Raw genomic sequence first — 55,018 nt, 5'->3', positions numbered from 1 at the left:
CCCAATCCTCGGGCATCTTGCCCTTGGGTGGCTCCAGCACACCGCGATAGATCAGCCCCTTGCCCCGCAGATCCTCGATCGCGGCCTCGATCCGGCCCGTTCCATAAAGCGATTTCTCGGAATAGAACACGTCCATCTCGACGCCGAGCGCGGCCAGATCCTCGCGGATGAGCGCCATCATCGCATCGGTTGCGAAATCTCGGATCGGCTCCAGCCAGACATCCTCGGGCTGACCCAGATAGGCGGTGCCCACCTTGTCCTTTAGCGCCTGCCCCACCTCGATCAGGTAATCGCCCGGATAGGTGCCATCGGCAAAGGCAACCGCCTGCCCGTGCGCCTCAAGATAGCGCAGATAGACCGATCGCGCGAGCACATCGACCTGTGCGCCGCCGTCGTTGATGTAGTATTCGCGCGTCACCTCATAGCCGGCGAAATCCAGCAGGCTGGCCAGCGCATCGCCAAAGACCGCGCCGCGGGTGTGGCCAACATGCAGCGGACCGGTGGGATTGGCGCTGACATATTCGACATTGACCCGCTTGCCCCGGCCCATGTCCGAGCGACCGAAATCCGCGCCCGCGCGCAGCGCCGCGCGCAGGATGCCGTGCCACAGCTCCGGAGCCAGCCGCAGATTGAGAAAACCCGGTCCCGCCACCTCGGCACTGCCGATCCGGGGATCGTCGGCCAGCAGGCGGGCCAGATCCTCGGCGATGTCGCGCGGTTTCAGGCCCGCGGGCTTGGCCAGCACCATCGCGGCATTAGTCGCCACGTCGCCATGTGCCGAATCGCGCGGCGGTTCGACCGTGACATTCGCCATGTCCAGCCCCGCAGGCAGGCGGCCCCCGGCCTGCATCCGGATGAGGCTGTCGAGCACGAGACCGCGCAGTTCGTTAAAGAGGTTCATCAGGCGTTTCCTTGCTGGTATCCGCGCCGGTTTACCACCGACAGCCCCGAGGTCAATCACAAGGCTGCGGGTTCAGAGTTGCGCGCGCAGCCCCTCCTGACCGCCGATGAGGCGCGTGTGGTTCTGCAACGCGAAACGGTCGGTCATGCCGGCGATGTAATCGCTGACCAGCCGCGCCAGCGCGGTCCGGTCGGACGCCCGCGCCACATCGCTGCGCCAGTCCTCGGGCAGGTGCTGCGGCTGCTGCATGTAGAACGGGAAAAGATCGCTGATCACGCCATGCACCTGCCGGCGCATTTCATTGACGGCGGGCGCGCGATACATGCGGGTGAAGAGAAAGGCGCGGATCTGTTGCAGGTCGGACCAGAGTGCGGGCGAAAAGCGGATTACCGGCTGATCCAGCTGCCGCACATCGGCGGCGCGTGCAGGCCGCGCCGCCGTCAGCGTCGCGCGCGACTGCGCGATCACATCCTCGACCATCACCCCGAAGACCCGGCGCAGCGCCTCGTGACGACGGCGCTTGGCGTCGAGACCCGGATAGCGCCGGTCCACCGCGGCGTAGCAGTCGCGCAGGATGGGCAGGGTCTGGATTTCCTCGTCGGCAAACAGTCGCGCGCGCAGCCCGTCATGCAGGTCGTGGTTGTTATAGGCGATGTCGTCGGCCAGCGCCGCCACCTGCGCCTCGGCGCTGGCATGGGTATGCAGTTCGAGATCGTGACGCGCGTTGTAATCGGCCAGCGCATAGGGCAAGGGGCCGGTCACCGGCCCGTTATGTTTGGCCAGCCCCTCAAGCGTTTCCCATGTCAGGTTCAACCCGTCGAATTCGGCGTAATGGCGTTCCAGGGCGGTCACGATCCGCACCGCCTGGGCATTATGGTCGAACCCGCCATAGGGCTGCATCAGCGCATCGAGCGTGTCCTCGCCCGCGTGGCCAAAGGGCGTATGTCCCAGATCATGCGCCAGCGCCACCGCCTCGGTCAGTTCAGCATTGAGGCCGAGCGCGCCCGCGATCGTGCGCGCCACCTGCGCCACCTCGATCGAATGTGTCAGCCGGGTACGGAAGTAATCGCCCTCGTGTTCGACAAAGACCTGCGTCTTGTGCTTGAGGCGGCGGAAGGCGCTGGAATGAATGATCCGGTCGCGGTCGCGCTGCCAAGGCGAGCGAAATACGCTCTCGTCTTCGGCGACCAGGCGGCCACGGGTGTGTGCCGGGTCAGAGGCATAGGGGGCCGTCATGCTGCAACTCCTTGTCGCCTGTCGACTGGCCTCATATATTGCAGTTGACAGGAAACGCAAAACACCGCCGGAGCTGATCATGCAATTGCCGCCCAAAGTGACATCCCGCGCCTATGCCCGCCTTGCCGAAATCGGCGCAGGTGCGCAGGGTCAGGCCCTGCGCGTCGCGGTCGAGGGCGGCGGCTGTTCGGGGTTTCAATACGATATCCGGCTCGATCAGCCGACAGAGGATGATCTGATCCTCGAAGGTGCCGGGCAGAAGGTGGTGGTCGACAGCGTATCGCTGCCGTTTCTGTCGGGGGCGACGATAGATTTCAGCGAAGAGTTGATCGGCGCGCGGTTCGTGATCGAGAACCCGAACGCCAGCAGTTCCTGCGGCTGCGGCACATCGTTTGCGATGTGAACCACGGCCTTCCGGCGCCTGATCGGATTGGGGGGGAACCCGGGAGTTTTCCTGGCAATTCGCCCGTAAAGCGCACAATCGGCTTGCTTCGGAATCCCCGGACCTGCATTACAGGACCGGACGCGGGGAGGCGGCATGAGGATTGCGTGTTTCAACATCAACGGAATCAAGGCGAGGCTTGGCGCGCTGACCGACTGGCTGGACGAGGCGGCGCCGGATGTGGTGCTGTTGCAGGAGCTCAAGTCGGTTGACGAGGCCGTCCCGCGCGAGCCGTTCGAGGAGCGCGGCTATAACGTCGCGACCCACGGGCAAAAGGGCTTTAACGGGGTTGCGATCCTATCGAAACGCCCGCTCGAAGATGTCCGGCACGGCCTGCCGGGCGATGCGCAGGACGAACAGGCGCGCTGGATCGAGGCGACGGTGATGGGCGACAGGGCGGCGGTTCGGGTCTGCGGCCTGTACCTGCCCAACGGCAATCCGGCGCCAGGGCCGAAATACGATTACAAACTGGCCTGGATGGAGCGTCTGAGGGTCCGCGCGGCGGAGATGCTCGTCAACGAGGAACCGGTGCTGATGGGCGGCGATTACAACGTCATCCCGCAGGACGAGGATGCCGCACGGCCCGAGGCGTGGCGCGAGGATGCGCTTGCCCTACCGCAGAGCCGCGCCGCGTTTCGCCGCGTTCTGAACCTGGGCTACACCGAGGCGTTCCGCGCGCGGGTGCAGGGGCCGGGGCATTACACGTTCTGGGATTACCAGGCGGGTGCCTGGAACCGCAATGACGGCATCCGCATCGACCATGTCCTGCTCAGCCCGCAGGCGGCGGACCTCATGACCGGCTGTGGGATCGACAGGGATATCCGGGGGCGTGACAAGCCTTCGGATCACGTTCCCATATGGGTCGAGATCGACGCCTGAGGATTGTCGGGCAACCTTGCACCGACTGTTCCGCACACCCGCGCGCGGCACCGCATCCACAGGGCGGGGTTCACTCTGGCATGCAGATGCGACCGGAACTCTGACGCGCCCAACCCCTCGTCAGAAATGGCGGAGGGGGGTGACCGCTCTCGCATGACATATCATCGCAGGCTGGTGCCATGGGTCAGAAGGTCTGGTCGGGAGTCGTCGCTGGGCTATCCAGAGTCCGAGAGGGTTCGGGCGGAACTCAAAACGGCATAATTCTGACGCACCGCCCGCGCACCGCCCGCAAACAGCAGATTGTGATCGGACCTGACCCGAAGACCCTACGCCACGTCGCGCGTCACGTCGTGGCCGTAGAGCCAGTCGAACTGTCGCATCATCCGCTCGGGTGCCAGCGCGCCACCGGTGCGCAAGGCGGCATGCGCGGCCCAGCGCAGCGGCGCAAAGGACAGGTGGTATTTCCAGGCATTGCGGTTGGCCGCCTCGACCACCCGGCGCACCCGCGCCTCGCGCAGCAGTTGATAGCGCGCCAGCCGCGCGTCCAGCGGTCCCTCGCCCGCGAGGCAATCGGCCAGCACCCAGCCATCCTCGAGCGCCATCGACGCACCTTGCGCCATGAAGGGCAGGGTCGGATGCGCCGCATCGCCCAGAATCGCCAGCCCGCCGCCCTGCCAGACCCGCGCCACCGGGTGCCGGAACAGCCCCCACAGATGCACCTCTTCGACCGCCTCCAGCAGGTTTTTCACCTCGGAACCGAAATCTCCGAAGGCCGCGCGCAGCGCCATCGGGTCGTCTTTCTGGCTCCAGCTTTCTTCGGCCCAGGCGGCACGTTCCTGCACCGCGACCAGGTTGATCATCCGCCCCCCGCGCAGCGGATAGCTGACCACATGGCGCAGCGGACCCATATGCACCTGCGCCTCGGGGCCCCTGCCCGATTGGTTGGGCACGGTCGCGCGCCAGGCCACCTGCCGGGTAAAAAGCGGCTCGGACGCGCCGTTGAGGGCGCGCCGCACCACCGAGTGCAAGCCATCCGCGCCGATGATCAGATCCGCCGACAGGCTGGCGCCGTTGGCCAGTTGCACCTGCGCGGGCGCGCCGCCCACAGTCTCTGCAACCTTCTGCATCAGCCGCAGCCGGACGCCCGCAGCCCGCGCGCCGTCGGCCAGCACGCCGATCAGGTCCGCGCGGTGCGCGAAATAATAGTCGCGGCTGTCCAGCGCGCCCAGATCGAGCCGCAGAACCTCGCCCCGGCGATAGTCGCGCAGGCTGACCGTCTGTGCCTGCACCGCCTGCGCGCGCAGGCCGTCCTCCAGCCCGAGCGCGCGCAGCACGGCAAAGCCGTTGGGGCTGATCTGCAGCCCTGCGCCCACTTCCGCAATCTCGAGGGCCTGTTCCAGCACCGTCACCTCGGCCCCGCGCAGGGCAAGGGCCCGCGCCACCGCCAGCCCGCCGATTCCGGCGCCGATCACGACTATCCTGAGCGTCTTCAGTGTCATGCGTTCCTTTTCATACGAAAAGCGCCGGGGATAAAGCCCCGGCGCGTCGTTTTGTGGAAAACCCTTAACCGGACCCCGGCGCGCCGATCAATCGTCGCGATGCACTTTCTCACGGCGTTCATGGCGTTCCTGCGCCTCCAGCGTCATGGTGGCGATCGGGCGGGCATCCAGTCGCTTGAGGCTGATCGGCTCGCCCGTCATCTCACAATAGCCGTAGTCGCCATTCTCGATCCGGCGCAGGGCGGCGTCGATCTTGGCCACCAGCTTGCGCTGGCGGTCGCGGGTCCGCAGTTCCAGCGCGCGGTCGGTTTCCTCGCTGGCGCGGTCAGCCACGTCGGGAATGGCGCGGGTGCCGTCCTGCAGGCCCTCGATGGTCTCGCGGCTGCCTTCCAGCAATTCCAGCCGCCAGCGGATCAGCTTGCGGCGGAAATATTCCAGCTGCCGCTCGTTCATGAATGGTTCATCTTCGGCTGGTTGATAATCCTCGGGCAGGAATACTTCCGCTTTCATCTCGATCCCCTCATCAAGGCCAGTGTCTGGCATTATGAACTCCTCAGACATTTGGCGCCCCTGCGCGGTCATCTACACCCGCCGCCCGGGATTGTCACTAGCCAATCACGCCCCATTGAAGTGAATTGTGGAACGATCTAGTCTAACGTGAACTGTTGTGCCCAACTGCTTAAAGAGGATTGAAAAACAATGAAATTCGAAGGCACTGATGCCTATATCGCGACCGGGGATCTGACCGTTGCGGTCAATGCGGCGGTGACGCTAGAGCGTCCGCTGCTGGTCAAGGGCGAGCCGGGCACGGGCAAGACCGAACTTGCGCGGCAGGTGGCGCAGGCGCTGGGGCTGCGACTGATCGAATGGAACGTCAAGTCCACCACGCGCGCGCAGCAGGGACTGTATGAATACGATGCCGTCAGTCGGCTGCGCGACAGCCAGTTGGGCGAGGAACGTGTGCACGAGGTGCGCAACTACATCCGGCGCGGCAAGCTGTGGGAGGCGTTCGATGCCCCCGAAAAGGTGGTGCTGCTGATCGACGAGATCGACAAGGCCGATATCGAGTTCCCCAACGACCTGTTGCAGGAACTCGACCGGATGGAATTCCACGTCTACGAGACCGGCGAGACGATCCGCGCCCGGCACCGCCCGGTCATCATCATCACCTCGAACAACGAAAAGGAACTGCCCGACGCATTCCTGCGGCGCTGTTTCTTTCACTATATCCGCTTTCCCGACGCCGAGACGATGCGCCGGATCGTCGAGGTTCACCATCCCGGCATCAAGGAGGCGCTGCTGGCCACCGCGCTGACGCAGTTCTACGAGATCCGCGAACAGCCGGGGCTTAAGAAGAAACCGTCGACCTCCGAGGTGCTGGACTGGCTCAAACTGATCCTGGCCGAGGATCTGTCGCCCGAGGATCTGCGCCGCGACGGGGCCGACGCGCTGCCGAAACTGCACGGCGCGCTGCTCAAGAACGAGCAGGACGTGCATCTGTTCGAGCGCCTCGCCTTCCTGGCGCGGCGGCAGCGATAGGGGATGCGGCGCTTGGTTCGCAATTTAGCCAGAGCGGATGTCCGGTTGCAGCGCCTTGTGTGCCGGATCATGCTGCCGCTCTGTCTGACGCTTTCGGCCTGTGGGCCGGGTGACGAGGCACGCCCGGAAACACCCACCCGCGCGGCCATGCCCCAGGCCATCGCCCTGCCGCCGATGAAGGCGTTTTCCGATCCGCGTCCCATACGCCCGGAACGCTCCAACCGGGACATAGGGCGCGATTTTCTCGACCTCAGCTTTCAACTGGAATCGGGGCGGCATCTGCCGCAATTCTCGCGGTTCGAGGAGCCTATCACCCTGCGCGTCACGGGCCAGCCGCCGCTGACGATGATGGCCGATCTCGACCGCCTGCTCTCCCGGCTGCGCCGCGAGGCGGGAATCGATATCCACCGCGTCAGTCAGGGCGAGGCCAATATCACGATCGAGGCGGTGAGCGGCGACCAGATACGCCGCCATCTGCCGACGGCCGCCTGTTTCGTGGTGCCCAACATCTCGCGTCTTGCCGATTATCGCGCCGCCCGCAACCGCGGCGCTACCGACTGGACCAGACTCAGACGGCGTGACAGGCTTGCCGTATTCGTGCCCAATGATGTCAGCCCGCAGGAAACCCGCGATTGCCTGCACGAGGAGCTTGCACAGGCGATCGGGCCGCTTAATGACCTCTATCGGCTGCCGGACAGCGTGTTCAACGACGACAATGTGCATGCCGTGCTGACCGGGTTCGACATGCTGATCCTGCGTGCCTATTACGCGCCCGAGTTGCGCAGCGGCATGACCCGCGCCGAGGTCGCCGCGCGACTGCCCGGCATTCTGGCGCGCCTCAACCCCGAGGGAGAGGACGTGTCGCCACGCTTTGCCCCCGAGACGCCGAGAGCCTGGATCGACGCGATCCAGACCGCGCTTGGCCCCGGCACGAGTCCCGCAGACCGCCGCGCTGCGGCGCTTGAGGCGCTGCGCATCGCGCAGGTCGAAGGCTGGAGCGATCATCGCCTGGGATTCAGCCATTTCTCGCTGGGCCGTCTGCTGCAAGGCAGCGATGCCGCTCTGGCGGTGCAGCATTTTGCGGCCGCGGACGATATCTACCGGCGCAATCCCGGCATGGATCTGCACCGCGCCTTTACCGCGGCGCAACTGGCCGCCTATGCGATCACCCGGAGCCGCGGCGACGAGGCGCTGATCTGGCTCGGGTCGCATCAGGCCACTGCCGAACGTCACGAGAACGCGACCCTTCTGGCGACGCTGATGATGCTGCGTGCCGAGGCGCTGGATCTCACGGGCCGCGTCGCGGAGGCGCAGGCGGTTCGGCTGGACAGTCTGGGATGGGCGCGATACGGCTATGGTGCGGATTGGGCGGTGCGCGCTAAGCTGCAGGATGTGAGCGCTCTCAACCCGCTCAAGGAACCGAACGGATAAGCGATGATCGTCATTCTTGGGGCAATTCTGGGCGCAGTCACCGGCGCGCTGCTGGCGCGCAGGCGCAAGGGCAGGCTGGCGGATATCCTGCAATATGCCTTTGTTTATGCGATTGTATTCGCCCTTGCCGGGTTGTTCCTGACGCTCATCATCCATCGCAGCGCGATGTGACATGCGATGTTTCTACCGTTTTTCGATAACCTCAGAAAGGCGGGCCTGCCGGTTTCCCTGCGCGAATACCTGACCTTTCTCGAGGCCGTGAGCGTCGGACTTGTCACCTATGACGTGGAGGGGTTCTATTATCTGGCGCGCTCCGCCATGGTCAAGGACGAGCGCCATGTCGACCGCTTCGACCGCGCCTTTGCCGCCAGTTTCGAGGGGCTGGAGGCGCTGAGCGCAGGCGATGTTCTGAATGCCGTGGATCTGCCCGGCGACTGGCTGGAAAAGCTGGCGGAAAGGCATCTCAGCCCCGAGGAAATGGCGGAAATCGAGGCTTTGGGCGGTTTCGAGGCACTCATGGAAACGCTGAAGAAGCGTTTGCACGAACAGCAGGCCCGCCATCAGGGCGGCAACAAGTGGATCGGCACGGCGGGCACCTCGCCGTTCGGCGCCTACGGCTACAATCCCGAAGGGGTGCGCATCGGGCAGGACAAGTCCCGCCATCAGCGCGCAGTCAAAGTCTGGGACAGGCGCGAGTTTCGCAATTTCGACGACAACGTGGAACTGGGCACGCGCAACATCAAGGTGGCACTCAAGCGGCTGCGCAAATGGGCGCGTGACGGGGCCGCCGAGGAACTTGACCTTGACGGCACGATCCGCGCCACCGCCGAGCACGGTTATCTCGACGTGCAGACCCGGCCAGAGCGGCGCAATGCGGTCAAGGTGCTGTTGTTTCTCGATGCGGGCGGCAGCATGGACCCGCATGTCAAGGTGGTGGAGGAACTGTTTTCCGCCGCCCGCGCGGAATTCAAGCATCTGGAATATTACTATTTCCACAATTGCCTTTACGAGGGCGTGTGGCGCGACAATGCCCGCCGCTGGGATGCCCGGACCCCGACATGGGAGGTGCTGCGCACCTATGGTTCCGATTACAAGTGCATCTTTGTGGGCGACGCCAGCATGTCACCCTACGAGATCGCCTATCCGGGTGGGGCTAACGAGCACTGGAATGCCGAGGCCGGGGAGGTCTGGCTGGAACGCGCCCGCGCGCAATGGCCGGATCATCTGTGGATCAACCCGGTGCCCCGCGCGCAATGGGACCATACCCAGTCGATCCGCATGATCCGCGAGATATTCGACGACCGCATGGTGCCGATGACGCTGGCAGGGCTGGACCAGGGGATGCGGGAACTGGTGCGCTGAGCGTGCGCACCCTGATCATGTCAGCGGATGACACCCAGATCGTCGAGCGTCCGGAGAATGCCGTTCACGACCCTGCCGGTGCTGACGCGCCCGTCGCGGTGGCGTCCCGAGGGGCCGGACCCATAATACCCTCCGTGCGAGGGGCCGGATCCGTAATACCCATGATACCCGGAGCGATAATATCCTCTGCCCGAGGGACCCGACCATCTGGAACCTCTGGACCAGCCGGAACCGCGACCGCTTGCGCCCGAGGCATGGGCGGCCCCGAGATGCATCATGACCGGGGCCACATAGGCCAACCCGGCGGCAAGGCCTAGCCGCGCCAGGGCGCGGCGGCGCGTGAGGGCGGTGCTGTCATCCTGCGTCATGATCGTCATCTCATCTCGATTGCACTTTGCGACACCATTTGGGGGTCTGGAAAGAAACGTCTGGGATCGTCTTTTATTCCAGATGCGGTGATTTTCCTGTCATGCAAGCCCGGTGCGCAGGTTTTCGCCATCGGGCAGCAGGCTGTCAGACCGCGCTCAGCGCCTTGGCCAGACGCGGCAGCCGGGCCTTTTTCAAGAGCGGGCGCAGTTCCCATGCGCCTTTTGACAGCCGCCGCGCCTCGGCCAGAACCTGATCCGCCACGCCCGCCACCAATTCGGGCTGCGCCTGCCAGATTCCATGCAGAAAGGCGTCGGGGTCGGCGCGCCACAGCCCCTCTTCGGCCAGCACGTTGCGCGGAAAATCGCTGGCGTTGAGCGTGAGGATTCCGTCGGCGAAGCCGGCAATCGCGGCGGCGAGAACGTGGATGTCGCCTGCGTCCGGCAGCCAGAGCCGCGCCTCGAGCGACGGCGGATAGCGGATTTCAGCATCGGGCCAGGCCACGGCCATCAGCGCCGCCTCGCCCGTCGCCTGCGCCTGCGCATCCGGCCCCAGTTTCGCCGCCGCGTGCAGCCATTCGGCGACGATCCGTTCCGACCAGAGCGGGGTGAACGCCCCTGCCCCGGCCACGCCCAGGATCATCTGCCGCATGACGGTGGGATAGATCACGCAGGTGTCCAGCAGCACCCTCATAGCCGGTAGAACAGCGCCTTGAGATAGCCGCTCTCGGCGAGGGCGGGATGCAGCGGATGGTCCGGTCCGGCAAAGCCGGTGTGGATCAGCGCCCCGCCGCGCCCCACGCGCCCGATGCCGCGCGTGCAGGCGGCGCGGAATTTCGTGAGATCGGCGGCATGCGAGCACGAACAAAGGCCCAGATAACCACCCGGCGCAACCAGCGGCGCGGCCAGCCGGGCAATCCGCTCATAGGCGCGCAGCCCCGCCTCCAACACCTTTTTCGAGGGCGCAAAGGCGGGCGGATCACAGATCACCAGATCGAATGTCGCCCCCTCCTCGGCCAGCGCGGTCAGAACATCGAAGGCGTCGCCCCTGCGCGTTGCGAACCGATCCGCAGCGCCCATCCGGGCCGCGCCCTCTGCGGCCAGCGACAGCGCAGGTTCTGATCCGTCCACCGCGAGCGCATGTTCTGCGCCTGCGGCGAGAGCAGCAAGAGAGAAGCCGCCCACATGCGAAAACACGTCCAGCACCCGCGCGCCGTTTGCCAGACGCGCCGCAAAGGCGTGATTCGGGCGCTGATCGTAGAACAGCCCGGTTTTCTGCCCACCCGTCAGATCGGCCATGTAGACGGCACCGTTCATCGCCACCGGCACAGGCGCCTCGGGGGCGGCGCCCGCCAGCACCGCACTCTGATCGTCCAGCCCTTCAAGCGCGCGGGCGCGGCCCGTCGCGTTCTTGAGCACGGTGGCGACGCCGGTCACGGCCCGCAGGGCCGAGACCAGATCGGGCAGCAGCGTCTCGGCCCAGGCGGCGTTGGGCTGGATCACGGCGATGTCGTCGAAGCGGTCGATCACCACCCCCGGCAGGCCATCGGCCTCGGCATGGATCAGCCGGTAGCAGGGCGTGTCATAGAGCCGCGTGCGCATCCCGAACGCGCGTGCCAGACGCGCCGTCAGCCATGCCTGATCGATTCTGGCTGTCACGTCACGATCCAGCACCCGCGCCATGATGCGCGAGGCGGGGTTGACCGCCACCAGAGCCAGCGGCGCGCGGTCGCTGTCTTCGAGCACCGCAATGGTTCCGGGGGCCAGTGCGCGCGTGCGCCGGTCGGTCACGATCTCGTTGTCAAAGACCCAGGGCGCGCCGTGTCGGATGGCGCGCGCCTCTGCATTGGGACGAAGACGGATCACGGGATAAGGGGGCGTTGTCATGCCGCCCCCTTACGCGCTTTCAATCCGCTGGGAAAGTTCAGAATCGGGCCTGCCGGGGGGCAAGCCCCATGGATGCCGCATGATAGCCTTCGGGATCGCTCAGTTCGTGCTGAATGACCTTGGCAAGGTGGCTCATGATCCGCAGCTTCATGGTGATTCCCCGGCGTTCGGCGTTGATCGCGCGCTGACCGCCATAGGCATTCAGATCCGCTCTGACATATTTCGGGGCGGCATAGGCCTCGCCGGTGTCGGGGTTGCGCAGGACATAGCGGAAATGAACCGCGTGGACCCCGCCCACGCTGTAGCGGGCCTTTTCGCTCACTGAATGGAACCGCGTCACCTCGACATCGACCACGACCGGGATGGTGCCCGGTTTCATCTGCCGGATTCCGGCAGACAGACCATCTCTGACGATCTGCTTGACCTGCGCGCGACGATCGCCGCGCGGATCGCCACGCCACACGATATCCGCAACGGGATAGTAAAGGTTGGCCTCGGAGACGCTCAGCGTTCTGGGCACCGAAACCACCAGGTCCTGAACGTTCAGCGAAGCGGATACCGGCGGGGGTCCCGGACTGTGAGGCGTTACGTTGCGCGTCGAGACATCGCCGCTGGCGCAGGCCGCGATCAGGGCGGTCAGCAACGTGAATGCGACCAGGCGCACACGGCGCGTGAATTTGTGCATCTTCCTATCCCCCCGTTTCTGGCTCTTTGTCCGGCCAGAGGATAGCGCCGTGCATGCGCGGTATTGTTGCGAAGAGGCGCTTATCGACGCCACTATTGCCCGCACAGGACGGTTCAACTCAAATCACAAGGATGTGCGTTTACTTAACGTCAGCTTTGGCGCGGTCGGCTGCGCCAGCCGCCCCGGCGGCGCGGAGCCGTGGAAGCGCCTCTGCCATCACGCAGCACCTGCGTCATCGGGTGATCGGGATGCGAGGGTTCGTAGCGTGCCACAAGGGCCGCCAGCGCCGCCTGCACATCCTGTCCCTCCGGCAGCGACAGGGCCCAGTCGAGAAAGATCGAACGGCACTCGCCGGGGCCAATCCCCTCGATGCGATAGGATTCGCAGATCAACTGCTTGGGATCCAGCGGATCGCGCTTCATGCCCCGCCCTCCGCCGGCGGACGGACCAGCGCCGCGTCAATCACCGCCGCCGCGTCGGCACAGGCAGCCGACAACGCCTCTTGCAGCATCTCCAGATCCTTTTGTCCTGTCTCGCGCATCAGGAATGCCGCCCCCCCCTCGCCGATCCGCAATGGATCGAGCGGTTTGTCGGTGATCAGCCGCGCCACCATCTGCACCTGCCAGCAAAGCGCATAGGCGCGAGCCAGCGCTGCGCCATCGGCGTCACTCAGCCAGCCGATTGCGACACCGCCGGCAAAGCCTGCGGCGACATCGCGCGCCGACTGCCCGGCCATCAGGTTGCCTGCCTGCGCGATCAGTTCCAGTTCCAGCAACCGGCCGGGACCCAGCCTGACATCCCACGGGCCATCCGGGGATTTGGCCCGTGCGATGCGCGTCCGCATCTCGGCCAGCTCCTTGAGCACCTGATCCGGCGCGCCTTTCCCGGCGATCAGCCGGGCGCGGAATGCCTCGACATCCTGCGCCAGACCGGGCTCGCCGGTGATCACCCGCGCCCGTGTCAGCGCCAGATGCTCCCAGACCCAGGCTTCGGTCTGCTGATAGTCCTGAAAGGATTGCCAGGACGTCGCGACCGGCCCCTGATTGCCCGAAGGGCGCAGGCGCATGTCCACCTCATATAGCCGCCCCTCGGCCATGGGCGCGGTCAGCGCGGTGATCATCGCCTGCGTCAGCCGCGCGTAATAGGGCCGCGCCGCCAGTGGACGGCGCCCGTCAGAGGCATCCTCGCCCTGCGCGTCGTAGATCACGATGAGGTCGAGATCGGAGGCAGCGTTGAGCCGTTCCGCGCCGAGCGAACCCATGCCCACGACCACCGCCCCCCGGCCCGGCGGGACCCCATGCTTTTCCGCGAACTGCGCCACCACCAGCGGCCAGACTGCGCCGATCACGGCCCCCGCCAGATCCGCATATTGCCGGGCGGCCCTGTTGGCGTCGATGAGGCCGCGCAGGTGATGCACTCCAATCCGGAAGTGCCATTCCTTGAGCCAGCGGCGGGCGGCGTCGAGGGCGCGTTCGTAATCGCTCTCCGCCGCCAGTTGCGCCTGCAAGGCGGATTCGAGCGCCGTACGTCCGGGCCAGGGCGCAAAGAAATCCCCGGCGATCACCGCATCGAACACGCCCGCATTGCGCGCCAGATACTGCGCCAGTGCGGGCGCGGTGCCGACGATATCGACCAGCAGGTCGATCAGCTGCGGGTTGGCCTCGAAGAGCGAAAAAACCTGCACCCCGGCGGGCAGACCGGCAATGAACCCGTCGAAGGCCACCAGCGCCTCGTTCGGGTTCGCCGTGCGCGCAAGCCGCGCCAGGATGTCCGGCTTGAGCCGCTTGAATATCTGCACCGCCCGGCCCGAGCGCAGCGCCGGATAGCTGGGCCAGCGGGCCATCACCTCACTGTCCAGCGCCTTGGCCGCCTCGTCCGTCGCGGCGATCTCGCCGGGGGTAAAGAACCCCTCGATCAGGTCATGCACCGCCGTGAGCCGCGCGCGCAGATCGTCGCGCAGATCGACGGTCTGGCGCCCCATGAAGGCGGCGAGGCGGTCGAACTCTTCGGTCGAGTTGGGCAAACGGTGGGTCTGCGCGTCGCGCAACATCTGAAGCCGGTGCTCGATCTCGCGATGCGCGCGGTAGTGATCGGTAAGCGCGGCGGCCGCATCCTGCGGCACCCAGCCCTTTTCCGCCAGCCGCGCCAGCCCCTCGACCGTGCCGCGCACGCGCAGATCGGCGTCGCGTCCGCCCGCGATCAACTGCCGGGTCTGGGTAAAAAACTCGATCTCGCGGATGCCGCCGCGCCCCAGCTTCATGTCGTGCCCCTCAAGGCAGAGCGCGCCGCCCAGCCCCTTGTGCTCGCGGATCGCCAGACGCATGTTATGGGCATCCTCGATCGCCGCGAAATCCAGGTGCTTGCGCCAGACAAAGGGCTTGAGCAGCCTCAGAAACCGCGCGCCGCCCTCGAGATCGCCCGCACAGGGGCGTGCCTTGATATAGGCGGCGCGTTCCCAGGTTCGCCCCAGGCTCTCGTAATAGGTTTCCGCCGCCGCCATCGCCATGCAAACCGGCGTGACGCTGGGATCGGGGCGCAGGCGCAGGTCGGTGCGGAACACGTAGCCCTCGGCGGTGCGATCATTGAGCAGGACCGACATCCTGCGGGTCGCGCGCACGAAGGCGGCGCGCGCATCATGGAAATCGGCGCGCTCGAAACGGGTCTCGTCGAAGAGGCAGATGAGGTCGATGTCAGAGCTGTAATTCAGCTCGCGCGCGCCCATCTTGCCCATGGCCAGCACCACCATACCGCCCGCAGCGGGGATATCCGCCTCGGTCATGCCGGGCAGTTTGCCGCGCCGGATTTCCGCGCCGATGGTCGACCTGAGCGCCAGGTCGCAGGCCAGATCGGCATAATCCGTGAGGTGGCCGGTCACGTCCTCCAGCCGCCAGACGCCGCCCAGATCGGCCAGCGCGACGAGCAGCGCCACCCGCCGCTTGCCCTCGCGCAGCGCCACCGCCAACCCGTCGTCGGGCACCTCGCGCAACCCGGCAAACAATGTCCCGAGCGCCGCCTCGGGCGCATCCAGCGCGGGACCGAGCCAACCCGCCTCCTGCAGGATCAGCGATTTGAGAAAGGGGCTGCACCCGGCGGCACCCGCCAGCAGATCGCCGAGGTCCGATGCCAGGCCGGGCAAGGTCGCGCGCGCCTCTTCCCCCTCGGTGGAATCGTGCGGGCGCGGCAGGCGGGTCAGGCGACTGGCAAAGCTCATGGCATCAGTGATACAAGGCGCGCGGGTCTGGTCAATGGCCGAAAGATCTGGAATACCCTGCAAAAACCGAGGGATGATCATGAGCAAAAGCCTGCGTCGCGTGACCCTGGCCCTGCAAACCGCCGGGATCGGCTGCCCGCCGGTCGAGACCGGTAACGCCACGACCGCGCAGATGGCGGCGGATCTGCTGGGCTGCGAGGTCGCGCAGATCGCCAAGTCGATCATCTTTCGCGGCGAGAGCAGCGGCGCGGCGATCCTCTTTGTCACCTCGGGCGCGAACCGCGTCGATGCCGCGCGCGCCAGCACAGTGGCGGGCGAGGCCTTGGGCAAGGCGGATGCGGCGCTGATCCGGGCGCAGACCGGATTTGCCATCGGCGGCGTGGCCCCGGTCGGGCATCTGACGCCGCCGCGCGCCTATTTCGATCCACATCTGCTAAACTTTGACAGGGTCTGGGCGGCGGCGGGCACGCCACGGCATCTGTTCGGCATCGACCCGGAGACATTGCTGCGAATCTCCGGCGCGGCGCTGGCAGAGTTCACCGCCTGATCCCTTGCAAATCAGCCCTCGGCCCCCGATCTTGACAAGGCAACGACACAATTATCCAAGGCCCCATGACCGATATCACATGGCATCTGCCCGACCCTGACACGCAGCCGGAATTCTATGCCGACGTGCCGACCAAGCGGCTGATCGCCTTTGTCGTGGACACCCTGGTGATTGTGGTGATCTGCCTCGCGATCGTGCCGTTCACGGCCTTTACCGGACTGCTGTTCTTTCCTGTGCTGATGATGGTGGTCGGGTTTGCCTATCGCGTGGTTACCATCGCACGCTCCTCGGCGACATGGGGGATGCGTCTGACCGCGATCGAATTTCGCTCGGCCAGCGGCGCACGGTTCGATCTGGGGCTGGCATTTGCGCATACGCTGGGGTTGACGATATCCTTTGCCCTGCCGATCCTGCAGGTCATATCTGTCGTGTTGATGCTGACGGGTCCGCGCGCGCAGGGGCTGAGCGATCTGGTGCTGGGCAGCGTCGCGATCAACCGCCGCGCCGCAATGTAACCGGGGCGTGACAAGGCCCTTGGCGGACGCTCACATCGTTGTTATCGTCGCGGGGAATAACGCGGAAATTCTGATGCGGCACACTCTTCCCATCGCGCCCCAATTCTACGTGACGGCACCGCAGCCCTGCCCCTATCTGCCGGGCCGGATGGAGCGCAAGCTGTTTACCGCCCTGCAGGGCGAAGGCGCGCAGCGGCTGAATGACGGGCTGTCCAAACAGGGCTTTCGCCGGTCGCAGAACGTACTTTACCGACCGTCCTGTGCCGATTGCGCGGCGTGCCTGTCGGCGCGGATCAACGTGGCCGAATTCTCGCCCTCGAAAAGCCAGCGGCGCACGATCAGGCGCAACGCGCATCTGCGCCGCCGCGCCACCTCGCCCTGGGCGACCGAGGAGCAGTACAGCCTGTTTCGTCGCTATCTGGCGAGCCGTCACGCCACCGGCGGCATGGCCGACATGGACACGTTCGAATTCGCCGCGATGGTCGAGGAAACCCCGATTCGCACGCGGGTCGTGGAATATACCGATTCCGAAACCGGCGACCTTGCGGCGGTCTGCCTGACCGATATCTTCGACGATGGCGTCAGCATGGTCTATTCCTTCTATGATCCGGATCAGCCCCGCGCCTCGCTGGGCAAATACGTGATCCTCGACCATATCGACATCGCGCGCGAGAACGACCTGCCTTATGTCTATCTCGGCTATTGGGTTCCGGGCAGTCCGAAAATGGATTACAAGGCCGCCTATGCCGGGCTGGAGGCCTATGTCGGCAACAGGTGGCAGAAGGTGCGCGATCCTGCGGATTTCAGGACGCAGACGCATCCCCTGGTCAACGATCCGATTTCCGAACAGGTTGCGAATATCGCACTACCCGATGGCCGCCCGCTGCGGCCCAAGACGGTCTGAGACCGTCACGCCGCCGGACAACCCCGAATATCCACCGCGTCGCCGCTGCTCAGGATCGTCAGCCGCAAACCCGCGCGGTTGAGCATGAACCCGCGCCCCTCGACATGGTAGATCTCTGTCTCGGCGCTCAGGCGGTTGCCGCTGCGGCTGCTTTCGGCCTGCGCCACCCAGAGGCCCGGATTGTCGGTTTCCACCACCACCAGTTCACCCCGGCCCATCACCGGCATGTCCACCTCTGCCAGCAGTCGCATGCCGCCCTCGATCGGAACCATGCGGCAGACGACGCGGCCAACCCCCGCCTCGGCCGCCGTGTAGGGGCGGGCAGCGAGCGCCGCGGCGATCTGCGGATCGGGCCTGCCCTGGTTCAGCGGCAGCTCCTGCGCCACATCGACTGTCACCGGCACGCAGACATCGCTGCAGACCCCGATCTCGATATCTACATCGAGCAGAATTGGCTGATCGGGACGAACCGGCGTCAGACGCACCGGCAGAACCAGATCGTGTTCGTATCCGATGGTGCGCATCCCGTTGGTCACGGTCTGCTGCGGCGTCGGCCATTCCACCGCCACGTCGGCCAGATTGTGCGATCCGCTCCAGTCGAACAATGGCGGAATTCCCGCCTCGCCCGGCGCGCGCCAATAGGTTTTCCACCCGTCCTCAAGTGAAAATTTCAGAGCCGCCATGTAGGTGCCATCCGCCAGCCGCCAGCCGGGCAGGATACCGACCTCTACCATATTGATGTCGGCGCGCGCCGGGACGGCGGCGGTCAGGAGCGCCAGAGCGGCGACAAGCGGGGTCAGGGTTCTTGCAAACATATCCGTCAAATGGCGTATTCCGATGAAAAAGCCAACTCACTTTCGAGCGAGAAAAAGTGTCACGGGTCGTCGAGGTACCTTGCGTGTCCCGCACGGGATGCCCATTCTTGAAGCATGACAGATGAAAGATCGCCGCCACCGCAGGCCATGAACCTCACCGGAAAATTGCTGATCGCCATGCCGGGGATGGGCGATCCGCGCTTTGCCAATGCGGTTGTGTTCATTTGCGCGCATTCGGCCGAAGGGGCAATGGGGTTCATCGTCAACAAGCCGACGCAGGACCTGCGGCTGCGCGATCTGCTGACGCAGCTGTCGATCACGGTCACCCCGGACACGCGCGACCTGCCGGTGCATTTCGGCGGGCCGGTCGAGCACGGTCGCGGCTTCGTACTGCATGATTACGGCTATCATTCCGCCATCTCGACGCTGGATGTGAACAGCGATTTTGCCATGACTGCCACGCTCGACATCCTCGAGGACATGGCCGAAGGGCGCGGCCCCGGCAACGCGCTCCTGGCGCTGGGCTATGCCGGATGGGGACCAGGCCAGCTTGAATCCGAACTGGGGCAGAACGGCTGGCTGACGGCGGATGCCGATCCCGACCTCGTCTTTACCGCCCCCGATCCCGACAAATGGGAGGCCGCGCTGGCGCAGCTGGGCATTTCGGCGCTGATGCTGTCCTCCGACGCGGGACATGCCTGAGAGATTTAGCTAAATCCCGACGAAAGATTTGAAAGCCCGGTGCCCAGGCGCTACATCCGGCGGGCACGGGGCAGACCCGCCCGAACAGGAGTGACAGAGGTGACATATTGCCGCCAGAGACCATGCCGATGAGCGTCGGACGCGCGGCATTTCTTGCGGCGATGCGACAGGTCGCGGCTACCGTCACGGTTGTCACCACCGACGGGCCGGCGGGTCTGGCCGGAGCCACGGTCAGCGCCTTTACCTCGCTGACCGCCGATCCGCCCTCGGTTCTTGTCTGCCTGCGCTCGGACAGCCGCATCGCCCGCAGCGTGGCGGAGAATCGCAGCTTTTGCGTCAATGTGCTGTCCGAGGACGCGGTCGGCATCGCACGCGCCTTTGCGATGCCATCGCCCGACGACCCTGCCGCGCGCTTCACCTCGCTTGGGGCAATCCGCGATGAGATGGGGCCGATCCTGCCGCGCGCCACGGCGTTTTCCTGCGCGCTCACCGAGCGGATGATACATGGCAGTCACGCGATCTGCATCGGCACCGTGGCGCGGCTGACCATCGCAGGGGAAAAGCCGCTGACCTATCTGAGTGGCGACTATCATATCGTGCGTCCGCACAAGGAGTGACCGGCGGTGCCTGCTTCCGAAGATCGGGTGGCTGGCCAAACCTTGCGCCGCCTGCCATATCTGCGCAAAATCCCAGCACGCCGGAGCTCCGCATGACCCGCATCATCACATCCCTGTCCGAAATCGCCGCGCATTATGACGCGCTCTTTGTCGATCTCTGGGGCTGCGTGCATGACGGGGTGCGCGCCTATCCGGCGGCGGTGGCGGCGTTGCAGGCCTATCGCGCGCAGGGCGGTGCGGTGGTTCTGGTCACAAATTCACCGCGCCCGCGCAGCGATGTGGAGCGTCAGCTGGGACATTTCGGCGTGCCAAGGGACGCTTGGGACACTATTGCCACATCTGGCGACAGCGCGCGCGCCGCGATGTTCCGTGGCGCCGTGGGCGAAAGGGTCTGGTTCGTCGGGCAACCGCATGAAGAGCTGTTTTTCGAACCGATGCAGGTGATCGAAACCCCGGTGGACATCCGCCGCGTGCCGCTTGAAGAGGCCGAAGGCATCGTCTGTACCGGGCCTTTCGACCCGCTGGCAGAGCCGTCGGAGATGCACCCGCAGTTTCTTTATGCCAAGCAGAAGGGGCTGAAGCTGCTCTGCGCCAATCCCGATATCGTGGTGGATCGCGGCGAGATTCGGGAATGGTGCGCGGGGGCGCTGGCGCGGCTCTATACCGAGATGGGCGGCGAGAGCCTCTATTTCGGCAAGCCGCATCCGCCGATCTATGATCTGGCGCGGCGCAGGCTGGCCAGCCTAGGACGGGATGTCGAGAATTCCCGGATACTGGCCATCGGCGACGGAGTGCATACCGATATCAGCGGGGCGACGGGCGAGGATATCGATTCTCTTTACATTTCGGGTGGTCTTGCCCTGCAGGAAACCAAAACGTCGCACCAGCCCGACCCAGACGCTTTAAACGCTTATCTCGAAAAGGAAAAATCATCTCCGACATTTGCCATAGGGTTTCTGCGCTGACAGAAAGGGCTTGATTTTTCTGCATCCGCAAAGTAATAAAATTCCAACTTTTATCTTTCTGACGCCGTAAAATTACGCGACAAACCACCCGGAGGGGCGAATGTTGGACAATATGCCACGCGGCACGATCTGCATCGAGGATATCGAGATGGGCATGACGCGCCACCTGCGCAAAGTCGTGACCGACCGCGATATCGAGATGTTCGCCGAGGTCTCGACCGACCGCAACCCGGTGCATCTGGACGACGATTACGCGCGCGACACGATCTTCGAGGGGCGCATCGCGCATGGCATGCTGACCGCCGGGCTGATCTCTGCGGTGATCGGCGAGCAGCTTCCCGGTCACGGCACGGTCTACATGGGCCAGACGCTGAAATTCCTCGCCCCCGTGCGCCCCGGCGACATGGTCGAGGCCGAGGTCGAGGTGATCGGTATCGACCACGGCAAACGCCGGGTGCAACTGGATTGCCGCTGTCTGGTCAATGGCAAGAAGGTGCTGATCGGCGAGGCCACGGTTCTGGCGCCCTCGCGCAAGTTCGACTGAGCCGCCACCCTCCGCCGCCTGACAAATCGTTCCCGCGTCCCGCTGACCCAGTCCGATTGCCACGGATGAGTGAGTGAAAGTCGGCAATGCGGACTTTCCTGCCGCTCGCATCAAAGGAGTAGATGTCTGCTTCCGTCCTCAGTCCAGTTTCTTCTTGACCTCGACCTTGCTTGAGGTGCCACAAGAAAGCTGAGAGCTGTTTGGAGGACAGGATGACACTTGAAATCAACTCGCTAGTACCAGAGTTGTGGTGTTCGGACTTTGAAGTTTCGGTAGAGTTTTACACCGGCGTTCTTGGCTTTGAGATCGCTCAGCGTAGGGGGAGCGATCCTCATGCTTATCTGACTCTCCATGGCGCACAAATTATGATTGCTCACTGGCGATTGGATGGAAACTGGGTGCCGTGGCTGCCGGAGCAGATGGCCTATCCCTACGGGCGAGGGATCAACTTTCAATTCATGGTTCCTGATGTCGACAGAATGTACGAGGCGGTCTTGGCTCGCGGTGCAAAGCCACTCCTGGCTATCTACGATGCGGATATCTGGAAGACCGACTGCATGGATACCCGGCGCCAGTACATGATCTTGGACCCAGACGGGTATGTTTTACGTTTCGCACAAAGCCTTAGAACCCGTCCCGTAGATGATTCAGACCTTAAGAAGCTAAGCAAGCAATACGGCACGTAAACCTCGTTGGGATGGAGGCGTCGCGCTGTTGATGTTGGAAAGTCGATTACCACCATTCGCCGCGATGCCGAATGATGTCACCATTGGACTCGATACGGTCGCCGGGTACATCGCGTCAGGCAACGAACACACCTGCCCCCTTGCCCCCGCCGTGCGGCCTGCGCATTCTGCGCGCATGAGCAGAAACCCCACATGGGGCGTGGTGGCCACGATCAAGGCCCCGGCCCGAGACATCCTCAACTTCGCCGCCCATCATCTCGATCTGGGCGCGCATCGGGTGCATGTCTACCTTGACGCGCCCAATCCAGAGGCCGAGGCGGCGTTGCGCGCGCATCCCGAATGCCGGGTGATCCTCTGCGATGACGCCTATTGGCGTCGCCGCCGCAAGGGACGCCCCGCAGCGCATCAGCCGCGCCAGTCGGCCAATGCCACGCATTGCCTCAACCAGCGCCCCGAGGTCGACTGGCTGGCCCATATCGACGCGGATGAATTCCTGTGGCCCGCGCACCCGCTGGCTGAACAGCTTGCCACCCTGCCCGCATCCACGCTGAGCGCGCGTATCCGCCCGGTCGAGGGGCTGGCCCCCGATCCCGCCGATCCGCCGCCGCCCGGCGCGCAATGGTTCAAATCCTGCGCCATAGATCCCGAGCGCCGCCGCGCGGAAACCGATGCGATCTATCCGGCCTTTGGCCCGCATCTGAACGGTGGTTTCGTCAGCCATGTGGCCGGCAAGGTCATGGTCCGCACAGGGCGCGCCGGGATCAGCCTGCGGATTCACAATGCATTCCGCGACGGTGTGCGCGATGACGCACCCGCCGACCTGACCGATACCGTGCTCTGCCACCTGCATGCGACGGATTGGGAACAATGGCGCGCCGCCTACGGGTTTCGCCTGCAGGAGGGATCCTATCGCGAGGGTCTCAGACCCGCGCCGCTGTCGGGCGGCGCAGGGCTGAACATGCACGCGCTGTTTCTCGGGCTGGAGGACGAGGGCGGCGAGGCCGCGCTGCGCCGGTTCTTCGACGAGGTCTGCACCGCGACCCCTGCCCTGCGCGCCAGGCTGGCAGCGCATGGTCATCTTCATGCGATCTCGCTCGACCTCGACGCGAAACGTGCGCGCCACTTCCCGCAGTTCGGGTAACTGTTTCCGTATTCTGTACGATTGTCCACGACCAGACACAAATCACGGTGCCGATTCGGTCGCAATCCCGCGAAATCCCGGCCCGCATTGACCCGACCCTGCTCTTGCGATACACGCAGCCCAGCGGGTCATCCATGTGGAGAACCACAGGCCCAGGAGGGGTCCGACCCGGCGACAGATGTACGGGCCAGGATTGTGTCCGTAAACCACGGATACCCATGACCAAATTTTCTGATCTGAATCTGAATCCCAAGGTTCTCAAGGCCGTTGAAGACGCAGGCTACGAAACCCCCACCCCCATCCAGGCCGGTGCCATCCCAGCCGCCCTTGCCGGGCGCGACGTGCTGGGCATCGCCCAGACCGGCACCGGCAAGACCGCCAGCTTCACGCTGCCGATGCTGTCGCTGCTGGCGCGTGGCCGGGCGCGGGCGCGGATGCCGCGCAGCCTGGTTCTTTGCCCCACGCGCGAGTTGGCCGCGCAGGTGGCGGAAAACTTCGATACCTATTCGAAACATCTCAAACTGACCAAGGCGCTCCTGATCGGCGGCGTGTCGTTCAAGGAACAGGACAAGCTGATCGACAAGGGCGTCGACGTGCTGATCGCCACTCCGGGCCGGTTGCTGGATCATTTCGAACGCGGCAAGCTGCTGTTGACCGGCGTGCAGATCATGGTCGTGGACGAGGCCGACCGGATGCTCGACATGGGCTTTATCCCCGATATAGAGCGGATTTTCAACCTCACCCCCTTCACCCGGCAGACCCTGTTCTTTTCGGCCACGATGGCGCCCGAGATCGAGCGGATCACCAATACCTTCCTGTCGGCGCCCGAACGGATCGAGGTGGCGCGTCAGGCGACCGCGTCCGAGACGATCGAACAGGGCGTGGTGATGTTCAAACCCTCGCGGCGCGAAAAGGCCGAGACCGAGAAACGTGCGCTGCTGCGCGCGCTGATCGACGGTGAGGGTGACAAATGCACCAATGCCATCGTCTTTTGCAACCGCAAGGTCGACGTGGATGTGGTGGCAAAATCGCTCGCCAAGCACGGCTATGACGCGGCCCCCATTCACGGCGATCTGGACCAGAGCCAGCGCACCCGCACGCTGGACGGGTTCCGCGCGGGCAGCCTGCGGTTTCTCATCGCCTCCGATGTCGCTGCGCGCGGTCTTGACGTGCCCGCCGTCAGCCATGTGTTCAACTACGACGTGCCGGGCCATCCCGAGGATTACGTTCACCGGATCGGTCGCACGGGTCGCGCCGGGCGCAGCGGCAAGACGCTGATGATCTGCAATCCGCGCGACGAAAAGAATCTGGCCGCGATCGAGGCGCTGATCCAGAAACCCATTCCACGGGTCGAAAACCCGATGGGTCCGACCGTGCCGACAACCGACGACGCCGATGCGTCGCCCGCCGGAAAACCTGCCAGACCCCAGCGGTCCTACAGCCGCAACAAAGGCGGTGAACCCCGGCCAGAACCTGAATCCGCAAAAGCGCCCGTTGTGGCGACCACCGCCAGCGCCCCCCCGGCGAACGACTCCGGCAAAGCGGAGCCACTGGGCGCGCGGCAGGGCGGAGGACACTCCGCGCGCGGACGCAGCGATCACGGTGGCGGCAAGGTCGTCGGCATGGGCGATCACCTGCCCAGCTTTATCGCGCTCAGTTTCGAGGAACGGCGCGCGGGCTGACGCGCCGGCAGCCGTCACCGCGCGATCACGATTTCCGCGCACAGCCCCCCCAGTCGCGGGCTGACGCCCAGATGCAGCAACCCGCCATGCGCGCGTACCGCATCGCTAACGATCGACAACCCCAGCCCCACCCCCGTGGCGCGATTCTGGTTGCGCGCGGGATCGAGCCGGGTAAAGGGTCTGACAGCCTCGTCGCGATCCTCGGGCGCGATGCCCGGCCCGTCATCCTCGACCCGGATCGTCAGCGCGCCGGGCGTCAGCACCACCGACACCTCGGCCCGCGTTCCGTAGCGCACGGCATTGTTGATCAGGTTCTCGACGGCGCGCCGGATACTGTCGGCGCGCAGGTTGATCCGGTCTTCGCCGCTGGCGTGGACCAGCGTGACATTCACCTGCGCGCGGCGCGCATCCTCGACCACCTGCCGCACCAGCGCGATCGGATCCGCCGGTTCGGCCTCGACAGCCCGCGCGCCCCGCGCGAAATCGAGAAAACCGTCCAGCAGCCGCTCCATGTCCTCGATATCGCGCAGCATCGGGCGGGCATCGGTCTCGTCGATCATCGCAAGCCCCAGCCGGAGCCGTGTCAGCGGCGTGCGCAGATCATGGCTTACCCCCGACAGCATCAGCGTGCGCTGTTCGATCTGCCGCTCGATCCGCTCCCGCATGTCGACAAAGGCGGTGCCCGCCGCGCGCACCTCGACCGCGCCGGCAGGCCGGTAGGGCACGTTGCGCCCTCGCCCGAACGCCTCTGCCGCCTGCGCCAGCCGCGTGATCGGGCGCAACTGATTGCGCAGATAGAGATAGGAGACCAAGGTCATCAGCACGCCGAACACCACCATGTTGACCAGGAGTTGATGCGGCTGGCGCGCGGAGACCCGTCGCCGATCGAACACCATCGCGATCCCCTGCCCGTCCTGCCGGAAAAACAGCTGCACGACATTATCATCCGCCAGCCGGATGCTTTGCAGGGTGGGCAGCGCCGCTCTTAATTCGCGGACCACCACGATCCCGGAGAAATCGTACCAAAGCCGCGAATCGGTCCCCGGAATCCCGGCGGCGGGCACCTCGCGGATGTCGATTCCGAGTATCCGCGCCGAGGACGATTCTGGCCCCTCGTCCAGCACAAGGCGAATCTCGCGGGTCATGGTATGCACCATCTGCTGCGTGACGCCCGCGAAATGCCGCTGGATGAACACCACCGAGACAACCAGCAGGAGCGTGATCACCGGCAGCAGCAGGATCAGCGTGGCCCGGCCATACAGACTGCGGGGCATATAGGATTTGAGCCAACGGAACGACATGGCTAAACCTATCCCCGTGCGCATCGGGAAGGAAGAGCCATGCAACTGGATCAGGGCGAAATACCACCCGTAGGTGTGGCACAGGATCTGGGCGGAGGCCTGCGCCGCGTGCTGGCGCCCAATCCCTCGGCGATGACGTTCTGGGGCACCAACACCTATCTCCTTGGCGACCGGCGGATCGCGGTGATCGACCCCGGCCCCGACGATCCGGATCACCTGAACGCGATCCTGCGCGCGCTTGGACCCGGCCAGAGCGTCAGCCATATCCTCGTCACCCACGCGCATCTCGACCACTCGCCGCTGGCCCGGGCACTGTCGGCCGAAACCGGCGCGCCGGTTCTTGCCTATGGCGATGCCGGGGACGGGCGCAGCCCGGTGATGCAGAGCCTGGCGGAGACCGGACTGATGGGCGGCGGCGAAGGGGTGGACGCACAGTTCATCCCCGATCTGGTGCTCTGCGACGGCGAGACGATCCGCGGCGACGGCTGGCGGATCACCGCCCACTGGACGCCAGGGCATTTTGGCAATCACATGTGTTTTACCACCGGAGATGCGGTGCTGACCGGCGACCTGGTGATGGGCTGGGCCAGTTCTCTGGTCTCGCCTCCAGACGGCGACCTGACCCAGTTCATGGCCTCCTGCGCGCGGGTACGGGGCCTGGGGGCGGCACGGCACCTGCCCGGCCACGGCGCGCCGATTGCCGATCCCGCTGCGCGCCTCGACTGGCTGGTCGCGCATCGCCGCGCACGCGAGGCCGCGATCCTGCAGGCGCTCGACCAAGGCCCGCTGACCGCCGCCCAGATCGCCGCGCGCATCTACACCGACACACCCGCAGCCCTGCTGCCCGCGGCGGGACGCAACGTGCTCGCTCACCTCGTCGATCTCGTGCAGAAATCCCGCGCCGCGCCCGAGGTAGACCTGCGCGCCGACGGCCGTTTCATGCTGGCCCCAGAGCAGCGGGGCGAGCGCTGAATTTTTGTCATAAAGCCTCTGGACCTCGCCAGACCGGATTGCTATACGGCCCCAAGTTCCGGCGTAGCTCAGCGGTAGAGCAGTTGACTGTTAATCAATTGGTCGTAGGTTCGATCCCTACCGCCGGAGCCAATCTCGTACCCTCACCGTGCGGCTTCGATGGCCGGCAGGATCGTGTTTTCCATCACCCTTTGCGTGACCGGACCGGCGAAGCGCAGGACGATGTTGCCTTCGCCGTCAATGACATAGGTCTCGGGCACCCCGTAGAGGCCCCAGTTCAGTGCCATGCGTCCCTGTGCGTCCGCCCCAACTCCGGCATAGGGATTGCCCAGCTCTTCGAGAAAGCCGATGGCGTTGCCGGGGGTGTCCTTGTAGTTCACCCCGTAGATCGTCACCCCGTCCCTGGCGAGTTGTTCGAGATTGGGATGCTCGACCCGGCAGGGCGCGCACCAGCTTGCCCAGTAGTTGACCAGCTTGACCTCACCGTCGCGCAGGTCGTTGTCGGAAAACAGCGGCTCATTGCCCAGCGAGGTCAGCGTCACGGCTGGCGCCTGCCTGCCTGCCAGAGCCGAGGGTAACCCCTCGGGATCCTCGCGTTGCAGCCCGACAAAGGCCAGCCCTGCGAATCCGGCAAAGATCACCAGCGGCGCCAGCATCAGAGGTGACAGTCTAGCCATTGGTCTTTGCCTTTCTTTCAATACCTTGAAGTTCTTTTCTCACGCGCCTTGCGCGGATCAGGCTGACCGCGACAAGACCGGCGATCAGCATGATCGACAGCGCGTAGGAGGACAGGACCGCCTCGGCGTATTTTCCCAGATCCGGCATCATGCCCCCATCCTCTCGCGCGCCAGCAGCACCCGCATCCGTCGCGCGCGGATTTCCGTACCCGTCCGGATCAGGACCAGCACCACGAACAGCAGGACAAATCCCGCCATGCAGACGTAGAGTGGCAGCTTGTAGGTCATGTCCATCCTCTCGCCCGACTTCACCGACAGCGACGCCCCCTGATGCAGTCCCTGATTCCAGAAATTGACCGCATAGCGGCTGAGCAGCGCGAACACCGATCCGACAAGGCACAGGATGGCGGTCAGGTCCGCCGCCGTGTCGTCATTCTCGATCGCGGCCCAAAGCGCGATATAGCCGAGATAGAACAGAAACAGGATTAAAAAACTCGTGAGGCGCGGGTCCCAGGCCCACCAGGTGCCCCACATCGGCTGTCCCCAGATCGCCCCGGTCAAAAGCGCGATCATTGTCATCACCAGGCCCACGGGGGCCGCCGCCCGCGCCGCCAGCGCGCTGACATGATGCCGCCGCACGATCCAGATCAGCGAGGCGACCAGCATCATCAGCCAGGCGTTGATGGCCATGAGCGCGCTCGGGACATGCAGGAAAACGATCTTGACCGTCGATCCCTGCCGGAAATCGTCCGGTGTCAGGAAAAACCCCCAGATCAGCCCCAGCAACAGCGCCACCCCCGTCAGTACCGCCAGAGCGGGCAGGATGCGGTCCGTGGTCTCGATGAATTTCTTGGGGTTGGCGTATTCCCAGATCGAACTCATGCCTTCGTCTCTCCGGTCTGTCCTGTGATCATCGCAGATTGACCCTCAATACCGCAGCCGAGGCAAAAGGCAAAAGTGCCATGGCGCCGCAGGTGATCCCGGCCAGCATCAGTAGCGGTGTCGCCACCTGCAACCCTTCGGCACCGCGCCGCGCCACTTCGGCCCCGAAAATCAATGTAGGCACATAGAGCGGCAGCACAAGCAGGCTGAGCAGCAGCCCGCCGCGTTTCAGCCCTACGGTCAGTGCCGCACCGAATGCGCCGATGACGCTGAGCGCCGGAGTGCCCAGAAGGAGCGAGAGAATCAACCACTTGTAGCCCGCCTCCGGCAGGTTCAGCAGCACGCCGAACAGCGGCGCCGCCAGCACCAGCGGCAGGCCCGTGGTCAGCCAATGGGCAAGCGCCTTGATGCTCACGATCCCCTCCATCGGCAGGGGCGAGGTGGCCAGAAGGTCGAGACTGCCATCCTCCCAGTCGAGTGCGAAGATTCGGTCCAGCGACAGCAGGCAGGCCAGGAGCGCCCCCAGCCACAGGATACCGGGTGCAATCCGGGCCAGCAGCGCGTTCTGCGGTCCCACACCGAACGGCACCAACACGACCACGATCAGAAAGAACGACAGCCCGAGGCCAAAGCCGCCGCCCGCCCGCACCGCCAGCCGGATATCGCGGATCAGCAGCGCTCTCACAGAAAGGCCCCGTCGAAATCATCCACGGCCAGGGCTCGTGCCCGGTAGTATCCGACATCCAGCACGCGGGCCTCGTCCAGGCCCAGGTCGATATGCGTGGCGATCAGCGCCACGCCCCCACCTGCCACATGGGTGCGCACTGCCATCGCAAACATTGCCACGGCATGCGCGTCGAGCGATACCGTCGGCTCGTCCAGCACCCAGACCACGCGCCCCGTCACCAAAAGCCGCGCCAGCCCCAGCCGCCGCTTCTGCCCGGCCGAGAGCGCGCCTGCGGGCCGGTCCGCGAACGCACCGAGTTCGAACGCCGCGAGCGCATGGGATATGTCAGCGTTTCCGAATACCTGCGCCCAGAAGTTCAGGTTCTCGGCAACGGTCAGCGTCGCCTTGATCCCGTCGGCGTGACCGGCATAGACTAGGCTTTCGGGCTGCACTTCCACTCGCCCCGACACCGGCGGCTGCAATCCCGCGATCGTGCGCAGCAACGTGGTCTTGCCGCTGCCGTTCGGGCCGCGCAGCACCAGAACCTGCCCCTGCGCCAATGAAAACGTCAAATCTTCCAGCACCGGGATGCCGCCGCGCGCAATGGTCAGATCGGTGACGTTCAGGATCATGCGCCCTGCTTAGCCCAATGCGCGGGCTGCGAAAAGCGTGATCGCCGCGCGCATCGTCACACCGGCAGCAACGCCGCCGCGACCCGCCGCCCTTCGGACAGGAGCACGTTGTAGGTGCGGCAGGCGGCGGGTGAATTCATCGTCTCGACGCCGAGGCCAGCATCCTCCAGCCGCGCGCGCAGATCGCGCGGGATATGCGTCATCTCTGCCCCCGTACCGATGAAGATCACGTCGACCTCTCCGACCAGCGCCAGCAGCGTTGCGGCATCCTCATATCCGCCCCAACCTCTGGCCCCGGTCAGGGTGACGCAGATCGCCCCCTCCAGCACCTGCCCCGCCACGCGAAAGAACCCCGGCCCGTAGCCGTCGATCGGCGTGGCCCCGCCAAAGCTGATTTCGGTCATGCGCATGGGGGCGCTCCTCAGGTCCAGATCGGCAGGCCGCTCAGCACTGCCAGCGCGATCACGCTATAGGCCGCCCAACGATAAATCCGCTCGTGACGCGGGTCAAACAGCGATTGCCCGATCAGAGAGGTGATGAAATAGGGCACCGCAAGCGCCAGCGCGAGCAGGAAAATCCGCCAGTCCACCGCACCCCGCAACAGCAGGTTGGCGACGATCACCACGTCGAGCGCCGCCAGAAACAGGATCGTGTTGGCGCGCACCGACTGGGCCGCCGACTGACCCGCAAGGTAGAACAGGATCACCACCGGCCCGGTCAGCCCGGTCAGCCCGCCAATCACGCCCGCCACCGCCCCGATCACGATCAGCATCGGGCGGCTCACGATCCCCGAGAACCGCCACCCCGCCACCAGCGCGCCAAGCGTCAGCGCCGCGACGCAGGCCACGATCCAGCGGATCGTCACCGGATCGAGCCGCGCCATCAGCCACAGGCCCAGCGGCACCGTCACCAACGCCGCCAGCGCGAGCACTGCCACCTCAGCCCGGTCCGCCTGTCCCCAGGCCCTTGGCAAAAGCGCCGAGGTGCTGGCGATGCCTGTGAGGGTGATCACGCCCACGACCACCTGCGGGGCCAGGAAAATCCCCGCCACCGGCACAAAGACCAGCGCCGTGCCGAAACCGGTAAAGCCGCGCACGATCCCCGCCACGCCAATCGTCAGCATCAGCCAGACCAGTCCGGGCGTCGCCCAGACCGATGTCAGCATCTCAGGCATCTACATTGGCGAATTGATTGCCCGTGGTGGCGTCCGGCTTGGACCAGTCACGTTTGACCCCCAGCCACATCAGAACGGTACTGGCCACGAAGATCGACGAATAGGTGCCCACAACGACACCCCAGATCATCGCAAAGACAAAGCCCCGGATCACGTCGCCGCCGAGGAAGTATAGCACCACAAGTGCAAGAAGAGTGGTGGCCGAGGTCATCATCGTGCGGCTCAGCGTTTCGTTGATCGACAGGTTCAGCACCTCGCGCAGTGGCTTTTGCTTGTATTTGCGCAGGTTCTCGCGGACCCGGTCGAACACCACCACCGTATCGTTCAGCGAATAACCCACGATGGTCAGAAGCGCCGCGATGATCGCCAGATCGAACTGGATCTGCAATTCCGAGAATACCCCGATGGTCAATGCCACGTCATGCACCAGCGCCACCACGGCGCCCACGGCGAACTGCCATTCGAAGCGCATCCAGATATAGACCAGCACCGCGCCAATCGCGAGAATAACGGCGATGATCGCGGTCTGGATCAGCTCTCCCGAGACCTTGGGTCCAACGCTCTCGACAGAGGTGAAGTTGATATCGGGCACCACCTGCTGCAGCGCGGCCTCGACCTGGGCAATCACCTGCGGGGTTACCGCCTCGGCCTCGTCCTGCGCCTGGATACGGACCATCGCCACGTTCTCGTCCGGGCCGAAGGTCGGATCGAACACCTCGGTGATGCTGACATCGCCAAGGCCGAGATCACTGATCGCGCTGCGATAGCTGCCGATATCCACCGGCTCGGCGCTCTGGGTGCGGATCGTGGTGCCACCCTTGAAATCAATACCGAAATTCAGCCCCTGCACCCCGAAAGAGCCAAGCGCCACTAGGATCATCACACCCGAAATCCCCAGCCAGAGTTTCCACCGGCTGAAAAAATCCCAACTGGTGGTTTCCGGAACCAACCGCAGCGAACGCCCCTGGAGCACGGTGCCGGGGCGGCGGCGTTCGAACCAGATCACCGCAATCAGGCGCGTGACGAAAAGTGCGGTGAAAACCGAGGTCATGATCCCCAGCCCCAGCGTGATGGCAAAACCCCGCACGGGCCCGGACCCCATGGCATAGAGAATGAGCGCCGTCATGAAGGTGGTGATATTGGCGTCCACGATGGCGCTCAACGCCTTTTCATAGCCCAGTTCGATCGCCCGCGCCGGGCCGCGCGCCGATTTCACCTCTTCGCGAATGCGCTCGAAAACCAGCACATTGGCGTCCACCGCCATGCCGATGGTCAGCACGATCCCGGCGATCCCCGGCAACGTCAGCGTCGCGCCGATTACACTCAGCAGCCCGAAAATCAGCGCCACATTGATGATGAGCGCAATATTGGCGAATATCCCGAATATGCCGTAACTGAGAGACATGTAGAGCAGCACCAGCACGAAGGCCACAAGCGAGGCGATCTTGCCCGCCTCGATACTGTCCGCGCCCAGTTCGGGCCCGACCGTGCGCTCTTCGAGAAACTCCAGCCCCGCAGGCAAGGCCCCGGCGCGCAGCAGCACAGCGAGATTCGTGCTTTCCTCGATGTTGAAATTGCCGGTGATGATGCCGGACCCGCCGGGGATGTAGCTCTGGATTACCGGCGCGCTGATCACCTCGCCGTCCAGCACGATGGCGAACGGGTTGCCGATGTTCTGCGCGGTGTAATCGCCGAACTTGCGCGCACCCGTCGGGTTGAAACGGAATGACACCGCCGGCCGACCGTTCTGGTCGAAATCGGGCTGCGCATCGACAAGTTCCTCGCCGGTCACCACCGGCGCCTTTTCGAGAATGTAGTACACTCCCGGTTCGTCAATCGAGGGCAACACCTCGTTGCCGGGTCCGGGCCGTTCGTCTGCATCGCTTGAGCGCCCGATCACCGGCTGAAAGGTCAGTTGCGCGGTGGTGCCGATCAGATCCTTGAGTTCCGCCGCGCTGCCTATGCCGGGCACCTGAATGAGAATGCGGTCCGCGCCCTGCCGCTGGATGGTGGGCTCGCGCGTACCGACCTCGTCGATCCGGCGGCGGATGATTTCCAGCGCCTGCTGCACGGTGCGATCGTCGGTGGCGCGCTGCTCGGCCTCGCTCAGGCGCACGACGATATCGGCGCCTTCGGTCGTGACCTCGATGTCGCTGCCGCCGATGCCTGTCAGCACATCGAATGTCGGGCGCGCCAGACCGCGCACGAGGCTTGCCGCCTCGCTCACCATTTCGGGGCGCTCGACCAGTCGCACACGCAACTCCGGTGCTTCCGTGGTCTGCAGGCGGATCGGACCTACACGGTCGCGTTCCTCGCGCAGAAGGTCACGCACCTCGGGCCACATCCCCTCGACCCGCGCCTGATAGACATCGGCAACCTGCACCTCGGCCAGCAGATGCGCACCACCGCGCAGATCAAGACCCAGATTGACCAACCCCGACGGAAGCCAGCCTGGCCAGAGCGACAGATCGTCCTGCAGGGCGGCGGGATCCGCTCCGGCCTCGACGGCGGCGGCGGCGTCGTTACGGGTCTCGACCCGGCTATAGAACGCATTGGGCATAGCCAGCATCAGGCCGGCTGCGACAAGGCCCCAGATGCACATACGTTTCCACAAGGCGATTTGCAGCATAACCCTGCCTTTTCAGTTGCCTGGGCTGAAAATCCGATCTCAGCTTTCGGCCGGTTCCGTCTTGGACAGGACCTGCGCGATGGTCGAGCGCACCACCCGCACCTTGACGCCCTCGGCCAGTTCCACCTCGATCTCGTTGTCATCCTTGACCTTGGCGACCTTGCCGATCAGCCCACCCTGGGTCACCACCTGATCGCCACGGCGCAGCGCCCCGACCATGGCCTTGTGTTCCTTGAGTTTTTTCTGCTGTGGGCGGATGAGCAGGAAATACATGATCGCAAAGATCAGGATGAGCGGGATGAACTGGCCGAAGGATTCCATTTAGATATGTCCTCTTGGTGTGGGGCGGACGACCGCCCGCGAATTGTTGCGGAACCTAGGCGGGGCGGGGCCTATTTGCAAGGCGCGAAAGCATGGCGCAAGGCCGGTTTCTGGTGCATAACGCCGCGCAACCGATTCACCGAATGACCCGAGGACCAGACCCATGCACGACATCCGCGCGATCCGTGAAGACCCCGCCGCCTTTGATGCCGCCCTCGCGCGGCGCGGGCTGGGACCGGTCTCGGAATATCTGTTGGCTTTGGATAGCGAGCGCCGTTTGGCGATCCATGCTGCGGAAAAGTTCCAAGCTGAAGCTAATGTTGCCGCCAAAGCCGTCGGAAAGGCTAAGGCTGAGGGAAATGAAGAACTTTTCGAACAGCTTCGAAGCGCGGTGGCTAATAAGAAGGATCTTGTTGCGGAAAATGAGAGGCAGGCAAAGGAGGCTGATCTGCGGCTGACGCAAGCTCTCATGGAAATCCCCAACCTGCCCCATGACGACACGCCCGATGGTGCGGATGAGACCCAGAATGTCGAACTGCACCGCTGGGGCACGCCGCGCGTGTTTGATTTCACGCCGCGCGAGCATTACGAGATCGCGGGCGTTCTGCCGGGGATGGATTTCGAACTGGCGGCCAAACTGTCGGGTGCGCGGTTTGTCGTGCTGCGCGGCGCTGTGGCACGCCTGCACCGCGCGCTGGCGCAATTCATGCTCGATACCCATATCGAGGAAAACGGCCTGACCGAGACATGGACGCCGGTTCTGGTGCGCCCCGAAATGATGCTGGGCACCGGGCAGTTGCCGAAATTCGGCGAGGACAGCTATGAGACCACCAATGGCTGGTGGCTGGTGCCCACCGCCGAGGTGACGCTGACCAACGTGGTGCATGACGAGACCGTGGACGAGGCCAGCCTGCCCCGCCGCATGGTCGCCCATACCCAGTGTTTCCGCTCCGAGGCCGGTTCAGCGGGGCGCGACACCGCCGGGATGCTGCGCCAGCACCAGTTCGAAAAGGTGGAAATGGTCTCGATCACCCACCCGGATCACAGCCGCGCCGAGCTGGACCGGATGACCGCCTGCGCCGAAGGTATCCTTGAGCGGCTTGGCCTGCCTTATCGCACCGTCGTGCTCTGCACCGGCGACATGGGCTTTGGCGCGCGGCGTACGCATGACATCGAGGTCTGGCTGCCGGGACAGAACACCTATCGCGAGATCAGCTCGGTCTCGGTCTGCGGTGATTTTCAGGCGCGCAGGATGAATGCCCGGTTCAGGCCCGAAGGCGGCGGCAAGCCGCAGTTCGTGCATACGCTCAACGGTTCGGGCCTCGCCGTCGGCCGCTGTCTGATTGCGGTGCTGGAAAACGGCCAGCAGGCCGACGGGTCGGTCCGCCTGCCCGACGCGCTGCATCCCTATCTCGGCGGCAGGACGATGTTGCAGGCGGACGGCACGCTGGGCTGATCGAGGCTTCTTCTCGGCACAAATACCCTCGGGGGAAGGCACCGCATCGCGGCGACGGGGGGCGGACAGCCCCCCTACCGGGCCGTCACCGCGTGCGCAGACTCTTCCGTGGGGAACGGCACCAGCCGCCCGGTATCTTCATCCCAGAGCTTGAGCCGGAAACTGCGGATCGCCTCGGGCCAGCGGATCACGTCATGCGATTTCAGCGCCTCGGGCAAGTCGTTCTGGCAGCGGCGCAGGTTGTAGGAGGGGATGCCGGGATTGTAATGATGCAGGTCGTGATAGGCGATATTGCCCGTGCCCAGATCCCACAGCCACCCCAAATCAAGCGAGCTTGAGCCCACCAGCGTCGCCTTGCGGAAATCCAGATCGGGTTTGCGATCCCAGTAGGTCTCTTCGAAATTGTGCTGGAGATAGACCAGAAAGACACCGATCACCCCCGCGATGACCGCGCTTGCGCCCAGCACGATCAGACCCGGCATGCCCAGCATGACCCAGACCAGCCAGAGATATCCCGCCAGCATCAGGTTGTGGACGATCACGCCCGCCACCCCCACCTTCAGCGTGTTGCGCGGCCAGCGATAGGCGATGAAATAGGTATAGATCCCGCCCAGCGACAGCATCACCGCCGGATTGCGATAGGTCCGGTACCACAGCCGTCTGAGCCACGGCGCTGACTGCCATTCCCGCAGGGTCATGGTATAGACCTCGGTGGTTTCGCGGTGGTCGAGATTGCCCAGATAGGCGTGATGCTGGTTGTGATTGTATTGCATGACCCGGAACGGTGTCAGCGAAAAGACCGACAGCACATGGCCCGCCGCCTCGTTCGGCCAGCGCGTTGCAAAGAGCGACAGATGCCCGCAATCATGCTGCAACACATAGAGCCGCACCGACGCAAAGGCCAGAATCACGATCATCGGCAGCGCCGCCAGTGCCACCCCCTGCCCGGCCCAGTGCGCCCCGAGGATCAGCGCGCCCGCATAGACCGCCAGCGTGCCCGCAAGGGACAGCGCGCCGCGCAGGTCGCTCTTGGCGGTATAGGGTTTAAGGAAGGTGCGCAGCGACGTTTCGGCAGCGGTCTCGGTCATGTAAGGCCTCCTTGCCCAAGAGGGTTAACAGGCTTTCGCGAAACCGAGATTTGACCTTATCCCGCTCCGATGCAAGAGGGGCACGGAAATTTTCACCCGGTCAATGACAATGCACCCGGCCCGTCCTGGTCTCCATGTGACAGCACTGTCCCGGCGGAGAGCTTTTCCGGCAACCGCCGCCGTGTTCGAACTCTGCCGTGGCGGTCGGCGTGGCGGTCCGGGTTGCCGCTGCGGCCGAAACGGACCCCGGCCCGATCATCAAAGCCGCGATGGCAAGGATTTTGATATAACTCTTCAAGACTTTACCCTCCAAATAAAGCCAATAATCGTCAATTCAATCTGGGATAGCAAGACCATAACGGCATTCCCGGAAAGGGATGATGCCTAGCCCCCCGGCCTGCCCGCCAGATGCTTGCGCAGGCTGGACGGCCCGGCCTTCTTTCTGGCCTTGTAGGGGTTCTTGTCCGACTGGCTGCGCATATAGAGGCGGATGGGCGTGCCGGGCATGTCGAAACTGTCGCGCAGCCCGTTGACCAGATAGCGCGAATAGCTCTCGGGCAGCTTGTCGGGATGCGAGCACATCACCACGAAACCTGGGGGGCGGGTCTTGGCCTGCGTCATGTAGCGCAATTTTATCCGCTTGCCACCAGGCGCGGGGGGCGGGTGCTGTTCCAGCATGCCGGTGAGCCAGCGGTTGAGTTGCGCCGTGGTCACGCGCCGGTTCCAGACGTCATAGGCCTTGGCCACCGCCTCGCGCAGCCGGTCCAGCCCCTTGCCGGTCCTGGCCGAAACCGCGATCAGAGGCGCGCCGCGCAACTGCGGCAAGAGCCGCTCGAAGGCCTCGCGCAATTCGCGCAGCTTCTTCTGTTTTTCGGGTTCGACATCCCATTTGTTGACCGCCACCACCACCGCGCGCCCCTCGCGCTCGGCCAGGTCGGCGATGCGCAGATCCTGTTGCTCGAACGGGATGGCGGCATCGAGCAGCACGATCACCACCTCGGCGAACCTGACCGCGCGCAGCCCGTCGGAAACCGAGAGTTTCTCCAGCTTGTCCTCGATCCGCGCCTTCTTGCGCATGCCCGCCGTGTCAAAGATGCGCATCGGCAACCCGTCCCAGTCGATCTGCACAGAGATCGCATCGCGGGTGATCCCGGCCTCGGGTCCGGTCAGCAGGCGGTCCTCGCCGAGGATCGTGTTGATCAGCGTCGATTTTCCGGCGTTGGGACGGCCCACGACGGCCACCTGCATCGGACGCGCCCTGGTCGGCTGGCTAAACGCCTGTGCGTCGTCCTCCTCTTCGTCGAGATCAATGTCGGTTTCCGGCGCTTCGGCCTCGGCGCGTTTGGCGAATTCATCCGCCAGCGGCATCAGCTGCGCATAGAGATCGTTCAGCCCCTCACCGTGCTCGGCCGACAGCCGGATCGGCTCGCCCAGACCGAGCGCGTAGGCCTCGATCACGCCTGCGTCGGCGCGGGTGCCCTCGGCCTTGTTGGCAGCGAGAATGACATGATCCGAACGCTTGCGCAGGATCTCGGCCAACCCCTCATCAGTCGGCGTAACACCTGCCCGCGCGTCGATCAGAAAAAGGCAGACATCGGCCATCTCGACCGCGCGTTCGGTCAGCTTGCGCATCCGGCCCTGCAGGCTCTCGTCGGTGGCGTCCTCCAGCCCCGCCGTGTCGATCACGGTAAAGCGCAGATCGCCCAGACGCGCCGCGCCTTCGCGCAGGTCTCGCGTGACGCCGGGCTGGTCATCGACCAGCGCCAGACGCTTGCCCACCAGACGGTTGAACAGCGTGGATTTGCCGACATTGGGACGGCCCACGATGGCAAGGGTAAAGGTCATGGCAAAAGGCTCCGATGCGGATCAGGCCGCCCTGATACAGGATTGCACGCTCAACGAAAAGCCAGCAACTGACCCTTTTTCGACACGACATAAAGCGTGCCGCCCGCCACCACCGGATTGCTCGTCGCCCCGCCCGGCAGAGCGGTCGCGCCGGTCTGCTGACCCGACGCCGGGTCAAAGAAGCGCAACTGCCCGTCGCCCGAGGCCAGAATCAGCTGTCCACCGGCGATGATCGGGCCGAAATGGCCAACGATTTCAGCCTGCCGCCTTGGCCTCCGGTCGGTAAAGAGCGGCAGTTCATGCGCCCAGATCCGCGAACCGTCATCGGCAGAGAGCCGCACCAGTTCGTTGCGGTCGGAGACCAGAAAGATCGAATCACCCGCCGGCCAGACCGGGTTGAGCGGGCCATCTGCGGCAGTCCAGACCCGATTGCCGCTGCCAAGGTTCAGGGCCACCACGCGCCCAGAATGGGTGCCTGCGAAAACGCGGTCGCCCACGACCACCGGATCTCCGGTGATGTCGGTGACGCGCGAACTGGCCACGCCAAGCCGCTCGCCCGAAATCTGCGCATCCCAGAGCCGCAAACCGCCCTGACGGAACGCACCCTGCAATTCGCCCGCGCCAAAGGGCAGGATCGCGTATTTGTCCGTAATTGCCGGGGCCGGTCCGCCCAGCACATTGTGAATGTCGGGCGTGCCGCTCAGCTGCCACCGGATGCGCCCGGTATCGGTTTCCAGCGCCCAGGCAACCTCGTCGCCCGCCACGACATAGACCAGATCCCCGAATACCGTGGGATTTCCGGTACCTGTGGCCCCCATTTCCTGTTGCCAGATCACTCCGCCAGTAGCCGGGTCGAGCGCGGTCAGGCGGCCAAAGCCGGAAGATACAAAGAGCTTGCCATCGCCATAGGCCAGTCCGCCGCCGCTTGCGCTGTTCGAATTCTGATCGGCCGGGGTCAGATCGGTGGTCCAGAGCAGCTGACCCCCGGTCGAGACCGCCGCCACCTGCGCCAGCGCGTCGAGTGTGAAGACGCGCCCCTCGGCCACGACCGGATCAGCGGTGATCCGCACCCGCCGCCCGTCGCCCGCCCCGATATTGACCGCCCAGGCCAGTTGCGGCGCGCGGCCAAGCGCGGGATGCGCCGTACGGGTCGACGGGGTGCCGATCCTCTGGCGCCAATCGGCATTCACGGTTGCGGGCTGCAAGGAGACCGGCTGAACCCGGTTCACCGTTACCTCATCAGCCTGCGCGCGGGCGGTCTCGGATTGCAGAACCTCCTGGATGCCTTCGCGTTCACCGCTCAGAATCGCCTCTTTCCGGGAACAGGCCGTCAGGGCAAGGACCGCGGCGAGGCCAAGTATCAATCCGTTCGCTTTCAATGCTTCTGCCCTCACCTGTTGCCCCTTGCGCCTATTATCAATGGCACACCGTTCAATCGCGCGGCGCTCACTCACCCAGCGCTACGGGCGGAGGTGCCAGAAGCGCCTCGGCCGGCGGCTCTTCGCCCAAGGCCACAATCACTTGTGTCACACGCCGAAGCAAGCCCGCCGTGACCTCTGCGTCGTTCGCGATCTGCGTCAGGCGGTCGACCGCCGCCTGACGCTCGCCGCTCTCAAGCTCGATCATGGCCAGTTGCTCTTCGGCCAGCAGGCGCGTCAGGCCGCCGGTCAGGGCAAGCCCGTTCAGCCGCGTTCGGCGGGTCTCGAGGTCGAGTCCCGATCCCGGCATGGCCACCGCCCTGAGCGTAGCAATCTGGCGATAGATCGGATCGGTTCCCTCGCGGTCCGCGATTTCCAGCAGACGCGACGCGGCCTCTTGCGGGTCGCGTTGCGCTGTCTCGGTTGCCGCCAGGAGATCCACCACCGCTTGCGCGGAAGGGTTCGGAGCCGTGATGTCGTTCAGGGCGGTTTCGCGCGCGCCGGGTTCATCCTGCGCCAGCGCGCCCAGAATCTGATCGCCAAAGGCCTGAGCCGTGGTCTGCGTCTGCGCCTTGCGCCATTCGTTCCATGCCGCGGCGCCGATCATCAGCAGGACCAGCAGAACCGCAATCCAGCCATAGCGCCGCATCAGGCCGAACAGCCGGTCGCGGCGCACCTCTTCGGTGACTTCGTCGATGAAACTGTCCGTGTTGCTCACGCCCGACATTCCTTCTGAATTTCGCCCCTCTTAACGCGAAGCCCCGCCTCTGCCAAGAGGCGGCGGCTGTGGCACAAAGACTGCGGCTTGCAGCAGGCTACGGAAAAGTTTAATCTGAACCGGTTAGTTCAGCGTAGGCTCAGCTATAGTGATATGGTTGTTGCCATTCTCGTGGTGCGCCACCGAAGTTCTGAAAGTTACCGTATGCGCCTGGTTCCCATTCTTATTGCCCTGGTGGTCAGCGGCCTGATCTACGCCTTTGTATTCGAGCGCGACCGGCTGAACGCGCATCTGGGGCGTGACCAACCGGGTGCCGCGACCGGTGAGGACGCTGCCACCGCATCCGAGGACGAATCGACCGGATCAGCGCAGGATGCCGTTGGCATTACGCGCGTCGTGGCGATCCGCTCTCTGGCGCGGGAGGTTGACAGTAACGTCACCCTGCGCGGTCGGACCGAGGCCAACCGAATCGTCGAACTGCGCGCCGAGACCTCCGGGCTGGTGATATCCGAACCGCTGCGCAAGGGGGCGTTCGTGGATGCCGGGCAGATGCTGTGCCGCCTCGATCCTGCAGCCCGCGAGGCGACCCTCGCAGAAGCGCGTGCGCGCCTGACCGAGGCCCGCGCCCGTGTGCCCGAGGCCGAATCCCGTGTTACCGAGGCGCAGGCGCAGGTCGAAGAGGCCGAAATCAACGCCAATGCGGCGAACAATCTGGTGCAGGAGGGCTTTGCTTCGCAGACGCGCGTGGCCGCGACGCGGGCAGCGCTGAGTTCGGCGCAGGCGGCGCTGCAATCGGCCAGATCGGGCCTTGATGCGGCCAGCGCCGGAATAGAATCCGCTCGCGCCGCCGTGGCCGCCGCGGAAAAGGAGATCGAGCGGCTGACCATCCGGGCACCGTTTCCCGGCGTGCTTGAAACCGACACCGCCGAAATCGGCAGCCTGTTGCAGCCCGGTGCGCTCTGCGCGACGGTACTGCAGCTTGATCCCCTCAAGATCGTGGGTTTCGTGTCCGAGCTTCAGGTCGCCCGCGTGGAACCGGGGGCCGCAACCACTGCGCGCACCGCCTCGGGCCATCTGGTCGAGGGAACGGTGAGCTTTCTCTCGCGCGCCGCCGACGACACCACCCGGACCTTTCGCGTCGAGATCGAGGTGCCCAACCCGGATCTGACGCTGCGCGATGGCGAGACCGCCGAAATCATGATCAGCGCCGAAGGCAAGGCCGCGCATCTGCTGCCGCAATCGGCGCTGACGCTGAATGACGAGGGCACGCTTGGCCTGCGCATGGTGGACAAGGAGAGCCGCGCGCAATTCGTTCCCGTCAGCATCCTGCGCGACACGCCGCAGGGCGTCTGGCTGACGGGCCTGCCGGATCAGACCGACGTGATCGTGATCGGTCAGGAATATGTCACCGATGGCGTGCCGGTCGAACCCAGCTATCAGGAGCTTGGGCAATGACCGGCATCGTCGATTGGGCCGCCGCCCGCGCGCGGATGGTACTGGCCTTTATCGTGTTGTCGGTTCTGGCAGGCACGGTGGCCTATATCGGCCTGCCCAAGGAGGGTGAGCCCGATATCGAGGTCCCCGCGCTCTTCGTTTCCGTCCCTTTCCCCGGCATTTCCGCCGAGGACAGCGAGAAACTGCTGGTCAAGGTGATGGAAGCCGAGTTGAACGATCTCGACGGACTCAAGAAGATGACCGGCACGGCCGCCGAGAATTACGGCGGCGTCGCACTGGAATTCGAGTTTGGCTGGGACAAGACCAAGATCCTTGCCGATGTCCGCGACGCCATGGACAAGGCCGAGGCGGAATTTCCCGAAGGGGCCGAGAAATACAGCCTCAACGAGGTGAATTTCAGCGAATTCCCGATCATCATCGTCAACCTGTCCGGCCCGGTGCCGGAACGCACCATGACGCGGCTGGCCAATGATCTGCAGGACGTGCTCGAGGGGCTGGAGCCGGTGCTGGAGGCCGGGATCGCGGGCAATCGCGAAGAGATGGTCGAGGTGGTGATCGACCCGCTGCGACTGGAGGCCTATAACGTCACCGCGGTCGAGCTGATCAATGTGGTACGCAACAACAACCAGCTGATCGCGGCGGGCGAGGTGCAGACGACGCAGGGCAGCTTTGCGGTCAAGATCCCCTCGTCCTTTGAAAAAACCCGCGACATCTATCAGTTGCCGATCAAGACCAATGGCGACCGGGTGGTGCGGCTGGGCGATCTGGCGACGATCAACCTGACCTTCGAGGACCGGCTGGGCACCGCGCGGTTCAACGGTGAGACGACGGTCGCGCTGCAGGTGGTCAAGCGCAAGGGGTTCAACATCATCGAGACCGCCGATCTGGTGCGCGAGGTGGTGGCCGAGGCCGAGAAACGCTGGCCCGAGGATCTGCGCGCTGCGGTGACGGTGGGCACCTCCAACGATCAGTCACGCACCGTCGCCTCGATGGTCAATCAGCTTGAAGGCTCGGTTCTGACCGCCATCGCGCTGGTGATGATCGTCACGCTGGCGGCCCTGGGGATCCGGCCCGCGCTGCTGGTGGGCTTTGCTATTCCAACCTCTTTCCTGCTGTGTTTCGCCCTGCTGGCGGTGATGGGGGTGGCGGTATCGAATATCGTGATGTTCGGCCTCATCCTCGCCGTGGGAATGCTGGTGGACGGGGCCATCGTGGTGGTGGAATACGCCGACAAGCGTATCAGTGAAGGCGAAGGCCCGATGCATGCCTATGTGGCCGCCGCCAAGCGGATGTTCTGGCCCGTGGTCAGTTCAACCGCCACAACGCTCTGCGCCTTTCTGCCGATGCTGTTCTGGCCGGGCATTCCGGGCCAGTTCATGGGCATGCTGCCGGTGACGCTGATCTTCGTGCTTTCGGCCTCGCTTCTGGTGGCGCTGGTCTACCTGCCGGTGATGGGTGGGGTGACGGGACGCGCCGAGCGCTGGTTCAGCCAGCGGATCGAGCAGATCGCGGGCGGCTTCTGGCTATGGCACCTGATGCTGTTCGCGCTGGCGGGCGGCGCTGTGGCGCTGGCGGCGCAGACCGCGCCGGTGCTGCTGGAACAGGTCAGCGCGCAGTTCTCGCGGATGGACGGTGGCCGGATCATCGGCTCGGTCTTGCCGGTGCTGACAACGGTTTTCGGACTCATGCTGGGGCTGGTCGTTCTGGCGGCGATGGGCGTGAGCGGCGTGGTGGCCATTCTGCTGTGCATCATGGCCGTCGCGCGGCGCTGCGGCGACCTCTTGCGCAGCCTCGCACGCCGCTGGATGCCAGGTCGCAAGCCACGGGTTCAGGCGGGTTATCGCCGCTCGACCTTTGGCCGGCTCATCCACCTGATCGCCGGAAACCCGGTCGCCCCGCTGCTGGCCTTTGGAGCGATTTTCGTGCTCGTTGGCTCGGTGCTGATGTTCTACATCAACAACAACAACGGCACCGAATTCTTTGTCGACAGCGAGCCGGAGCAGGCCATCGTTTACGTGCGCGGGCGTGGCAATCTGTCACTCGACCAGAAGGATGCACTTGTCAGACAGGTCGAGGAGATCGTGCTTGCCCATCCCGGCGTGCAGACCGCCTTTGCCTTTGCCGGTGACGGCGGGCTGAACAACAACACCGGCGGCGCACAGCCGCCGCGCGACACGATCGGGCAGGTGCAGCTGGAGACCATTCCCTGGGTGGATCGGCCGCAGGCGCGCGAGACGTGGTTCACCATCCCGTTGATCAACCATCCCGTCTCCCGCGCGGTCAGTTCGCCGGAATTCGATGGCGACAAGATCATCGCCGAACTGACCGCAGAGCTGGAGCGGATCCCCGGCATCAGGATCGAAATTCTGGCGCAGGCGCGCGGTCCCGCTTCGGCCAAGCCGGTGCATCTGCGGATCAAGGGCGACGACTGGGATCGGCTCATCGCATTCACCGAGCAGGCACGCGCGCGATTCGAGGATACCGAGGGCCTGCGCCAGATCGAGGACACGCTGCCCCTGCCCGGCATCGACTGGCAGATCGACGTCGATGTCGAAAGGGCCGGGCGGTTCGGCGCGGATGTGGCGACCGTGGGCGCGATGGTGCAACTGGTCACGCGCGGCATCCTGCTGGACACCATGCGCGTGGACAGCAGTGACGAAGAGATCGAGATCCGCGTGCGCCTGCCGGAGGCGGACCGAGTGCTCTCGACGCTCGACAGCCTCAAGGTGCGCACCGGTGACGGGCTTGTACCGCTGTCGAATTTCATCACCCGCAAGCCGGTGCAGCAACTGGCGCAGATCGACCGCATCGACCAGACCCGGTTCTTCGATATCAAGGCGGCGGTGGCGGATGGCCTGACCCGGACCATCCGCGATGCCTCGGGCCAGGAAAGGATCGTGCCGGTCAATGCCAACGAGCGGATCGAGACCCTGACCGAATGGCTGGACAGCGGCGTGCTGCCCGCGGGCATCAGCTATGAATGGACCGGCGACGCCGAGGATCAGGCGGAGTCGGGCGAATTCCTGCAAAAGGCCTTTGCCGGGGCGCTGGGCCTGATGTTCATCATCCTGCTGGCGCAGTTCAACAGCGTCTATAACGCGGTCCTGGTGTTGCTGGCGGTGGTGCTTTCGACCACCGGCGTGCTGATCGGGATGCTGGTGATGAATCAACCGTTTTCCATCATCATGACCGGCACTGGGATCGTGGCGCTGGCGGGGATCGTGGTGAACAACAACATCGTGCTGATCGACACCTATCAGGACTACGCCCGCTACATGCCGCGAATCGAGGCGATCACCCGCACCGCGCAGGACCGCATCCGCCCGGTCCTGCTGACCACGGGCACCACCATGGCGGGGCTTGCGCCGATGATGTTCGGACTCAGCCTCGATTTCGTGAATGGCGGCTATGCCTTTGACAGCCCCACCGCGCTTTGGTGGAAACAGCTGGCGACGGCAGTGGTCTTCGGCCTTGGCATCGCCACGGTGCTGACGCTGATCTTTACCCCTGCCATGCTGGCGTTGCGGGTTTGGGCAGGCACCTATCTGCTCTGGGCCGCGCGGCTTATGGCGCGGCTGTCGATGGGCCGCTCCAGCCAGGCGGCGCGCGACTGGGCGCTGGCGCTTGCCGCCCGGCGGATGCAGGAGACCGAGATCGTCTGGCCGGATGAAGGTCAGCAGGGCTCAGGCCATGCCGACGAGACCGAGAGTCTCAAGAGCCTCCTTGCGGAACGCGACAGCGCCAATCCCCTGCGCGCGGCGGAGTGATCCGGGCGAGGGGCGCACCCTCATACCAGACTTCATCGACCACGCGGAACCACAGCACGCAAACCCGACCTCCGCAGCCCCTACTCTGCCGTATCCGCCGGGCTGGCGTTGAGCAGCCCGTAGCGTTCTGCGCCCAAGTCATCGTAAAGGTCGATCTGCGTTTCGAGAAAGTCGATATGCCCTTCCTCGTCGGCGATCAGCTCTTCAAAGAGGTTCTTCGAAACGTAATCGCTCACGCTCTCGCAATGGCCCCGCGCCTCGATGTAGAGGTTGCGCGCCTCGTGTTCGGCGGCCAAATCCGCCTCCAGCGTCTCGCGCAAATTCTGCCCGATGCGCAGCGCGTCCAGCTTTTGCAGATTGGGATGGCCACCCAGAAAGATGATCCGCTCGATCAGCTTGTCGGCGTGGTGCATCTCCTCGATGCTTTCTTCGCGGGACTTGGCGGCGATCCGCCCGTATCCCCAATCCTCCTGCAAGCGGTAGTGCAGCCAGTACTGGCTGACTGCCGTCAGCTCACTCCTGAGCGCCTTGTTGAGATAGTCGATGACCTTGGCGTCGCCCTTCATGTCTTGCTCCCTGTGTAGTCGCGCGGCGCAGACCGCGCAGGTGCATGGGTACCGCAAGGCTATCCACCTCGCGCATGGTGTCAACAAACAGCGGCAGACATCCGCCGCAATCGGCGCGCTTGCCGAGCGCGCGATAGATCTTGCCAGGCGTTATGATCGTCTCGGGATCGGCGGCGCGCATCCAGTCCATCGCGCGACGTATCTCGACATCAGTGATCGCCATGCAGTGACAGATCATCATAGCACGTTTTCCTTCTACCTCAATGTCTTGTCTGGCTGACGGGATCGGGCATTGCAGACCTGCGCGCACCGAGCACCGCGCGGTGCAGATTAAGCCCCAACCGCCCCGCCGCATCGGTGAGCGGCAGGATCGCCCTCGCCTCGACCAGCAGGCTGGCCAGCATCAGCGCGTCCTCGCGCGCGCCAAGAGCCGCCTCTTCGACAAAGCGGGCAAAGGCCGCCTCGTCCATGCCGACGCAGGCGCAATGTGGCGCGTGGCAGCGCAACGGACGGCGCATATGGGGGGCCAGCACCCCGGTCAGATCCTGCAGCGCCTCAAAGGTCGCGAGCGCCTGCACCTCCGCCATGTACGCGCGCAGCATCTCCAGCGCCGCCACGGCCCCGCCCCGGTTCCATTGCCGCAGGCAACTGACCACCATGCCCTGCAAGTCCGCCATTTCGGCCATCTGCCCCACCGGCATCTGCCCTGTGATCTCGCGCGCGTGCTTCATTTGGTCAGGATCAGTTTGCCCGCGCGGGTGATGCGCAGGGTATAAACCTGCCCGTCCAGCACGATGAGCGCGGTATTGGCGCCGCCGGTCAGGGCGCGCGCGTCGTGACAGGCGGCCTCTGCCACCAGATCGGGTTCGGATCGGTTCTGCGCGCGGATCATGCCATTCCCTCCGCCGTGCCTCTCGCAATCTCAGCCATCGTGTTCATCCTCTCGAATCGGGTCTTGCCGGGCTGGTGACCGAAGGGGACTGGCTTGGCTCGCCATTTCTGACTGAAATAATAAGGTAAGTCAATTCCGATTCTTTTACTCGTGTTTTGATCACGCCACAACCGACTGGCGCGACTCCGCGCCACATGCCGAAACCAGGCCGGAACGGATGACCCGCCAGAGCAGAGCGCTGGCGCGGATGAAACCGGCCCCGCCGAGGCAATCCAGAGCTTGGATTCGTCTGGGCCGGATCGACGAACCGAACACAAACCATTGATCGACAACTTGATTTTTACCCAATACATCGTATGTATGAGGGGTATTTGACTCGGACAGCGCGATGATCCAGTTCAGTCTCAAATGCGCCGAAAACCACCAGTTCGATAGCTGGTTTCAATCGGCCGCCGCGTTTGACAAGCTCCATGCCGCCGGCATGGTGACCTGCACCACATGCGGTTCGTCGCGGGTGCACAAGGCGCTGATGGCACCGCGCGTGCAGCCCAGCCACGAGCCGTCTGCGTCACCGCTGACCGCCGCGCACCATCCCGCAGAACGCGCTCTTGCCACACTACGCCGCCATGTCGAGGAGAATTCCGATTACGTTGGGCTCAACTTTGCCCGCGAGGCGCGCGACATGCATGACGGTCTGATTCCCGAACGCGCGATCTATGGCGAGGCAAAGGCCGACGAGGCCCGCAAACTGATCGAGGATGGCGTGCCGGTGGCGCCGCTGCCCTTTACGCCGCGCCGCAACTCGAACTGACCGGGGGGAGGCGCATGCATATTGTCATCACCGGGGCCGGTCGCGGCATTGGCAAGGCGCTGGCCGATCACTACCGCGCCGCGGGGCACCGCGTCACCGCGACGGCGCGCCAGCCTTCGGGCGGCCTCGTGCCGCTCGACGTGACCGATCCCGTCGCCTGCGCGACGCTGGCCCGGACGCTGGCCGGGCAACCGGTGGATCTGCTGATCTGCAACGCGGGGATCTATCCCGACAAGGGTCAATCGCTGGATGACGGCTATCCGACGGCGATGTGGGCAGAGACCTTCGCCACCAATGTGACCGGCGTTTTTCTGACCGTGCAGGCGCTGCTGCCGCATCTGCGCGCCGCGCCTGCCGCCAGGATCGCCATTCTTTCCAGTCAGATGGCCAGCCAGAACCGCGCCCCGGGCGGCAGCTACATCTACCGCGCCTCCAAGGCGGCGGCGCTCAATCTCGGGCGCAACCTGGCCGCCGATCTCAGGCCCTCGGGCATTGCCGTGGGCATCTATCATCCGGGCTGGGTGCGCACCGACATGGGCGGCGGCACCGCCGAGATTTCGGTGAACGAGGCGGTCACCGGTCTGGCCGAGCGCTTTGCCGCGCTGGATCTTGCGACCACCGGCTGTTTCCAGACATGGGACGGGCGGGACCATCCGTATTGAGCAAGGATCAGGCTGCGATTGGCCTGAAGCTGCCACTCGCGCGGAGCAAAGGTGCGGAACGCGCCGCCGCGCGATCGGTCATGCCGTAGGCATGCTTTCAGCATGACCCATCTCGCAGCCTGGCGATTTTGAGGCGTCGCGCAGCACGTCGAAGTCATACGGATTCTGCTGGGATAAAGTGGCAGTTGCCACCCGGCGGATCGCCAGTCCCCGCCCGACGACCGCGCGGCTCCTCGGCCGTTGGCCAACGTTCCCTTCAGACCAATACCACCACTCACCGTACCTGCCCCTGCCCTCACCTGCCCTCTTGCATGCAGGTCTGCCCGCGCGTAAACCGCGCGCGACATAGCGGCCCAGGACAGACCCATGCCCATTCTCGTGATGAAATTCGGCGGCACCTCCGTCGCCAATATCGACCGTATCCGCCGCGCCGCCAAGCGTGTGGGCGTAGAGGTGGCCAAGGGCTACGACGTGATCGTCATCGTCTCGGCCATGTCCGGCAAGACCAACGAACTGGTGGGCTGGGTCAATGAAATCTCGCCCTTCCACGACGCGCGCGAACATGACGCCGTGGTCAGCTCGGGCGAGAACGTGACCGCCGGGCTGATGGCGCTGACGCTGCAGGAAATGGATGTGCCCGCACGCAGCTGGCAGGGATGGCAGGTGCCGCTCAGGACCAACTCCGCTCATTCCGCCGCCCGGATCGAGGAAATCCCCACCACCAACATCACTGCCAAATTCCGCGAAGGCATGCGGGTCGCGGTGATCGCGGGCTTTCAGGGCATCTCGTCCGAGGGGCGCATCACCACGCTGGGGCGCGGCGGCTCTGACACCTCTGCCGTGGCCTTTGCTGCCGCCTTTGGTGCCGAGCGCTGCGACATCTACACCGATGTCGATGGGGTCTATACCACCGATCCGCGGATCAGCCCCAGGGCGCGCAAACTCGACCGGATCGCGTTCGAGGAAATGCTCGAACTGGCCTCGCTCGGGGCCAAGGTGCTGCAAACCCGTTCCGTGGAGTTGGCAATGCGCTATAACGTGAAACTGCGGGTACTCAGCAGTTTCGAGGAACCGTCAGACACAGCCGGCACGCTGGTCTGCGCCGAGGAGGAAATCATGGAATCAAAAGTCGTGAGCGGCATCGCCTATTCCCGGGACGAGGCAAAGATGACCCTCATCTCCGTGGCCGATCGCCCCGGCATCGCCGCGGCCATCTTTGGCCCGCTGTCAGAGGCGGGTGTCAATGTCGACATGATCATCCAGAACATCGCAGAGGAAGGGCGCACCGACATGACCTTTTCCTGCCCCACCGATCAGGTCAAACGCGCCGAAAAGGCCCTGCGCGACGCCAAGGAGGCTGGCCAGATCAATTATCATGACCTCATCGCCGATACCGACGTGGCCAAGGTATCAGCGGTGGGCATCGGCATGCGCTCGCAATCGGGGGTGGCGGCGAGGATGTTCAAGACACTTTCCGATGAAGGAATAAACATCAAGGTGATTGCAACCTCCGAGATCAAGATTTCCGTCCTGATCGACCGGAAATACATGGAACTCGCGGTGCAGGCGCTGCATGATGCCTTTGAACTGGACAAACTGGCCTGACCCCGACGCGGCGATCCTAGGCAGCGGGACCGGCCAACCCTGAAACCGCCCCGGGGGACAGCCCGCGATGACGCAGACGTTCAAGACCGACAGCCGACAGATGCTGGGCCGCCTGCGCGCCATCATGGCCGAGGACGCCGGCGGGCAGACCCGACTCGACCAGATCACACGGCTCATCGCCGAGGAGATGCACTGCGAGGTCTGTTCGATCTACCTGTTCCGCGACGAGGACACGCTGGAGCTTTGCGCCACCGAGGGGCTGAAACCCGAGGCCGTTCACCAGACCCGGATGCGGCTTGGCGAGGGGTTGGTGGGTCGCGTCGCCCGCTCGGGCGAGGTGATCAATACCGACAACGCCCCGGCCTCTCCCGGTTTTCGCTACATGCCGGAGACCGGCGAAGAGGCCTATTGCTCGTTCATGGGTGTGCCGATCCAGCGCCTGGGCGAAAAGCTGGGCGTGCTTGTCGTGCAGTCGAAGCAGGCCCGGCTGTTCTCTGACGAAGAGATCTACGCCATCGAAGTGGTCGCGATGGTGTTGGCCGAAATGGCCGAACTGGGCGCATTCGTCGGCGAGGGCGCGGCGATGTCCGCACGTCACAGCCAGGCGGTTCTGTTTCGCGGCGCCAGCGCGCAGGAAGGCACTGCGCAGGGCCATGTCTGGCTGCACGACCCGCGCGTCGTCATCACCAATCCCATCGCCGATGATCCGGTGCGCGAACTGGCCCGGCTGAATGAGGCGGTCGAAACCCTGCGCGTGGGCGTCGACCGGATGCTGTCCAGCGCCGGGGACGGTGACAAGGATCAGCTCGAAGTGCTCGAGGCCTACCGCATGTTCGCCAATTCCAAGGGCTGGATGCGGCGCATGGAAGAGAACATCAACAGCGGCCTCTCGGCCGAGGCGGCCGTGGAAAAGGAACAGTCCGCCGCCCGCGCCCGCATGAACCAGGTCAACGACGCCTACCTGCGCGAGCGGCTGCACGATCTCGACGATCTGTCCAACCGGCTGTTGCGGATCCTGACGGGCCAGGGCACCGAGACCGGCGCCGACATGCCGCCTGACCCGATCCTGATTGCCCGCAATATCGGCCCGGCGGAACTGCTGGACTATGGACGTGGCCTCAGGGGCATCGTGCTCGAGGAAGGCTCTGTCGGCTCACACGCCGCGATTGTCGCCCGCGCGCTCGCCATTCCGCTGGTCATTCATGCCGAGCGCATCACCACAGAGGCGCTCAACGGCGATCTCGTCCTTGTCGATGGCGATCAGGGCATCGTGCATCTGCGTCCCGATGACAGCGTGGTCAGTGCCTTCCGCGACAAGATGGCGATGCAGGCCGAGGCGCAGCAACGCTATGCCTCGATCCGCGACAAGCCCGCTGAAACGCTCTGCGGCACCCGCATCAAGCTCAAGATGAATGCCGGTCTGATGGCCGACCTGCCCAGCCTCAAGGGGTCCGGCGCCGAAGGCGTGGGACTCTTTCGCACCGAACTGCAATTCCTGATCCGCAACCACATGCCCAAGCGCGCCGAGTTGTCAGAGCTTTACGCGCGGGTGATGGATGCGGCGGGCGACAAGCGGGTCGTGTTTCGCACTCTCGATATCGGCTCGGACAAGGTGCTGCCCTACATGAAGCCCACGGACGAGCCCAACCCGGCGATGGGCTGGCGCGCGATCCGTGTCGGCCTTGACAAGCCGGGGGTCATGCGCATGCAGCTTCAGGCGCTGATCCGCGCTGCCAAGGGCCGTCCGCTGACCATCATGTTCCCTTTCGTGGCGCAACGCGATGAATACAGCGCCGCCCGCGCCGAGATGGACAAGGCGCTGGCGCGTGAACGCATCCTCGGCCACCCGATCCCGGAACATCTCGAGGTCGGCGCGATGCTGGAAACCCCCTCGCTCGCCTTTGCGCCGGATTCGTTCTACAGCGAGGTGGATTTCCTGTCGGTGGGCGGCAACGATCTCAAGCAGTTCTTCTTTGCCGCCGACCGCGAGAACGAGCTCGTGCGCAGGCGCTATGACACGTTGAACGTCAGCTTCCTGAATTTTCTGGAGGGCATCGTCTATCGCTGCGCCACCCTGCAAACCCCGCTCAGCTTTTGCGGCGAGGATGCGGGCCGCCCGGTCGAGGCCGCCTGTCTTGCCGCCATCGGGTTTCGCACGCTCTCGATGCGCCCGGCCTCGATCGGCCCGGTCAAGAGCCTCCTGCGCCACATCGACCTTGGCGAATTGCGCGAGGTCATCCACACTGGGCGCGAGCAGGGCGCCCAGACCGTCCGCCCCGCAGTGATGGACTACCTGCGCGGCAAGTTCTGAAGCGGAGCGTGCCGCCAATCGGCCGGCAGCGAAGGGGGGTATGAACCCCCCGTCGCGCGGTCGTCGGGATGAAATGCCTGAACGTAGAGGTGGGACGTAGGCCAGGTTTCAGCCCGACCCGCACGGCATGGCGGGGTGTAACCCCGTCCTGCAGGTGTGGTGCCACGGCGGACCGAACGAATCGCAGCACCCTGCCGCTGCCCTCAGCCCCCGCCGCCCTTGGCGATCTGCTGCCGCAGCGCATGAATTTCGGCCATAAGCACCGCGTTCTCGTGATATGCCGCCTCCAGTTCCTGCCCCGCTTCCTCGGCGGTGAACCGGCGCGGGATGTGGCTCGGGCAGTTCCAGTCGAACGCCTCGACATGGATCTGCACGATCCGCTCCACCCTGCCGCTGGCCGAATCCAGAACCGCCCTGTGCGCCTCGCCGGCCGCCACGATATTGACCCGTCCCCAGATCTTGAGCCGCCGCGCTTGCGGATAATCCATCAGGATCAGCGAGATCCGGTCATTGACCGCCAGATTGCCCACCGAGATGTACTGGCGGTTGCCACGCACATCGGCATAGGCGATCGTCTGGTCGTCCAGCGCCCGCAGAAATCCCTTCTGCCCGCCACGGAACTGAACATAGGGCCAGCCGGTCTCGGAGACGGTGGCCTGATAGAACCCGTCGCGCGCCTCGATGAATTCCCGCTCGATTCCGGACAGGCGGTCGCCGCCATTGCGCAGGTCCGACAGGAACTGCGCATAGTGGCCGGACCCGCCCCGTTCCTGCGCCGCGCGCACCGAAGGGGTAAAGGCGATTTCGGCAAAGGCATAGGGCATGGTGTTCTCCGTTACAGTCCGAGGTCGTCCAGCCCCGGATGATCCGTGGGGCGCGGGCCGAGCGGCCAGTGAAACAGCCGGTCGGCTGCGGCAATCGGCAGATCGTTGATCGAGGCGATGCGCCGCCGCATGCGCCCGTCATCGCCGAATTCCCAGTTCTCGTTGCCATAAGAGCGCGTCCACTGGCCGAATTCGTCGCGCCATTCATAGGCGAATCGCACCGCGATGCGGTTTTCCGCCGTGACCCACAGCCCCTTGATCAGCCTGTAATCCAGTTCCAGCGCCCATTTGCGGGTCAGAAAGGCGTGGATCTGCGCGTGACCTTCGATGAATTCCGCCCGGTTGCGCCAGCGGCTGTCCTCGGAATAGGCGGGGGTGACGATATCGGGGTTGCGGCTGTTCCAGGCATCCTCGGCGGCGCGCACCTTCTGCGCGGCGGTCTCGGGCGTGAAAGGCGGCAGTGGCGGGCGGATGAGCAGGGTCATCGGTCGACATTTCCTTGGGTCGTTGACAGTAAGGGGCCCCGACCGGCATCGGTTCTTGGGAGCAGGGGCAGGTCGGGGCAGCGGACGCGGTGGGAATTGCTCTGCGTTCCGCAGGGTGGTGGCTGTGCGCCCGGCGCGAACGCCGGGCGGATTCATGCGTGAGTGGTTGTTTCGGCTTCCATGGTAAACTGATCGGTAAATGTATCGCCAAGATGAACAGATCGGTAAATCTTTTCAAGATCAATTTTGCGGCTTTGCCCCGAAACGCATTCGCCCGAATTGAACTATGGTCAGTAAATATATGATTATCAGAGATTTGTTGACAGGACGCACGGAAAAAATTATTTACAAGTCAGTCAACCCTGAGGCCGGAATGAGTCAGAACAAGCGGACAGAGCTGATTCGAAAGGCGCTGGATCTCTTCTATCAGAACGGGTTTCACGCCACCGGGATGGATCTGGTCGCAGAGCGGACCGGAGTTTCCAAAACCTCGATCTACAAGCATTTCCGCACCAAGGAAGAGCTCATCCTCGCCACCCTGCGCCTGCGCGACGAGAATTTCCGCAACTGGCTGTTTCGCCGCATGCAGGAATTGGCGCCCCCCCCCGAGGATCAACTGCTGGCGCTGTTCGACGCGCTCGGCGAATGGTTCTCGCAGAGCACATTCAGGGGCTGCATGTTCATCAAGGCCAGCGCCGAATATCAGGACCGCGATCATCCGATCAACGTTCAGGCGATGGAACACAAGCGACTCCTGCTCGAGCATTTCGCCAACCTTGCCGAGCAGGCGGACCTTGACGAACCACGCGCGCTTGCCGCGCAGATCCTCATTCTCAAGGAAGGCGCCATCGTCCTTGCGGCCATGTCACACAGCGGCGCCCCGGCGCAAGACGCCAAACGCGCCGCCGAGCGTCTTGTGGCCCTCGCAAGCGGCTCCTGACCGGGCGCGTTACACCCGCTGCACCGCAGCCCGCTCCCGGAACGCCGCCACCAGATCCTGCGGATCGCGATCCGCGTCGATCGCCAGCCGCCGCAGCCCGAAATGCACCTGCGCCATTTCCTGATAATAGCGCGTATAGGCATAGTTGGTGGCCGCCCCCGCCGCTGCACCCAGTATGGGAACCGTCTGCGCCGCCAGTTTCTGCCCCAGCACCGTCGCCAGACGCGGCGAGACCCGCGCGATCAGCGACCGCATCGCTGCCCCGGTCAGGGTCATCCGCGTGCCGACAAAGCCCAGATTTGCCCCGTCATCCCGGCTCAGCGGTCCCGCCGCGCCGAACACCTCGATCGACCCGAACCGCACCC

Annotated in this window: 57 protein-coding genes and 1 tRNA gene (2 of these 58 running past the window's edge); 26 read left to right on the top strand and 32 right to left on the bottom strand. The window is 64.7% G+C overall.

Going from position 1 to position 55,018, the window contains the following annotated elements:
• Window positions 1-901, bottom strand: the 5' portion of a protein-coding gene (gene argS, locus BSG08_RS02825) for an arginine--tRNA ligase (RefSeq protein WP_093031612.1). Its footprint begins 845 nt before the window's first position; 901 of the gene's 1,746 nt are visible here — the first part of the coding sequence; its start codon is at window positions 899-901; the stop codon falls past the left edge of the window.
• Between the two features lie 72 nt (window positions 902-973).
• A complete protein-coding gene (locus tag BSG08_RS02820; protein WP_093031609.1) occupies window positions 974-2,137 on the bottom strand; it encodes a deoxyguanosinetriphosphate triphosphohydrolase in 1,164 nt (387 codons plus the stop codon).
• A gap of 79 nt (window positions 2,138-2,216) precedes the next feature.
• On the opposite strand from BSG08_RS02820, the gene BSG08_RS02815 reads away from it, so the two are divergent.
• Both BSG08_RS02815 and xth read left to right on the top strand, forming a co-directional pair.
• Complete coding sequence (locus tag BSG08_RS02815) at window positions 2,217-2,540, top strand: HesB/IscA family protein (RefSeq protein WP_093031998.1); 324 nt, start codon at window positions 2,217-2,219, stop codon at window positions 2,538-2,540.
• A 135-nt stretch (window positions 2,541-2,675) separates the two neighbouring features.
• Window positions 2,676-3,458 (top strand): exodeoxyribonuclease III, encoded by a 783-nt coding sequence (gene xth / locus BSG08_RS02810; RefSeq protein WP_093031606.1) that lies wholly within the window; start codon window positions 2,676-2,678, stop codon window positions 3,456-3,458.
• A gap of 326 nt (window positions 3,459-3,784) precedes the next feature.
• On the opposite strand, the gene BSG08_RS02805 is transcribed toward xth, so the two are convergent.
• Window positions 3,785-4,957, bottom strand: coding sequence for an FAD-dependent monooxygenase (locus tag BSG08_RS02805; protein WP_093031604.1), 1,173 nt, complete (start codon window positions 4,955-4,957; stop codon window positions 3,785-3,787).
• A gap of 87 nt (window positions 4,958-5,044) precedes the next feature.
• Complete coding sequence (gene dksA / locus BSG08_RS02800; RefSeq protein ID WP_175544670.1) at window positions 5,045-5,500, bottom strand: RNA polymerase-binding protein DksA; 456 nt, start codon at window positions 5,498-5,500, stop codon at window positions 5,045-5,047.
• Window positions 5,501-5,656: 156 nt separating this feature from the next.
• Between dksA and BSG08_RS02795 the strand changes: the two genes are divergently transcribed.
• The 4 genes from BSG08_RS02795 (at window position 5,657) to BSG08_RS02780 (ending at window position 9,289) form a co-directional block, all read left to right on the top strand.
• Window positions 5,657-6,496: an AAA family ATPase gene (locus tag BSG08_RS02795; RefSeq protein WP_093031598.1), complete on the top strand. Its 840-nt coding sequence runs from the start codon at window positions 5,657-5,659 to the stop codon at window positions 6,494-6,496.
• Between the two features lie 69 nt (window positions 6,497-6,565).
• Window positions 6,566-7,927, top strand: coding sequence for a DUF2927 domain-containing protein (locus tag BSG08_RS02790; protein WP_425439259.1), 1,362 nt, complete (start codon window positions 6,566-6,568; stop codon window positions 7,925-7,927).
• 3 nt (window positions 7,928-7,930) lie between these two features.
• Window positions 7,931-8,098, top strand: a complete 168-nt coding sequence (locus BSG08_RS19405; protein WP_093031594.1) for a hypothetical protein — start codon at window positions 7,931-7,933, stop codon at window positions 8,096-8,098.
• 6 nt (window positions 8,099-8,104) lie between these two features.
• The gene (locus BSG08_RS02780) at window positions 8,105-9,289 is read left to right on the top strand and encodes a vWA domain-containing protein (protein ID WP_093031591.1); all 1,185 of its coding nucleotides are present in this window, start codon (window positions 8,105-8,107) and stop codon (window positions 9,287-9,289) included.
• A 20-nt stretch (window positions 9,290-9,309) separates the two neighbouring features.
• Here the strand turns inward: BSG08_RS02780 and BSG08_RS02775 are convergent, their stop codons facing one another.
• From BSG08_RS02775 to BSG08_RS02750, 6 genes are all read right to left on the bottom strand, one after another.
• Window positions 9,310-9,657, bottom strand: coding sequence for a hypothetical protein (locus tag BSG08_RS02775; RefSeq protein ID WP_093031992.1), 348 nt, complete (start codon window positions 9,655-9,657; stop codon window positions 9,310-9,312).
• Between the two features lie 145 nt (window positions 9,658-9,802).
• On the bottom strand, window positions 9,803-10,348 hold the full coding sequence (locus BSG08_RS02770) for an RSP_2648 family PIN domain-containing protein (RefSeq protein ID WP_093031588.1): 546 nt from the start codon (window positions 10,346-10,348) through the stop codon (window positions 9,803-9,805).
• The gene (locus tag BSG08_RS02765; RefSeq protein ID WP_093031584.1) at window positions 10,345-11,541 is read right to left on the bottom strand and encodes an RSP_2647 family RNA methyltransferase; all 1,197 of its coding nucleotides are present in this window, start codon (window positions 11,539-11,541) and stop codon (window positions 10,345-10,347) included. The genes BSG08_RS02770 and BSG08_RS02765 overlap by 4 nt, the downstream gene beginning before the upstream one ends.
• Window positions 11,542-11,578: 37 nt before the next feature.
• On the bottom strand, window positions 11,579-12,226 hold the full coding sequence (locus tag BSG08_RS02760) for a DUF6778 family protein (RefSeq protein ID WP_175544668.1): 648 nt from the start codon (window positions 12,224-12,226) through the stop codon (window positions 11,579-11,581).
• A gap of 149 nt (window positions 12,227-12,375) precedes the next feature.
• Window positions 12,376-12,648, bottom strand: a complete 273-nt coding sequence (locus BSG08_RS02755) for a hypothetical protein (RefSeq protein WP_093031581.1) — start codon at window positions 12,646-12,648, stop codon at window positions 12,376-12,378.
• Window positions 12,645-15,437: a bifunctional [glutamate--ammonia ligase]-adenylyl-L-tyrosine phosphorylase/[glutamate--ammonia-ligase] adenylyltransferase gene (locus BSG08_RS02750; RefSeq protein WP_093031578.1), complete on the bottom strand. Its 2,793-nt coding sequence runs from the start codon at window positions 15,435-15,437 to the stop codon at window positions 12,645-12,647. The genes BSG08_RS02755 and BSG08_RS02750 overlap by 4 nt, the downstream gene beginning before the upstream one ends.
• A 79-nt stretch (window positions 15,438-15,516) precedes the next feature.
• Between BSG08_RS02750 and BSG08_RS02745 the strand changes: the two genes are divergently transcribed.
• From BSG08_RS02745 to BSG08_RS02735, 3 genes are all read left to right on the top strand, one after another.
• Complete coding sequence (locus BSG08_RS02745; protein WP_093031989.1) at window positions 15,517-15,984, top strand: YbaK/EbsC family protein; 468 nt, start codon at window positions 15,517-15,519, stop codon at window positions 15,982-15,984.
• Between the two features lie 65 nt (window positions 15,985-16,049).
• Window positions 16,050-16,499, top strand: coding sequence for an RDD family protein (locus BSG08_RS02740; RefSeq protein WP_093031575.1), 450 nt, complete (start codon window positions 16,050-16,052; stop codon window positions 16,497-16,499).
• A 73-nt stretch (window positions 16,500-16,572) separates the two neighbouring features.
• Window positions 16,573-17,403, top strand: a complete 831-nt coding sequence (locus BSG08_RS02735; RefSeq protein ID WP_093031572.1) for an arginyltransferase — start codon at window positions 16,573-16,575, stop codon at window positions 17,401-17,403.
• Between the two features lie 5 nt (window positions 17,404-17,408).
• Here BSG08_RS02735 and BSG08_RS02730 read toward each other — a convergent pair whose 3' ends face one another.
• The gene (locus BSG08_RS02730) at window positions 17,409-18,218 is read right to left on the bottom strand and encodes a protein-disulfide reductase DsbD domain-containing protein (RefSeq protein ID WP_093031569.1); all 810 of its coding nucleotides are present in this window, start codon (window positions 18,216-18,218) and stop codon (window positions 17,409-17,411) included.
• Between the two features lie 114 nt (window positions 18,219-18,332).
• Here BSG08_RS02730 and BSG08_RS02725 point away from each other — a divergent pair, with 114 nt between their 5' ends.
• From BSG08_RS02725 to BSG08_RS02695, 7 genes are all read left to right on the top strand, one after another.
• The gene (locus BSG08_RS02725; protein ID WP_245770578.1) at window positions 18,333-18,920 is read left to right on the top strand and encodes a YqgE/AlgH family protein; all 588 of its coding nucleotides are present in this window, start codon (window positions 18,333-18,335) and stop codon (window positions 18,918-18,920) included.
• Between the two features lie 128 nt (window positions 18,921-19,048).
• Window positions 19,049-19,537 (top strand): flavin reductase family protein, encoded by a 489-nt coding sequence (locus BSG08_RS02720; RefSeq protein WP_245770577.1) that lies wholly within the window; start codon window positions 19,049-19,051, stop codon window positions 19,535-19,537.
• A gap of 92 nt (window positions 19,538-19,629) precedes the next feature.
• On the top strand, window positions 19,630-20,502 hold the full coding sequence (locus BSG08_RS02715) for a TIGR01459 family HAD-type hydrolase (protein WP_093031560.1): 873 nt from the start codon (window positions 19,630-19,632) through the stop codon (window positions 20,500-20,502).
• A 100-nt stretch (window positions 20,503-20,602) separates the two neighbouring features.
• Window positions 20,603-21,046, top strand: coding sequence for a MaoC family dehydratase (locus BSG08_RS02710; RefSeq protein ID WP_093031557.1), 444 nt, complete (start codon window positions 20,603-20,605; stop codon window positions 21,044-21,046).
• 212 nt (window positions 21,047-21,258) lie between these two features.
• The gene (locus tag BSG08_RS02705; protein WP_093031553.1) at window positions 21,259-21,732 is read left to right on the top strand and encodes a VOC family protein; all 474 of its coding nucleotides are present in this window, start codon (window positions 21,259-21,261) and stop codon (window positions 21,730-21,732) included.
• A 175-nt stretch (window positions 21,733-21,907) separates the two neighbouring features.
• Window positions 21,908-22,873: a glycosyltransferase family 2 protein gene (locus tag BSG08_RS02700; protein ID WP_093031986.1), complete on the top strand. Its 966-nt coding sequence runs from the start codon at window positions 21,908-21,910 to the stop codon at window positions 22,871-22,873.
• Window positions 22,874-23,091: 218 nt separating this feature from the next.
• Window positions 23,092-24,555, top strand: coding sequence for a DEAD/DEAH box helicase (locus BSG08_RS02695; RefSeq protein ID WP_093031550.1), 1,464 nt, complete (start codon window positions 23,092-23,094; stop codon window positions 24,553-24,555).
• A 14-nt stretch (window positions 24,556-24,569) separates the two neighbouring features.
• Here BSG08_RS02695 and BSG08_RS02690 read toward each other — a convergent pair whose 3' ends face one another.
• Window positions 24,570-25,856: an ATP-binding protein gene (locus BSG08_RS02690; RefSeq protein WP_093031547.1), complete on the bottom strand. Its 1,287-nt coding sequence runs from the start codon at window positions 25,854-25,856 to the stop codon at window positions 24,570-24,572.
• 39 nt (window positions 25,857-25,895) lie between these two features.
• On the opposite strand from BSG08_RS02690, the gene BSG08_RS02685 reads away from it, so the two are divergent.
• Window positions 25,896-26,828 (top strand): MBL fold metallo-hydrolase, encoded by a 933-nt coding sequence (locus BSG08_RS02685; protein ID WP_093031544.1) that lies wholly within the window; start codon window positions 25,896-25,898, stop codon window positions 26,826-26,828.
• Between the two features lie 57 nt (window positions 26,829-26,885).
• Window positions 26,886-26,960 (top strand) — tRNA-Asn (locus tag BSG08_RS02680).
• A gap of 11 nt (window positions 26,961-26,971) precedes the next feature.
• Here the strand turns inward: BSG08_RS02680 and BSG08_RS02675 are convergent.
• The 9 genes from BSG08_RS02675 to yajC are packed head-to-tail and all read right to left on the bottom strand — an operon-like array spanning window position 26,972 to window position 33,810.
• Window positions 26,972-27,505 (bottom strand): DsbE family thiol:disulfide interchange protein, encoded by a 534-nt coding sequence (locus BSG08_RS02675; protein ID WP_093031541.1) that lies wholly within the window; start codon window positions 27,503-27,505, stop codon window positions 26,972-26,974.
• Window positions 27,498-27,656, bottom strand: a complete 159-nt coding sequence (ccmD, locus tag BSG08_RS02670; RefSeq protein WP_093031538.1) for a heme exporter protein CcmD — start codon at window positions 27,654-27,656, stop codon at window positions 27,498-27,500. Before ccmD ends, BSG08_RS02675 begins: the two co-directional genes overlap by 8 nt.
• Window positions 27,653-28,387 carry a heme ABC transporter permease gene (locus BSG08_RS02665; protein ID WP_093031535.1) on the bottom strand — a complete coding sequence of 245 codons (735 nt, stop codon included), beginning with the start codon at window positions 28,385-28,387 and terminating at the stop codon, window positions 27,653-27,655. The genes ccmD and BSG08_RS02665 overlap by 4 nt, the downstream gene beginning before the upstream one ends.
• A gap of 28 nt (window positions 28,388-28,415) precedes the next feature.
• Window positions 28,416-29,072 (bottom strand): heme exporter protein CcmB, encoded by a 657-nt coding sequence (gene ccmB, locus BSG08_RS02660; RefSeq protein ID WP_093031532.1) that lies wholly within the window; start codon window positions 29,070-29,072, stop codon window positions 28,416-28,418.
• A complete protein-coding gene (gene ccmA, locus BSG08_RS02655) occupies window positions 29,069-29,686 on the bottom strand; it encodes a heme ABC exporter ATP-binding protein CcmA (protein WP_093031528.1) in 618 nt (205 codons plus the stop codon). Before ccmA ends, ccmB begins: the two co-directional genes overlap by 4 nt.
• Before the next feature lie 56 nt (window positions 29,687-29,742).
• Window positions 29,743-30,096 (bottom strand): Mth938-like domain-containing protein, encoded by a 354-nt coding sequence (locus BSG08_RS02650; RefSeq protein WP_093031525.1) that lies wholly within the window; start codon window positions 30,094-30,096, stop codon window positions 29,743-29,745.
• Between the two features lie 11 nt (window positions 30,097-30,107).
• Entirely contained in the window at window positions 30,108-30,860 is a 753-nt protein-coding gene (locus BSG08_RS02645; RefSeq protein ID WP_093031522.1) for a sulfite exporter TauE/SafE family protein, read from the bottom strand.
• On the bottom strand, window positions 30,853-33,489 hold the full coding sequence (gene secD / locus BSG08_RS02640; protein WP_093031519.1) for a protein translocase subunit SecD: 2,637 nt from the start codon (window positions 33,487-33,489) through the stop codon (window positions 30,853-30,855). The genes BSG08_RS02645 and secD overlap by 8 nt, the downstream gene beginning before the upstream one ends.
• A gap of 39 nt (window positions 33,490-33,528) precedes the next feature.
• A complete protein-coding gene (yajC, locus tag BSG08_RS02635) occupies window positions 33,529-33,810 on the bottom strand; it encodes a preprotein translocase subunit YajC (RefSeq protein ID WP_093031516.1) in 282 nt (93 codons plus the stop codon).
• A gap of 163 nt (window positions 33,811-33,973) precedes the next feature.
• Here yajC and serS point away from each other — a divergent pair, with 163 nt between their 5' ends.
• Complete coding sequence (gene serS, locus BSG08_RS02630; protein ID WP_093031513.1) at window positions 33,974-35,266, top strand: serine--tRNA ligase; 1,293 nt, start codon at window positions 33,974-33,976, stop codon at window positions 35,264-35,266.
• 74 nt (window positions 35,267-35,340) lie between these two features.
• Here serS and BSG08_RS02625 read toward each other — a convergent pair whose 3' ends face one another.
• From BSG08_RS02625 to BSG08_RS02605, 4 genes are all read right to left on the bottom strand, one after another.
• Window positions 35,341-36,354, bottom strand: a complete 1,014-nt coding sequence (locus BSG08_RS02625; protein ID WP_093031510.1) for a fatty acid desaturase — start codon at window positions 36,352-36,354, stop codon at window positions 35,341-35,343.
• 384 nt (window positions 36,355-36,738) lie between these two features.
• Complete coding sequence (der, locus tag BSG08_RS02615; protein ID WP_093031504.1) at window positions 36,739-38,199, bottom strand: ribosome biogenesis GTPase Der; 1,461 nt, start codon at window positions 38,197-38,199, stop codon at window positions 36,739-36,741.
• A gap of 50 nt (window positions 38,200-38,249) precedes the next feature.
• Window positions 38,250-39,593: a PQQ-like beta-propeller repeat protein gene (locus BSG08_RS02610; protein WP_245770576.1), complete on the bottom strand. Its 1,344-nt coding sequence runs from the start codon at window positions 39,591-39,593 to the stop codon at window positions 38,250-38,252.
• 52 nt (window positions 39,594-39,645) lie between these two features.
• Window positions 39,646-40,344 (bottom strand): tetratricopeptide repeat protein, encoded by a 699-nt coding sequence (locus BSG08_RS02605; RefSeq protein ID WP_093031498.1) that lies wholly within the window; start codon window positions 40,342-40,344, stop codon window positions 39,646-39,648.
• Window positions 40,345-40,539: 195 nt separating this feature from the next.
• Here BSG08_RS02605 and BSG08_RS02600 point away from each other — a divergent pair, with 195 nt between their 5' ends.
• Entirely contained in the window at window positions 40,540-41,790 is a 1,251-nt protein-coding gene (locus BSG08_RS02600) for an efflux RND transporter periplasmic adaptor subunit (RefSeq protein WP_093031495.1), read from the top strand.
• The gene (locus BSG08_RS02595; protein WP_093031492.1) at window positions 41,787-45,557 is read left to right on the top strand and encodes an efflux RND transporter permease subunit; all 3,771 of its coding nucleotides are present in this window, start codon (window positions 41,787-41,789) and stop codon (window positions 45,555-45,557) included. The genes BSG08_RS02600 and BSG08_RS02595 overlap by 4 nt, the downstream gene beginning before the upstream one ends.
• Window positions 45,558-45,637: 80 nt before the next feature.
• On the opposite strand, the gene bfr is transcribed toward BSG08_RS02595, so the two are convergent.
• From bfr to hemP, 4 genes are read right to left on the bottom strand one after another with little or no spacing between them, the layout of a single operon-like run.
• The gene (bfr, locus tag BSG08_RS02590) at window positions 45,638-46,123 is read right to left on the bottom strand and encodes a bacterioferritin (RefSeq protein WP_093031489.1); all 486 of its coding nucleotides are present in this window, start codon (window positions 46,121-46,123) and stop codon (window positions 45,638-45,640) included.
• A complete protein-coding gene (locus tag BSG08_RS02585) occupies window positions 46,071-46,364 on the bottom strand; it encodes a (2Fe-2S)-binding protein (protein WP_093031486.1) in 294 nt (97 codons plus the stop codon). Before BSG08_RS02585 ends, bfr begins: the two co-directional genes overlap by 53 nt.
• Before the next feature lie 19 nt (window positions 46,365-46,383).
• Window positions 46,384-46,854, bottom strand: a complete 471-nt coding sequence (locus BSG08_RS02580) for a hypothetical protein (RefSeq protein ID WP_093031483.1) — start codon at window positions 46,852-46,854, stop codon at window positions 46,384-46,386.
• Window positions 46,851-47,015, bottom strand: a complete 165-nt coding sequence (gene hemP, locus BSG08_RS02575) for a hemin uptake protein HemP (protein WP_093031480.1) — start codon at window positions 47,013-47,015, stop codon at window positions 46,851-46,853. The genes BSG08_RS02580 and hemP overlap by 4 nt, the downstream gene beginning before the upstream one ends.
• A gap of 388 nt (window positions 47,016-47,403) precedes the next feature.
• Between hemP and BSG08_RS02570 the strand changes: the two genes are divergently transcribed.
• The 4 genes from BSG08_RS02570 to ptsP all read left to right on the top strand — a co-directional run bounded on the left by BSG08_RS02570 (window position 47,404) and on the right by ptsP (window position 52,404).
• Window positions 47,404-47,826 (top strand): DUF1178 family protein, encoded by a 423-nt coding sequence (locus BSG08_RS02570; protein WP_093031477.1) that lies wholly within the window; start codon window positions 47,404-47,406, stop codon window positions 47,824-47,826.
• A gap of 14 nt (window positions 47,827-47,840) precedes the next feature.
• A complete protein-coding gene (locus BSG08_RS02565; protein ID WP_093031474.1) occupies window positions 47,841-48,488 on the top strand; it encodes an SDR family NAD(P)-dependent oxidoreductase in 648 nt (215 codons plus the stop codon).
• Between the two features lie 366 nt (window positions 48,489-48,854).
• On the top strand, window positions 48,855-50,093 hold the full coding sequence (locus tag BSG08_RS02560) for an aspartate kinase (RefSeq protein ID WP_093031471.1): 1,239 nt from the start codon (window positions 48,855-48,857) through the stop codon (window positions 50,091-50,093).
• Between the two features lie 67 nt (window positions 50,094-50,160).
• Window positions 50,161-52,404, top strand: coding sequence for a phosphoenolpyruvate--protein phosphotransferase (gene ptsP / locus BSG08_RS02555; RefSeq protein ID WP_093031468.1), 2,244 nt, complete (start codon window positions 50,161-50,163; stop codon window positions 52,402-52,404).
• A gap of 203 nt (window positions 52,405-52,607) precedes the next feature.
• On the opposite strand, the gene BSG08_RS02550 is transcribed toward ptsP, so the two are convergent.
• Window positions 52,608-53,228 carry a pyridoxamine 5'-phosphate oxidase family protein gene (locus BSG08_RS02550; protein ID WP_093031465.1) on the bottom strand — a complete coding sequence of 207 codons (621 nt, stop codon included), beginning with the start codon at window positions 53,226-53,228 and terminating at the stop codon, window positions 52,608-52,610.
• An 11-nt stretch (window positions 53,229-53,239) separates the two neighbouring features.
• On the bottom strand, window positions 53,240-53,713 hold the full coding sequence (locus tag BSG08_RS02545) for a nuclear transport factor 2 family protein (RefSeq protein WP_093031462.1): 474 nt from the start codon (window positions 53,711-53,713) through the stop codon (window positions 53,240-53,242).
• 373 nt (window positions 53,714-54,086) lie between these two features.
• Between BSG08_RS02545 and BSG08_RS02540 the strand changes: the two genes are divergently transcribed.
• Window positions 54,087-54,653, top strand: a complete 567-nt coding sequence (locus tag BSG08_RS02540; RefSeq protein WP_093031459.1) for a TetR/AcrR family transcriptional regulator — start codon at window positions 54,087-54,089, stop codon at window positions 54,651-54,653.
• A 9-nt stretch (window positions 54,654-54,662) separates the two neighbouring features.
• Here BSG08_RS02540 and BSG08_RS02535 read toward each other — a convergent pair whose 3' ends face one another.
• On the bottom strand, window positions 54,663-55,018 hold the final stretch of the coding sequence (locus tag BSG08_RS02535; RefSeq protein ID WP_093031456.1) for an EcsC family protein. It continues 406 nt past the right edge of the window; the window shows 356 of its 762 coding nt (coding positions 407-762); the start codon falls outside the window, past its right edge; its stop codon occupies window positions 54,663-54,665.

Source organism: Roseovarius azorensis (genome assembly GCF_900109455.1).
GTDB classification, from domain to species: Bacteria; Pseudomonadota; Alphaproteobacteria; order Rhodobacterales; family Rhodobacteraceae; genus Roseovarius; species Roseovarius azorensis.
The sequence above is the reverse complement of the archived record's forward strand: the minus strand, read 5'-3'. Positions and strand labels throughout refer to the sequence as shown.

Bases quoted from the DNA above. Each gene is read 5' to 3' on its own strand.
- BSG08_RS02820 (WP_093031609.1), bottom strand. From the start codon at position 2,137: ATGACGGCCCCCTATGCCTCTGACCCGGCACACACCCGTGGCCGCCTG.
- BSG08_RS02815 (WP_093031998.1), top strand. From the start codon at position 2,217: ATGCAATTGCCGCCCAAAGTGACATCCCGCGCCTATGCCCGCCTTGCC.
- xth (WP_093031606.1), top strand. From the start codon at position 2,676: ATGAGGATTGCGTGTTTCAACATCAACGGAATCAAGGCGAGGCTTGGC.
- BSG08_RS02805 (WP_093031604.1), bottom strand. From the start codon at position 4,957: ATGACACTGAAGACGCTCAGGATAGTCGTGATCGGCGCCGGAATCGGC.
- dksA (WP_175544670.1), bottom strand. From the start codon at position 5,500: ATGCCAGACACTGGCCTTGATGAGGGGATCGAGATGAAAGCGGAAGTA.
- BSG08_RS02795 (WP_093031598.1), top strand. From the start codon at position 5,657: ATGAAATTCGAAGGCACTGATGCCTATATCGCGACCGGGGATCTGACC.
- BSG08_RS02790 (WP_425439259.1), top strand. From the start codon at position 6,566: ATGCTGCCGCTCTGTCTGACGCTTTCGGCCTGTGGGCCGGGTGACGAG.
- BSG08_RS19405 (WP_093031594.1), top strand. From the start codon at position 7,931: ATGATCGTCATTCTTGGGGCAATTCTGGGCGCAGTCACCGGCGCGCTG.
- BSG08_RS02780 (WP_093031591.1), top strand. From the start codon at position 8,105: ATGTTTCTACCGTTTTTCGATAACCTCAGAAAGGCGGGCCTGCCGGTT.
- BSG08_RS02775 (WP_093031992.1), bottom strand. From the start codon at position 9,657: ATGACGCAGGATGACAGCACCGCCCTCACGCGCCGCCGCGCCCTGGCG.
- BSG08_RS02770 (WP_093031588.1), bottom strand. From the start codon at position 10,348: ATGAGGGTGCTGCTGGACACCTGCGTGATCTATCCCACCGTCATGCGG.
- BSG08_RS02765 (WP_093031584.1), bottom strand. From the start codon at position 11,541: ATGACAACGCCCCCTTATCCCGTGATCCGTCTTCGTCCCAATGCAGAG.
- BSG08_RS02760 (WP_175544668.1), bottom strand. From the start codon at position 12,226: ATGCACAAATTCACGCGCCGTGTGCGCCTGGTCGCATTCACGTTGCTG.
- BSG08_RS02755 (WP_093031581.1), bottom strand. From the start codon at position 12,648: ATGAAGCGCGATCCGCTGGATCCCAAGCAGTTGATCTGCGAATCCTAT.
- BSG08_RS02750 (WP_093031578.1), bottom strand. From the start codon at position 15,437: ATGAGCTTTGCCAGTCGCCTGACCCGCCTGCCGCGCCCGCACGATTCC.
- BSG08_RS02745 (WP_093031989.1), top strand. From the start codon at position 15,517: ATGAGCAAAAGCCTGCGTCGCGTGACCCTGGCCCTGCAAACCGCCGGG.
- BSG08_RS02740 (WP_093031575.1), top strand. From the start codon at position 16,050: ATGACCGATATCACATGGCATCTGCCCGACCCTGACACGCAGCCGGAA.
- BSG08_RS02735 (WP_093031572.1), top strand. From the start codon at position 16,573: ATGCGGCACACTCTTCCCATCGCGCCCCAATTCTACGTGACGGCACCG.
- BSG08_RS02730 (WP_093031569.1), bottom strand. From the start codon at position 18,218: ATGTTTGCAAGAACCCTGACCCCGCTTGTCGCCGCTCTGGCGCTCCTG.
- BSG08_RS02725 (WP_245770578.1), top strand. From the start codon at position 18,333: ATGACAGATGAAAGATCGCCGCCACCGCAGGCCATGAACCTCACCGGA.
- BSG08_RS02720 (WP_245770577.1), top strand. From the start codon at position 19,049: ATGAGCGTCGGACGCGCGGCATTTCTTGCGGCGATGCGACAGGTCGCG.
- BSG08_RS02715 (WP_093031560.1), top strand. From the start codon at position 19,630: ATGACCCGCATCATCACATCCCTGTCCGAAATCGCCGCGCATTATGAC.
- BSG08_RS02710 (WP_093031557.1), top strand. From the start codon at position 20,603: ATGTTGGACAATATGCCACGCGGCACGATCTGCATCGAGGATATCGAG.
- BSG08_RS02705 (WP_093031553.1), top strand. From the start codon at position 21,259: ATGACACTTGAAATCAACTCGCTAGTACCAGAGTTGTGGTGTTCGGAC.
- BSG08_RS02700 (WP_093031986.1), top strand. From the start codon at position 21,908: ATGAGCAGAAACCCCACATGGGGCGTGGTGGCCACGATCAAGGCCCCG.
- BSG08_RS02695 (WP_093031550.1), top strand. From the start codon at position 23,092: ATGACCAAATTTTCTGATCTGAATCTGAATCCCAAGGTTCTCAAGGCC.
- BSG08_RS02690 (WP_093031547.1), bottom strand. From the start codon at position 25,856: ATGTCGTTCCGTTGGCTCAAATCCTATATGCCCCGCAGTCTGTATGGC.
- BSG08_RS02685 (WP_093031544.1), top strand. From the start codon at position 25,896: ATGCAACTGGATCAGGGCGAAATACCACCCGTAGGTGTGGCACAGGAT.
- BSG08_RS02675 (WP_093031541.1), bottom strand. From the start codon at position 27,505: ATGGCTAGACTGTCACCTCTGATGCTGGCGCCGCTGGTGATCTTTGCC.
- ccmD (WP_093031538.1), bottom strand. From the start codon at position 27,656: ATGATGCCGGATCTGGGAAAATACGCCGAGGCGGTCCTGTCCTCCTAC.
- BSG08_RS02665 (WP_093031535.1), bottom strand. From the start codon at position 28,387: ATGAGTTCGATCTGGGAATACGCCAACCCCAAGAAATTCATCGAGACC.
- ccmA (WP_093031528.1), bottom strand. From the start codon at position 29,686: ATGATCCTGAACGTCACCGATCTGACCATTGCGCGCGGCGGCATCCCG.
- BSG08_RS02650 (WP_093031525.1), bottom strand. From the start codon at position 30,096: ATGCGCATGACCGAAATCAGCTTTGGCGGGGCCACGCCGATCGACGGC.
- BSG08_RS02645 (WP_093031522.1), bottom strand. From the start codon at position 30,860: ATGCCTGAGATGCTGACATCGGTCTGGGCGACGCCCGGACTGGTCTGG.
- secD (WP_093031519.1), bottom strand. From the start codon at position 33,489: ATGCTGCAAATCGCCTTGTGGAAACGTATGTGCATCTGGGGCCTTGTC.
- yajC (WP_093031516.1), bottom strand. From the start codon at position 33,810: ATGGAATCCTTCGGCCAGTTCATCCCGCTCATCCTGATCTTTGCGATC.
- serS (WP_093031513.1), top strand. From the start codon at position 33,974: ATGCACGACATCCGCGCGATCCGTGAAGACCCCGCCGCCTTTGATGCC.
- BSG08_RS02625 (WP_093031510.1), bottom strand. From the start codon at position 36,354: ATGACCGAGACCGCTGCCGAAACGTCGCTGCGCACCTTCCTTAAACCC.
- der (WP_093031504.1), bottom strand. From the start codon at position 38,199: ATGACCTTTACCCTTGCCATCGTGGGCCGTCCCAATGTCGGCAAATCC.
- BSG08_RS02605 (WP_093031498.1), bottom strand. From the start codon at position 40,344: ATGTCGGGCGTGAGCAACACGGACAGTTTCATCGACGAAGTCACCGAA.
- BSG08_RS02600 (WP_093031495.1), top strand. From the start codon at position 40,540: ATGCGCCTGGTTCCCATTCTTATTGCCCTGGTGGTCAGCGGCCTGATC.
- BSG08_RS02595 (WP_093031492.1), top strand. From the start codon at position 41,787: ATGACCGGCATCGTCGATTGGGCCGCCGCCCGCGCGCGGATGGTACTG.
- bfr (WP_093031489.1), bottom strand. From the start codon at position 46,123: ATGAAGGGCGACGCCAAGGTCATCGACTATCTCAACAAGGCGCTCAGG.
- BSG08_RS02585 (WP_093031486.1), bottom strand. From the start codon at position 46,364: ATGATGATCTGTCACTGCATGGCGATCACTGATGTCGAGATACGTCGC.
- BSG08_RS02580 (WP_093031483.1), bottom strand. From the start codon at position 46,854: ATGAAGCACGCGCGCGAGATCACAGGGCAGATGCCGGTGGGGCAGATG.
- hemP (WP_093031480.1), bottom strand. From the start codon at position 47,015: ATGATCCGCGCGCAGAACCGATCCGAACCCGATCTGGTGGCAGAGGCC.
- BSG08_RS02570 (WP_093031477.1), top strand. From the start codon at position 47,404: ATGATCCAGTTCAGTCTCAAATGCGCCGAAAACCACCAGTTCGATAGC.
- BSG08_RS02565 (WP_093031474.1), top strand. From the start codon at position 47,841: ATGCATATTGTCATCACCGGGGCCGGTCGCGGCATTGGCAAGGCGCTG.
- BSG08_RS02560 (WP_093031471.1), top strand. From the start codon at position 48,855: ATGCCCATTCTCGTGATGAAATTCGGCGGCACCTCCGTCGCCAATATC.
- ptsP (WP_093031468.1), top strand. From the start codon at position 50,161: ATGACGCAGACGTTCAAGACCGACAGCCGACAGATGCTGGGCCGCCTG.
- BSG08_RS02550 (WP_093031465.1), bottom strand. From the start codon at position 53,228: ATGCCCTATGCCTTTGCCGAAATCGCCTTTACCCCTTCGGTGCGCGCG.
- BSG08_RS02545 (WP_093031462.1), bottom strand. From the start codon at position 53,713: ATGACCCTGCTCATCCGCCCGCCACTGCCGCCTTTCACGCCCGAGACC.
- BSG08_RS02540 (WP_093031459.1), top strand. From the start codon at position 54,087: ATGAGTCAGAACAAGCGGACAGAGCTGATTCGAAAGGCGCTGGATCTC.